The sequence below is a fragment of the Streptomyces sp. NRRL S-87 genome, assembly GCF_000719335.1.
Classification (GTDB): Bacteria; Actinomycetota; Actinomycetes; order Streptomycetales; family Streptomycetaceae; genus Streptomyces.
The window spans coordinates 1-44,645 of record NZ_JOGB01000056.1 but is presented as its reverse complement, the minus strand read 5'-3'; the positions used below and the strand labels follow the sequence as shown (position 1 = coordinate 44,645).

The following is a 44,645-nucleotide window of genomic DNA, read 5'->3' as shown; positions in this document are numbered from 1 at the left end:
GCCCCAGCCCCAGCCCCAGCCCCAGCCCCAGCCCCAGCCCCGACATCCTCGCCCGCCTGGCCGAGGAGCGGAACGTCTGGCTCTGCACCGTGCGCCCCGACGGCTCCGCGCACGTGACCCCCGTCTGGTTCGTGTACGCCGACGGCACCTGGTGGATCGGCGCGGACGCGGGGTCGGTCAAGGTCCGCAACGTCCGGGCCGAGCCGCGCGTCTCCCTGGCACTGGAGGACGGCCGGTTCCCGGTCGTGGCGGAGGGCGTGGCCGTCCTGCACAGCGACGACGACGGCTTCCCCGCCCCGGTAGTAACGGCGTTCCGGGAGAAGTACGGATGGGACGTAGGCGCGAGACGCCCCGAGGACCGCCGGGTCCTCCTCGAAGTGCCCGTCCGACGCTGGCTACTGGCCGGCACAGCCCAATAGGCCATCACCCACACCCACACCCCCACCCACACCCCACCCCGCATGCGTCTATAGTTAGGCGAGCCTAACCTAACCACCCCGGGGAGCAGTGTGAGTACCGAGGTCTACCGGGACGCCTGGGGCATCCCGCATCTGCGCGCGTCCGGCCCCACCGAACTGGCCTTCCTCCAAGGGCGCGTGACGGCGTCCGACCGCGGCTGGCAGCTGGAGGTGGAGCGCCGCCGCTCGCAGGGCACCACGGCCGCCTTCCTCGGGGCGGAGGCCGTCGACTGGGACCGCTTCGCCCGGCGCACCCGGCTCGACGACACCGCCCGCCGCTGCTTCGAGGCCCTCGACGGGGAGACCGCCGCCTGGGTACGGGCCTACGTCGACGGCGTCAACGCGGGCATGGCCCGCGGCGAGGCCCGAGACCCCCGCTTCGCGCGCACCGGGCTGACGCACCGCCCGTGGGAACCGTGGGTACCGCTGGGCATCTGGCTGTCCACCCACATCCTCTTCGCCGGTTTCCCGACGAAGCTCTGGCGTGAGCGGGTCGCCCTCGCCCTCGGCGAGGAGTCGGCCACCCTCTTCGCCACCGACGGGCCCGGCACCTCCGGCAGCAACGGCTGGCTGGTACCCGGCGACCGCACCGCCACCGGGTCGGCGATCATCGCGGGCGACCCGCACCGCTTCATCGAGGACCCGGGCGTCTACCAGCAGATCCGGCTCGCCTGCCCCGAGTACGACGTCGTGGGCCTGGCGGTCCCGGGCGTCCCCGGCCTCGCCCACTTCGGCCACACCGGCACCGCCGCCTGGGCCATCACCAACGCCATGGCCGACTACCAGGACCTCTACCGGGAACGACTGCGCCGGTCGGGATCGCTGGTGGAGGCGCTCGGGCCGGACGGGCGCTGGGAGAGCGTGCAGCACCACACCGAGACCATCGAGCTGGCGGGTGGGGAGCCCGTCACGGTCGAGGTCGTGGAGACGGCGCGCGGGCCCGTGGTGCTCCAGGGCCCGGAGGCCGCCCCGTGGGAGTGGGAGCACGCCGCACCGACCAGCACCAGCCCTACCGGCACCAGCAGCCCCACCGAAACCACCAGCCCTCCCAAAACCAGCATCCCCACCGACACCAGGACCAGGACCACCACCAGGACCACCACCAGCACCACCACCAGCACCACCACCAGCACCACCACCGCGACCCCCTTCGAGCCCGCCGTGAGCCTGCGCTACCCGCCCCGGGTCCGCGCCGAACTCGGCTTCGCGGCCCTGCCCGCGCTGCTGCGCGCCCGTACCGTCGCGGACGTCGACCGCGCCGCCGACCTGTGGGCCGAGCCGGTCAACGTCGTCCACGCGGCGGACACCGCGGGCGGTCTCCTGCACCGCGTCGCCGGCGCCGTACCGGTGCGCGACCGGTCCAACCAGCTCCGCCTGGTGCCCGCTTGGGAGCCGGGCCACGAGTGGCGGGGCTGGGCGCCGATGCCCACCGAGCCGGTCCAGGGCTTCGCCGTCATGGCCAACGCCCGTGGCATCGCCAGCCCGTTGGGCGTCGAGTTCGCCCCGCCGCACCGGGCGAACCGGATCCGGGACCTGCTCAGCGGCTCCGACCACTGGACGTCGGACGGCATGGCCGACATCCACATGGACACCCGGATCGCCTCCGCCGAGGCCCTGTTGGCCCTCACCAAGGACCTCGACGGACTCTCCCCCGCGGCCGGGGCGCTGCGCGAGCGCCTGTTGGGCTGGGACCGTCACATGGCAGCCGACAGCGCCGAGGCCCTGCTCTTCGCCGCCCTGCGCACCGCCGTGGTACGCGCGCTCGCCGCCGACCCGGCGTTCGCGGGGCTGGCCGACGCGCCCGGCGGGCCCGAGGTGTTCCACCCGTGGCTGCACCTCGTCCCGCGGATCGGCTACGCCCTGGAAGGCCTGCTGACCAGCGACCTGCTCACCGCGGTGGACCGGATCGAGCACGTTCGGGCCGCGCTGGAGGCGGTCGCCGCCCAACCGCCGTCCGGTGTCTGGGCCGACGCGCACCGCCTGGTGCCGTGGCAGGCCCTGCCCGACCCGGACGCGCAGTGGCCGGGCCTGGGCGGCGACCACGACTGCGTGCTGGCCACGTCCTCCGTCCCCGGTGCCACCGACCTCGTCTTCCGCGGCCCGGCCGCCCGCTACGTCTGGGACCTGGCCCGCCGCGAGGACAGCCGCTGGGCCGTCCCGCTCGGCGCGGACGGCGTCCCGGGCCGGCCCCACCACCGCGACCAGCTGGCCCCGTGGGCGCGCGGTGAACTCGTACCCGTGGTGACCGACTGGTCCCGACTCGAGAAGGAGAGCCCGTGACCTCGCCTTCCACGCCCGGCGCCCCGCACACCACCCCGCACACCGCCCCGCCCGGAGCCCCGCCCGGAGCCCCCGTCTCCCCCCGCCCGCCCGTGTTCACCAAGGACGCCGAGGGCCTCGGCCCCCTCACGGTCACCCCGCTCGACCCGGCCGTGGACAGCCCGCTGGTGCACGGCTGGGTCACCCAGGAGCGGGCCCGCTTCTGGGGCATGGGAGGGGCGGGCCCCGACCTCGTCCGTGAGATCTACGAGGACGTCGACCGGCGCACCACGCACCACGCCTTCCTGGTACGCCTGGACGGGCGGCCGGTCGCGCTGTTCCAGACGTACGACCCCGCCGAGGACCGGATCAGCGAGTGCTACGACGTGCTGCCCGGGGACATCGGCATGCACATCCTGCTGGCTCCGGCCGAGGGGCCGGCGGTGTCCGGATTCAGCGTGCGGCTGATGCGGGTCCTGCTGGAGTTCGCCCTGTCCGGCGGCAGGGCCCGGGTGGTCGCCGAACCGGACGCGGCGGACGACAGGGCCGTCGCACTGCTCACGCGCCTCGGGTTCGAGGCCGGGCCGGAGATCGAGCTGCCGGAGATCGACCTCCCCGAGGTGTATCTGCCGGCCAAGCGCGCCCGGCTGTGCATCCTCACACCGCACACCCCGCACCACCCGTGAACCGCACGCCCCGCACCACCCGTGAACCGCACACCCCGCACCACCCGTGAACCGCACGCCCCACATCACCCGTAAGGAGTAACCCGCAAGATCCTCAACGCCCCTTCCCCCAACGCGGCTTGACCGGATCGCGAGCCCCACGGGAAGCTGATCCGCACTCGACACGACAGCGCTGGGGGGACAGTGACCAGCACGAACCTGCACATCGGACCGGACTCCGCGCCGGACCGGTACCGGCTCTTACGCTCCATCGGGCGCGGCGGAGAGGCCGTGCTCTACCTGGCCGAGATCGAACTGGCCGGCGGCAGCGAGCCGGTGGTGGTCAAGGTCCTCGACTCGAAGACCACGATCACGCCCGAGGTCTTCGAACGCGTCAGCCGGAAGTGGAACGAGCAGGCGGAGCTGCTCCGCTTCGTGCACCGGCCCGGGGTGGTCGGGGTGCGCGAGCACTTCGAGGGCCCGCCCATCCACCGCCCCGGCGAGTCCGCAACCCTGAGCGGCCGCGCGCTGGTCCTGGTCATGAACCACGTGGACGGCCTCGACCTGCGCGACTGGCGCGCCGAACGGACCCTGGCCGCCGCCGCCGAGCGGCGCGAGGTGATGCGGACCCTGGAGCAGCTGGCCGACGTACTGGACTGGCTGCACTCGGGCAAGGCCACCCCGTCCGGCCGGCAGGTCATCCACGGGGACCTGTCCCCCGGCAACGTGATGGTGGACGGGCACGGGCAGGCCACCCTGGTGGACTTCGGGCTCAGCAAGCTGACCGCCGACCACCAGACGGCGGAGGTCTGGTTCACCCCGGGCTACGCGGCACCCGAGGTCTTCGACGGGAAGCGGACCCCGGGCACGGACCGGTACGCCTTCGGGGCGATCGCGTACTTCCTGCTCAGCGGGCAGTCCCCGCCCCCCGCCCCGGAGCAGCTGGCATCGGCCCTCGCCGCGCTGCCGGCCCTGGCGGCGCTCGCCCCGGAGCAGCGGGAGCGGGTCACCGCGATCGCCGCGGCCGACCCCGCGGCGCGGCCGCTGAACCTGTCGGCGTGGGTGAAGGACGTCCGCCACGGGGTGGTCTCCACGACGGCCACCACCTCGCAGCGCGTCCAGGACGCCCCGCCGAGGCCGGCGTCCGCGCCCACCGTGCCGCCAAGGCCGGCTGCGCCCCCGCCACCCGTCACGGACGCCCCGCACGCCCCGCACGACCCGCACGACCCGCACGACCCGCCGACCACGGGCGCCCCGCACCGGCCGACCCTCGCGGACGCCCCACCGACGGCCGCCGACGCCCCGCCCGCGTCCGTCCCTACACCCCCACCCGTACCCCTCGGCGTCTTCGGCCCGCCTCCCTCTCAGGGACTGCCGACGTCGCAGGGCACGCCCCCCTCACAGGGCACGCCCCCGTCACAGGGCACGCCCCCCTCACAGGGCCCGCCGACCGCGCCGGGCGGTCCCGCGTACCCGCCCACCGCGGTCGTCACCACCCCCGAGGGCGCGCCCCCGGCGCCGTCCCGCCGGAGGAAGCGCCGCGGACCGGTGCTGGTGGCCGCGGCGGTGGCCGTGGTCCTCATCGCGGCGGGCGCGGTGGTCGGTGCGAAGTACCTGGGTGACCGCACGGGGGACGGCGGCAACCGCGCGGACGCGGAGGGCGGTCCGGTCGCCAGCAGCGCGCCGGCCACGCAGGAGTCCACGCCCACCCCCACCCCGGACGCCACCGAGGAGGAGACCCAGGACCCGTCCGGGGACCCGACCGCGGGCGCCTCCGCAACGCCCGGCATCCCGGACGACGCCACCCAGACGTCGCTGACCACGTTCCCGCTGGTCAGTGGGATGGAGGGGTACGAGGTCAGAGCCGTGAAGATCAACACGCAGCGGCACGCGGACGCGTTCGTCGCGCCGGACTGCAACGGCTACGCCATCGAGTTCGACCTCGACAGGTCGTGGAAGAAGCTCCAGCTGACCGCGGGCATCGAGGACGACTCCAAGAAGAGCAGCGGCCGGCTGACCATCACGGCGGACGGCGAGTCGCTCTTCGCGGAGGAGCTCGAACTCGGCAAGCCGAAGGAGCTCGACCTGAACGTCGAGAACCGGCTGCGCCTGCGCATCAGCACCGAACAGTGCGAGGACGGCGTCCTCGCCCTCGGCTCCCCGATCCTCAAGCGGTAAGCCGCAGGGCACGGAGCCACAAGACACAAAGCCGCAAGACACAAAGCCGGAAGACACAAAGCCGGAAGGAACGAAGCGGCCAGACACAAAGCAGCCAGACACGAAGACGGGCGCCCCGGCCCGGTCCTCGAAGGACCGGACCGGGGCGCCCGCACGGCAGCGCCCGTACGGCACCGCGGAGAAGAGCGGACGTCAGCCCTCGACGCCGAGCTTCTCCAGGATGAGCTCCTTGACGCGCGCCGCGTCGGCCTGGCCGCGGGTGGTCTTCATGACCGCGCCGACCAGGGCGCCGACGGCCGCGACCTTGCCGCCGCGGATCTTGTCCGCGATGGCCGCGTTCCCGGCGATGGCCTCGTCCACGGCCGCGCCCAGCGCGCCCTCGTCCGAGACGACCTTCAGGCCGCGCTTGTCGACGACCTCGTCCGGGGTGCCCTCGCCGGCGAGGACGCCCTCCAGGACCTGGCGGGCCAGCTTGTCGTTGAGCGAGCCGTCCGCGACCAGGGCGGACACCCGGGCCACGTCGGCCGGGGTGATGCCCAGCTCGTCCAGGCCCTTGCCCGCCTCGTTGGCGTGGCGGGCCAGCTCGCCCATCCACCACTTGCGGGCGGCCGCCGAGTCGGCGCCGGCCTCGACGGTGGCGACGATCAGGTCGACGGCGCCGGCGTTGAGGATCGACTGCATGTCGAACTCGCCGATGCCCCACTCCTCGCGGAGCCGGTTGCGGCGCACGCGCGGCATCTCCGGAAGGGCGGCGCGCAGCTCCTCGACCCACTCGCGCGCGGGCGCGACCGGGACCAGGTCGGGCTCCGGGAAGTACCGGTAGTCCTCGGCGTTGTCCTTGATGCGGCCGGAGGTGGTGGAGCCGTCGTCCTCGTGGAAGTGACGGGTCTCCTGCACGATCGAGCCGCCGGACTGCAGGACGGCCGCGTGGCGCTGGATCTCGAAGCGCGCCGCGCGCTCGACCGACCGGAGCGAGTTGACGTTCTTGGTCTCCGAACGGGTACCGAACGTCGAGGTGCCCTTCGGCATCAGCGACAGGTTCACGTCGCAGCGCATCTGGCCCTTGTCCATGCGGGCCTCGGAGACGCCGAGGGCCTTGATGACCTCGCGCAGCTCGGCCACGTACGCCTTGGCGACCTCGGGGGCGCGCTCACCGGCGCCGACGATCGGCTTGGTGACGATCTCGATGAGCGGGATGCCGGCGCGGTTGTAGTCCAGCAGGGAGTGGGACGCGCCGTGGATGCGGCCGGTGGCGCCGCCGACGTGGGTCGACTTGCCGGTGTCCTCCTCCATGTGGGCGCGCTCGATCTCCACGCGGAAGACCTCGCCGTCCTCCAGCTGGACGTCCAGGTAGCCGTTGAAGGCGATCGGCTCGTCGTACTGGGAGGTCTGGAAGTTCTTCGGCATGTCCGGATAGAAGTAGTTCTTCCGGGCGAAGCGGCACCACTCGGCGATCTCGCAGTTGAGCGCGAGGCCGATCTTGATGGCGGACTCCACGCCGATCGCGTTGACGACCGGGAGCGAGCCGGGCAGGCCGAGACAGGTCGGGCAGGTCTGCGAGTTGGGCTCGGCGCCCAGCTCGGTGGAGCAGCCGCAGAACATCTTGGTCCTGGTGCCGAGCTCGACATGGACTTCGAGGCCCATGACGGGGTCGTACGCGCCCAGCGCGGCCTCGTACGACAGGAGTTCGGTGACGGTCACGGTGAAACTTTCCCTCTCAGCCCAGCAGGACGTCGTCGTCGCCCAGGCGCTTGAGCTCCCGGTACAGGATCGCGAGGCCGGTGACGATGGCGGCGGCGGACACCACGGCGTCGACGAGCACCAGCGCGTCGTGCTCCTTGCGGGCCTTCCTGGCCTGCTTGATCACGCTGATGGCCCCGAAGGCGGTGGTGCCGATGGACAGGTACGTGCCGGACTTGGACTTCTTGAAGCCCTTGGCCTTGGCGAGTGCGTTGCTCACAGCGACGGTGCCTCCTCCAGCAGCGGGTGACCCCAGCGCTCGACGAAGGCGGCCTCGACGGCGGCACCGACCTTGTACAGGCGGTCGTCCTTCATGGCGGGGGCGATGATCTGCAGACCGACCGGCAGGCCGTCCTCCGGTGCCAGGCCGCAGGGCAGCGACATGGCGGAGTTGCCGGCCAGGTTGGTCGGGATGGTGCACAGGTCCGCGAGGTACATCGCCATCGGGTCGTCGGCGCGCTCGCCGATCGCGAAGGCGGTGGTCGGGGTCGTCGGGGAGACGATCACGTCGACCTGCTCGAAGGCCTTCTCGAAGTCCTTCGTGATGAGCGTGCGGACCTTCTGGGCCGAGCCGTAGTACGCGTCGTAGTAGCCGGAGCTGAGCGCGTACGTGCCGAGGATGATGCGGCGCTTGACCTCGTCGCCGAAGCCGGCCTCGCGGGTCAGGGCGGTGACGTCCTCGGCGGACTTCGTGCCGTCGTCGCCGACCCGCAGGCCGTAGCGCATGGCGTCGAACCGGGCGAGGTTCGAGGAGCACTCGGACGGCGCGATCAGGTAGTACGCGGCCAGCGCCAGGTCGAAGGACGGGCAGTCCAGCTCGACGATCTCGGCGCCGAGCTCCTTGAGGAGCTCGACCGACTCGTCGAAGCGCTGCACGACGCCGGCCTGGTAGCCCTCGCCGCGGAACTGCTTGACGACGCCGACGCGCATGCCGGCCACCGAGCCGTTGCGGGCCGCCTCGACGACCGGCGGGACCGGGGCGTCGATGGAGGTGGAGTCCAGCGGGTCGTGGCCGGCGATGACCTCGTGCAGCAGGGCCGCGTCGAGGACGGTGCGGGCGCACGGGCCGCCCTGGTCCAGGGACGACGAGAAGGCCACCATGCCGTAGCGGGAGACGCCGCCGTAGGTGGGCTTCACGCCGACGGTCGCGGTCACGGCCGCGGGCTGGCGGATGGAGCCGCCGGTGTCGGTGCCGATGGCCAGCGGGGCCTCGTACGCGGCCAGGGCCGCCGAGGAGCCGCCGCCGGAGCCGCCGGGGATGCGGGTGAGGTCCCAGGGGTTGCCGGTGGGGCCGTAGGCGCTGTTCTCGGTGGAGGACCCCATGGCGAACTCGTCCATGTTGGTCTTGCCGAGGATGACGACGTCGGCTTCCTTCAGCTTGCGCGTCAGGGTGGCGTCGTACGGCGGGATCCAGCCCTCGAGGATCTTGGAACCGACCGTGGTGGGCACGCCCTTGGTGGTGAAGATGTCCTTCAGGGCGAGCGGGACGCCGGCCAGCGGGCCGAGCTCCTCGCCGCGGGCGCGCTTCTCGTCGACGGCGCGGGCCTGGGCCAGCGCGCCCTCGCGGTCGACGTGCAGGAAGGCGTGCACCTTCTCGTCGACGGCGTCGATGCGGGCAAGGTGGGCCTCGGTCACCTCGACGGCCGTGAGCTCGCCCGAGGCGATCTTCGCGGCGATCTCGGCGGCCGTGAGCTTGATGATGTTGTCGGCCATGGTCTTAGTCCTCCCCCAGGATCTGCGGCACCTTGAAACGCTGCTGCTCCTGGGCGGGAGCGCCGGAAAGCGCCTGCTCGGGGGTGAGCGAAGGACGGACCTCGTCCGCGCGCATGACGTTCGTCAGCGGCAGCGGGTGGGAGGTCGGCGGTACGTCTTGGTCGGCGACCTCGGCGACGCGGGCGACCGCGCCGATGATGTCGTCCAGCTGACCGGCGAAGTGGTCCAGCTCGTCGCCGGACAGCTCCAGACGCGCCAGCCGAGCGAGGTGGGCGACCTCCTCGCGCGTGATGCCAGGCATGCAGCGATCCTCTGAGGGTGGTGAGTGTGTAGGTTTCGGGCCCAATCCTATGGGGCACCGGCCGCATGCCACGAAACGGTTTGGTGCGCCCGGGCCCTCGGAGGGGCCCGGGCGCGGGGTCTGCCGGGGGTCAGGACACGGTGCGGCCGGTCCAGCCGGAGGAGATCCGGACGCGGTCGCCGAAGCCGCCGCGGCCGTTGCCCGGGTTGAAGCGGGCCACCCCTGAGGAGTCGACGGACAGCAGGTCGGCCCTGCCGTCGCCGTTGAGGTCACCGGCGCCGAGCAGCTGCTTGTAGGTCTTGCCCCAGTCGCGGAAGACCAGCGCGCGTGCGGACAGCGTGCCCCTGCCGGTGCCGTTGTAGCGCCACAGCTCGCCGGAGGCGTCCAGGGCCAGCACGTCGCCGCGCCCGTCGCCGTCGAGGTCCCCGGCGCCGGTCACCCGGGTGTACGCGTTCCAGCCGGGACCGATCTTGACGCGGGAGGCGAACCCGAAGGTGCCGCTGCCCGGGTACAGCCACAGGATGCCGGCGGCCTTCTCCCGGACCAGCAGGTCGGCGCGGCCGTCACCGGTCAGGTCGCCGGGGCTGGTGAGGACGTCGTACCCGCGCCAGTCGGCGCTGACCTTCTTGTACGGGGAGGCCGGCGCGGGCAGCCGGCCCGCGGGGGTCTGGTACATCCGGGCCTCGCCCGCGGGGAGGACGGCGAGGACGTCGTTGACGCGGTCGCCGTTGAGGTCGCCGAAGGCGGCGAACCGGGTGCCGGCCGCCCAGCCGGTGGTGACCGAGGCGGTGTGGGTGGTGCCCCGGGCGAGGTGGCCCGCGCCGTCGCCGAGGTACCGGGTGAGGGTGGTCCCGGTCAGCGAGAGGACGTCGGCCTTGGCGTCGTCGCTGAGGTCCCGGTAGCGGGGCACCGGGCGGGCGACGCCCGAGACGGCGTACAGCGGCTTGTTGTACGTGCTCCACAGGACGGTCGGACGGGTGCCGGAGACGGCGAGGAGGCCGAAGACCGGGTCCGCGACGCCCGTGCGGGGCGTGGTCGCCAGCGCCTTGGGCGCGGACCAGCCGGTGGGGGTGCGGAAGGAGGTGACGTAGGCGTACGAGCCCTCGCCGAGCCGGACGGTCCAGCCCGCGTACACGGTGCCGTCCGTGCCGATGCCGGCGCTGACCTTGCCCTGGAACTCCGGGTAGCGGTCGTCGAGCTGGGCGGGTGCGGACCAGGCGCCGGTGGCGGCGTCGCGGGTGGTGGAGAGCACCTTCCGGGCGGCGTACGGGGCGGTGACGAGGGTGACCTCGCCCTTCGGGCCGACGAGCGGGCGGGGCAGGTCGCTGCGGGGCGCGTCGTTCCCCGTGAACGGGGTGAGCTCGGGCGCGCTCCAGGCACCGCCGGCGACGCCCTGGCGGGCGAAGCGGACTGCGCGGTCGTCCTGCGTGTAGCTGAAGTGGCCCCACACGAGGGTGAAGCCGCCGGCCGGGTGGGCGTCGACGCGCATCCCGGCGGGGCCGGTGCCGGCGACGACCGCCAGGTCCTTCGCCTCGCCCCAGGCGGCCGCGCCCGCGGGGCGCTCCATGATGCGCGAGTGGTAGTCGATGGCCGAGGCGGCCCCGGCGGGGGCGGGCGAGCCGCCCTTGGCGGGGGCGACGTCGCGCTGGGCGTCGTCCATGTTCCAGACGAGGACGGCGTTGCCGTTCTTGTCCACGGCGCCGGACAGGCCCGTCAGGTACCACTCCCCGCCGGTGCCCTCCTCGCCGGTGCCCTTGACGATGTCGACGAGGGCGGGCTGGGACCAGGCCTCGCCGGGCGCGGCACGCTCGGTGAGGCGCACCTGCATGCCCCCGGTCGCCTTCTCGGCCCAGGCGGCCGTGAGGCGGCCCGTGGCGCTGCCGAAGACCTGGACGGCGTCGGGCCACCAGCCCAGCGTGGTGACGGTCGTGGGGGCGCTCCAGGCGGTGGCGCCCGGTGCCAGGGTGGCGGCCTTGAGGACGGCCTCGCTGCCCTCGCCGCGCTCCAGCCAGGAGGCGACGAAGGAGCCGTCGCCCTGGGCGGTGAGGCGGTTGTGCCACCAGTCGGCCTTGGTGGTCAGGACGGCGGAGGCGCCCCAGGTGGTGCTGCCGGCGGGCCTGACCATGGCGGTGAGGGTGCGGATCTCGGCGGTGGTCGACGGGCTCGTCGCGCGGTCGCGCAGGGCGGCCACGGTGCCGTCGGCGGCCGAGACCATCGAGAAGGACGTGTTCTCGCCGGCCGGCACGGCCTGGGTCGCGGTGCCCCAGGCGCCGGGCTGGACGGGGTCGGTGGTCACGGCCGCCGCGGCCGGGGCCGGGGAGGTCGGACCGGCGAGCGCGGACGGTGCGGTGGCGCCGAGGACGAGTGCCGGGCCGAGCGCGACCACGCAGGCACGACGGAGAGAACGCTTGTTCAAGTAGGGCCCCCCAGTTCGAACTTCAAGCGAAGTGGGGGGAGCCTACAACAGCCGTGTGTCCGGAATCCGACGGGCCGGGACCGGCCTGCGGGTGACGGGGCGGGGGCAAGGGGCGGGGGTCACGGGCGGGCGTCACGGGGGGGGTCACGGGGCGGGGGTCTCCGAGGACGAGGCGGCGGAGAGCTCCGCGGTGATGTCGGCCGGGCGGCGCCAGCCGCGCTCGCCGCGGGCCAGCAGCCAGGCGGTGGCCTCGGCGGGCGGCATCGCGGCGGCCACCAGCCAGCCCTGGACCGCGTCGCAGCCCAGGTCGCGCAGCCGCTCCCAGGTCTCGTCGTCCTCGACGCCCTCGGCGACCACCAGGAGGCCGAGCGAGTGGGCGAGGTCGACGGTGCAGCGGACGATCTCGGCGTCCTGGGCGTCCACCGCGAGCCGGGCTACGAAGGACCGGTCGATCTTCAGCTCGCTGACCGGCAGCCGGCGCAGGTGGACCAGCGAGGAGTAGCCGGTGCCGAAGTCGTCCAGCGACATCTTCACGCCGTGGCCGGTGAGGCCTGCCATGGTGTCCGCGGCCCGCTGGGGGTCCTCCAGCAGCACGTGCTCGGTTATCTCCAGCTGGAGGGCGCCGGCCGGGACGCCGTGGCGGGCCAGCCGGGCGGCGACGGCCCCGGCGAAGCCGGGAGTGTGGACGTCGCGCGGGGAGACGTTCACGGCGACCGGGACCTTCAGGCCCTGGGCGCGCCACCGGGCGACCTGGGCGAGGGCGGTCTCCAGCACGTACTCGGTCAGGTGGGGCATGAGGCCGGAGGTCTCGGCGATGGCGATGAACTCGTCCGGGGGGACCCGGCCGCGCTCGGGGTGCACCCAGCGGACCAGCGCCTCGAGGCCGGCGACCTGGCCGTCGAAGCGGACCTTGGGCTGGTAGTGGAGCTCCACCTCGCCGGCGTCGAGCGCGCGGCGCAGGTCGCCGAGGAGGCCGAGCCGGTCGGGGGTGTTGGAGTCCCGCTTGGACTCGTAGACCTCCACGCCGGTGCGGTCGCGCTTGGCCTGGTACATCGCGACGTCGGCGCGGCGCAGCAGGCCCTCGGCGTCGAGGGCGTGGTCGGGGAAGACCGCCAGGCCGGCGCTGGCCTCCAGGACGAGGGTGAGCCCGTCCAGGTCGAGCGGGGAGGACAGCTCGGCGACCAGGTGGCGGGCCACCCGCTGGGCGCTGGTGGTGGAGTCGGCGAGCGGGAGGAGGACCGCGAACTCGTCGCCGCCCAGCCGGGCGGCCTCGGCCTGGCCGGGCAGGGCCTTCTGGAGGCGCTCGGCGATCTGGAGCAGCAGCCGGTCGCCCGCGAGGTGGCCCAGCGTGTCGTTGACCGCGCGGAAGCGGTCCAGGTCGATGAGGACGAGGGCGGACCGGGTGCCGATACGTTCAGCCTCGTCCAGCGCGGTCCAGGCGCGTTCCAGCAGCCACTGCCGGTTGGGCAGTCCGGTGAGCGGGTCGCGCAGCTGCTCCTCGGCCCGGGCCCGGGCGATCCAGAGGGTCGAGTCGAGGGCGATGAGCGGTACGGCGAACAGCGGCAGCAGCACGGGCAGGCTGATCGCCACCACACAGATGAGCGGGGCAATCCCCAACAGAGCGATCGCGACGAGGCCCTGACGGACCATCGCGGTGCGGGCCACGGTGGGCAGCCCCCCGCCGCGCGGGGCGGTGGCGAACCACAGCAGCACCCTGGTCACCGCCAGGTACGCGACGGCCACGAGGGCCACCTCGGGGATGGCGTCGACGCCCCACTGGGCGGGCAGCCACGGGTACTCGACGGTCGGGGACTCGCCGAAGGCGGCCATCACCAGGGCGCCGGCGCCGATGCCGAGGACGTCCACCGAGCCGTGCAGCAGGCCCTGCTTCCAGCGGTGCCGGCGGGCGGCCCCGACCAGTGAGACCACCGCGAGACTCACCAGCCCGGCGGGCACCCACCCGTAGAGCAGCAGGACGCCGAGGGTGAGGGCGGCGCCGGAGCCGGTGCCGCCCCACCACCGGTCCCGGCCGAGGGCGACCAGGTGGCCGACGATGATCCCGGTGAGGAGGGCGAAGCACCAGCCGACCGTGTCGCCGGGGAAGAGGGCGTTGCCGTCGCCGAGTCCGAGCACGATGCCCGCGGACAGGACGAGGACGCCCGCCGCGACGATGGCGGCGGGCAGCACGCGGCGCCGCCCCGCTCCGATGTCGAGCGGCAGCATCGCGTGCGTCCTGGCACCCAGGACGCCCAGCCTGCCCACCCGTCCGGGCGGTAGCAGCTCCCCGCCGAATTCTGGTGACGGGTCGGCGCTTTCGGTGGGTTTCATGCCCGTCCCTCTCACAGCCGGCGATGCCGATGCCACGCGATGGCCCCGATGTCATGCCATCACGGCTGGAATTGCACCAGGCAGCCGTGCACGACAGGCGCACCCCTCAACAGTAGGCCGCAGGAGGCTCCCAGGGGCAGCGGTCGGCAGCGGTTGCCCGAATGCGACCCAGCCATCCTCATCAGTACGGTATCCGCCGAACGGGTGAGATTGGACCAGGACCCCCCTGTCACCCATCTGATGATCCGACAGGCCACCGAGGGCAGGCTACCCCTTGTCGTCCGCTTCTTCTCCTCCTTCTCTACCCCGCCCCTCCGTGCTTCTCCCTATTCCCCCGCAACCGGAAGTGCGGCCTCGCGCGCGGCGTCCGGTCCCTGCTCCAACAGGACGGCGAATCCGGCTTCGTCGAGAATCGGTACCTTGGCCGCCACGGCCTTGTCGTACTTGGATCCGGGGTTCTCGCCCACGACCACGAACGAGGTCTTCTTCGAGACCGAGCCGGTCACCTTCGCCCCGCGGCTGACCAGCGCCTCCTTGGCCCCGTCGCGGGTGTGCCCGGCGAGGGTGCCGGTGACCACGACGGTGAGGCCCTCCAGCGGGCGGGGGCCCTGGTCCTCGCCGGCGCCCTCGTCCTCCATCCGGACGCCCGCGGCCCGCCACTTGCGCAGGATCTCGCGGTGCCACTCCTCCTCGAACCACTGCGTGAGCGAGGCGGCGATGGTGGGACCGACGCCCTCGACGGCCGCCAGCTCCTCCTCGGTGGCCTGCTCGATGCGGTCGATGGAGCGGAACTCGCGGGCCAGCGCCTCCGCGGCCACCGGGCCCACGTGGCGGATGGACAGGCCCGTGAGGATCCGGGCCAGCGGACGCTCCTTGGCCGCCTGGATGTTGGCCAGCATGGCGAGGGTGTTGGTCTTGGGCTCGCCCTTCTGGTTGGCGAAGAAGGTGACGACCTTCTCCTCACCGGTCTTCGGGTCCCGCTTGGGCAGCCCGGTGTCGGGGTCGAGCACGTACGACTTGATGGGCAGAAGCTGCTCGACGGTCAGGTCGAACAGGTCGCCCTCGTCGCGCAGCGGCGGCTCGGCGGGCTCCAGCGGCTGGGTGAGCGCGACCGCGGCCACGTACCCGAAGTTCTCGATGTCCAGGCACTTGCGGCCGGCCAGGTAGAACAGTCGTTCGCGCAGCTGGGCCGGGCAGGAGCGGGAGTTGGGGCAGCGCAGGTCGATGTCCCCCTCCTTCATCGGCCGCAGGTCGGTGTCGCACTCGGGGCAGCGGGCGGGCATCACGAACTCCCGCTCGGTGCCGTCGCGCAGGTCGGCGACCGGCCCGAGGATCTCGGGGATCACGTCACCCGCCTTGCGCAGCACGACCGTGTCGCCGATCAGCACGCCCTTGGCCTTGACCACGTCCTGGTTGTGCAGCGTGGCGAACTCCACCTCCGAGCCCGCCACCGTCACCGGCTCGACCACCGCGTACGGCGTGACGCGGCCGGTGCGGCCGACGCCGACGCGGATGTCCACCAGCTTGGTGTTGACCTCCTCCGGCGGGTACTTCCAGGCGATCGCCCAGCGCGGGGCCCGGGAGGTGGAGCCGAGCCGCCCCTGGAGCGGGATCTCGTCGAGCTTGACGACCACGCCGTCGATCTCGTGTTCCACCGAATGCCTGTTCTCGCCGAAGTGGGCGACGAACTCCCGCACCTCCTCCAGCGAGGAGACCACCCGGTTGTGCCGGGCGGTGGGCAGGCCCCACTCGCGCAGCAGCTCGTACGCGTGCGACAGGCAGTCGATGTCGAAGCCCTCGCGGGCGCCGATGCCGTGCACCACCATGTGCAGCGGCCGGCTCGCGGTGACCTTGGGGTCCTTCTGGCGCAGCGATCCGGCCGCCGCGTTGCGCGGGTTGGCGAAGGGCTTGTCGCCGGCCTCGACCAGGCGCGCGTTGAGACCCTCGAAGGCCTCCATCGGGAAGTAGACCTCGCCGCGGATCTCCACGAGCGCCGGGATCCGGTCGCCCTTGAGGCGGTCGGGGATCTCCGCGATCGTGCGCACGTTCGGCGTGATGTCCTCGCCGGTGCGGCCGTCGCCGCGGGTGGCCGCCCGCGTCAGCCGCCCGTGCTCGTACGTCAGGTTCACGGCGAGGCCGTCGACCTTGAGCTCGCACAGGTAGTGGTACGCGGAGGCGCCCACGTCCCGGGCCACCCGCTCGGCCCAGGCCGCCAGCTCCTCGTCGTCGAAGGCGTTGTCCAGGGACAGCATCCGCTCGCGGTGCTCGACGGCGGTGAACTCCGTCTCGTACGCCCCCGCCACCTTCTGGGTGGGCGAGTCGGGGGTGCGCAGCTCCGGGTACTGCTCCTCGAGCGCCTCCAGGGACCGCAGCAGCTTGTCGAACTCGGCGTCGCTGACGACCGGCTGGTCCTTCACGTAGTACCGGAAGCGGTGCTCCTCGACCTGCTCGGCCAGCAGCTGGTGCTGCTCGCGCACCTGCGCCGGTACCGTGCTCTCCTGCTGTTCGGCTGCCATGCCCCTGGTCCTCCCGTATCGATCACTCAGGGTTGTCGGCGAGGGACCTCGCCGCCCTGACGCAGTGCGCCATGGCCGCCCTGGCATAAGCGGGCGAAGCGCCCGCCAGCCCGCAGGCGGGAGTGACCACCACGGACTCCGCGAGGATGCCCGGGGACAGCCCCAGCCTGCGCCAAAGCTTCCTGACACCCATGACGCTACCGGCAGGGTCTGACAACGGGACGTCGGTGGTGGGCACCACTCCGGCGAAGAGCTTCACGCCGTCCTCGACGGCCTCGCCGATCGCGTCGTCCTCGCGCTCGGTGAGCAGCGAGAAATCGAACGACACGCCCGCGACCCCGGCCCGCCGCAGCAGCGGGAAGGGAACGTCGGGCGCGCAGGAGTGCACGATCACGTCCCCGTCGTGGACCGCGACGAGGTCGCGCAGCGCGCCCTCGACCACCTGCCGGTCCACGGCCCGGTACGTGCGGTAGCCGCTCGCGGTGCGCACCCGGCCCTGCAGCACGGCGGTGAGCGAGGGCTCGTCGAGCTGGAGTACGACCTCCGCGCCCGGGATGCGCTTCCTGACGTCCGCCAGGTGCTCGCGCAGCCCCTCGGCCAGGGAGCCGGCCAGGTCGCGGCAGGCGCCGGCGTCCTGCACCATGGCCTCGCCGGTGCGCAGCTCCAGGGCGGCGGCCAGGGTCCAGGGCCCGACGGCCTGGACCTTCAGCTTGCCCTCGTAGCCCTGGGTGAACTCCTCCAGCGCGTCGAGGTCCTCCCCCAGCCAGGACCGGGCCCGCTTGGTGTCCCGGCCGGGCCGGTCGCTGATCCGCCAGCCGCTGGGCTCGACGTGCGCGTACATGTCGACCAGCAGCCCGAGCGAGCGGCCGATCATGTCCGCGCCGGGCCCGCGCCCGGGCAGCTCGGCCAGGTGGGGGAGCTCCTCGAAGCTGCCGGTGACCGTCTTGGCGGCCTCCCGGGCGTCCCCGCCGGGCAGCGAGCCGACGCCGGTCGCCCCGCCGCCGTACCCGGTCATCGGCCCGGCCGCACGGAGAGGTCGTTGACCTCGGCGTCGCGCGGCAGGTCGAGCGCCATCAGGATCGTGGTCGCCACCGACTCGGGGTCGATCCAGTCCGCCGGGTCGTACTCCTTGCCCTCCTGGGAGCGGACCTTGGCCTGCATGGGGGTGGCGGTGCGGCCCGGGTAGACGGTGGTGACGCGGATGCCGTTCGGCTTCTCCTCGGCGCGCAGCGAGTCGGCGAGGGCCTTCAGACCGTGCTTGGAGGCGGCGTACGCGCTCCAGTCCGCGTGGGCGTTGAGACCGGCGCCGGAGTTCACGAAGACCACCTGGCCCTCGGAGGCGCGCAGGACCGGCAGGAGCAGCCGGGTGATCTCCGCCGGGGCGATCAGGTTCACGTTGAGCTGCTGGTGCCAGGTCTTGGGCCGCAGCTCGCCGACCGGACCGAGGTCGACGATCCCGGCGACGTGCAGCAGGGAGTCGAGCCGGTCGGGCAGGGCCTGGTGCGAGAAGGCCCAGGAGAGCCGGTCGGGGTCGGCGAGGTCGCCGACGAGGGCGCGGGAGCCGGGGTAGCGGGCGGTGAGCTCCTTGCCGCGGGCGGCGTCGCGGGCGAGCAGCACGAGGTCGTCGCCGCGCTCGTGCAGCCGGCGCGCGACGGCCGCGCCGATCCCGGAACCGGCACCGGTGATGAGGTGAGTAGCCATACCGGCAATGCTCGCATCACCGGGACGGTCGCAGGTCAGGGGCGTGCGCGCAGGTGGCCGAGGAACGCGGTGAAGGCGGCGGGGGCGATGCTGACGACGGGCTCCGGGCGCTTGCTGTCCCGGACGCCTATTCGGGGGCCGAGGGGGGCGACCTCGACGCAATTGTTGCCTCCGCCGCCGCAGAACGACGAACGCCGCCACACGGGCTCCATCAGGGCCTCCCCAGCTCCTCGGCTATCGACCGGATCAGATCCCGGGACTCGTCCGCCGGGAGTGCGGACGCCTCCATGAGGTCCAGAAGGGAACGATAGTTCGCCAGGGGAATGGGTGCATCGATGAAATGGCCGCCGAGAGCGGTGTCCAACTGGACGGTGTCGAGCTGCTGGACCGGACCTTCGGCATAGAGGACGGACTGTCCCGCACCGTGGAACTCACCTGCACTGAAAGGGATGACGAGCAGGGTGATGTGTGGTTGCTCCGAGGCTTCGACCAGGCGCTTCAACTGTGCCCGGGCTACGTCCCAGCCCCCGAACCCGAGCCTCAGCGCCGCCTCGTGAATGATCCCGAGGTAGGGAGTCGGGTTCTCGCCCGTGAGGACGTCCTGTCGCTGCATGCGGTGCGCGACCCGCAGCTCGACGTCCAGCCGCGACAGTTGGGGCACGGCGAGCCGGAAGATGGCCCGCGCATGGTCCTCGGTCTGCAACAGACCCGGCAAGTGGATGGTCTGCGCGGTGCGGATGCGCACGGCGTGGTGTTCCACCTCGGAGACGTCGAGGTGGCTCTCCGGCAGCTTGCCCCTGTACTCGGCCCACCAGGTCGGCACCCGTCGGGTAGCCGCGATCTCGGCCAGCGCTTCCACGAGTTCGCCGTCGGGGCACTTGTAGTGGGTGGCGAGCTGCCGGACGCGGTCGGCGCTCACGGTCGTCCGCCCCGCTTCCATGTTGGAGATCATGGTGCGGTCCGCGCCGAGCATGGCGGCGGCGTCCTGGATCGAGATGCCGGCCTGCTCACGGAGACGGCGCAACTCTGTGGCCAAGCGACGCTGACGGCCGGTGGGAGCGTTCTTCGGTGCCATGGGTCCTCTCTCGCGCGCACAGTCTGACAGCCCATCGACTGGCGGTCGAGCGAGTGGACACACGAGTCACTCATTCGTGGATTGTGACTCATATGTGAGTCAGACGCCGGTAGCGTGTGACCCACACCACCACAACAGCCCCAACGGAAGTGCACCGGCACCCACCGGCATGCCACCGCTAGACCGGGGCTCCTCACGCCGCACACGGAGGTGCACCGCGTGACGCACGAAGACCACCCCCTCCCCATCCCCTACGCCGAACCGTGGGAGTACGAACTGCACTTCCCGCGGGACCCGCGCGCACCCTGGGTCGCCCGCACCGCGCTCCTCGCGGTGCTCGCCGCCCACGGACTCGACGAACTGGCGGACCGGGCGGAGCTGTTGGCCTCCGAGCTGGCCACCAACTCCGTCCGCCACACCGCCGGACCCGCGTCGATGCGGCTGCGGTGGGCGCACCCGGTGCTGCGGGTGAGCGTGTCCGACACCAGCCCGGTGTTCCCGATGCCGGCGGCGGAGCCCCCGGGCGGGGAGGCGGAGCACGGGCGCGGGACGGTCCTGTTGGACCTGGTCGCCGACCACTGGGGAGGCTGCGCCCTCGACGAGCGGCTCTTCGGGGTCGGCGGGAAGACCGTCTGGTTCGAGCTGCGGGCGGGCGGCGGGCCCGAGTGGCCGCCGCCCGCGCCCGTCACCGCGCTGGCCGCCTGACCGCGTCGCGCGGCCGTCCGGACCCCCGTACCGGACCGACCGCCGCACGGGGCTCGGGTCAGGCGACGACCGAGAGGACGACCTTGCCGGTCGTACGGCCCTGCTCGACGATCTCGTGGGCCTTGGCCGCCTCCTCCAGGGGCAGGACGGTGTCGAGGGCGGGCTTGAGCCTGCCCTCGGCGGCCAGGGCGGCGAGCGCCTTCATGCCGTTGAAGTCGGGCTCGACGAGGGTCCAGCCCGTGCGGAAGCCGTCCGCACCGGCCGGGATCTCGTCCGGGCCGTTGAGGGTGATCAGGGTGCCGCCGGGCTTGAGGACCTTCAGGGAGCGGGCGCCGTAGCCGTTGCCGACGGTGTCGATGGCGACGTCGACGTCCGCGACGACGTCCTCGAAGGCGGTGGTGCGGTAGTCGACGACCTCGTCGGCGCCCAGGGAGCGCACGAAGTCGTGCTTGGCGGCGCTCGCGGTGCCGATCACGTGGGCGCCCAGGGCCTTGGCGATCTGGACGGCGAAGTGGCCGACGCCACCTGCGGCGGCGTGGACGAGCACGCGCTGCCCGGGCTTGAGGTCCGCCGTGTCCGTCAGGGCCTGCCAGGCGGTCAGGGCGGCCAGCGGCACGGCCGCGGCCTCCTCGTGGGACAGCGCGGCCGGCTTGCGGGCGAAGTGGCGGGCGGGGGCGGCGACGTACTCGGCGTAGCCGCCGGCGGCCAGCGGGAAGCGGGGCATGCCGAAGACCTCGTCACCCGGGGCGAACAGGGTCACGCCGGGGCCGACCGCCTCGACCGTGCCGGAAACGTCCCAGCCGCTGATCCGGTGCTCGCCCCACCCGATGAGCGCCTCGACGGAGCGGGTCTTCGCGTCGACCGGGTTGACGCCGGCGGCGTGGACGCGGACCAGGATCTCGTTGAGTCCGGGCTCCGGCTTGGCGACCTCGGACACCTTCAGGACCTCGGGGCCGCCGAACTCGCTGATGACCACAGCACGCATGTCGAATCTCTCCTTCGTGGCCCGGGAGGGCCGCTGAACTGGTGCGATGCATTCACTGTGGGGTCCGGGGGCCCTCCATGGTCATGGCCGGATGGCCATGATGTGACAGAATCTGGCCATGGCCAGTGACGCGCACCCGCAGCCCACCACCCCCGGCGAGCACTGGGAACCCGGGAACCCGGTGCTGCCGGCCGACCTCGTCCACCCGGGTGAGCTCCCCCCGACCCCGCCCGCCCCGCACAGGGTGGCCGTCCTGGCGCTGCCCGGCGTCCCCGCCTTCGAGCTCGGCATGCCGAGCCGGGTCTTCGGCAACGCCTACGGCGAGGACCGGCAGCGCCTGTACGAGGTCCGGGTCTGTACCGCGGACGGCGCCCCGGTGCACAGCGACTCCGGCTTCACGATCTCCGGAACGGCCGGCCCGGAGGCCCTGGAGTGGGCCGACACCGTGATCATCCCGCCCACCCACGGCATGGACGAGCTGCTCGAGGGCGCGCCCCTGCCCGAGCACCTGCGCGCCGCCCTGGCCCGGATCCGGCCCGGCACGCGCCTGGTGTCCATCTGCACCGGCTCGCACGTCCTGGCCGCCGCGGGGCTGCTGGACGGCCGGCCCGCGACCACCCACTGGTACGACGCCCGGGACTTCCGGGTGGCCTTCCCGCGGGTGAAGCTCGACGAGGACGTGCTCTTCGTCGACGACGGGGACCTGCTCACCTCCGCCGGGGTGGCCGCCGGCGTGGACCTCTGCCTGCACCTCGTGCGCCGCGACCACGGCAGCGCGGTGGCCAACCTGACGGCCCGGCTGTGCGTGGTGCCGCCGTGGCGCGACGGCGGCCAGGCGCAGTACATCGAGCGGCCCGTGCCCGAGCCGACCCTCGCGACCACCTCGGAGGCCCGGGCCTGGGCGCTGGACCGGCTGGAACAGCCGCTGACGCTGGCTGAGTTGGCTGACCAGGCGGGGATGAGCGTACGGACGTTCACCCGGCGGTTCCGGGACGAGGTCGGGATGACGCCGGTGCAGTGGCTGACCGCGCAGCGGCTCGAACTGGCCCGCGGACTCCTGGAGACCAGCGATCTTCCGGTCGATCTGGTGGCGCACCGGGCCGGGTTCGGCTCGGGCAACTCGCTGCGCCAGCACATGCGCGCCGCCTTCGGCATCTCGCCTATCGCCTACCGGCGCACGTTCCAGGCCCGCGAGCCCGCCGCCGTGTGACCTCGCCGCACGCCCGCAGGACCGTAGGGCGTACACGGCGCGACCGGGCACGGCCTGACCGCCCCATGACCGCCCTGCGACCGCCGCGTGACGGACCGTTCCGATCCGGCCGTGTCGCAACCGCCACAACTGCCATATTGAGCCACTCTGTTGAGCCGCTCGAACTCCCGTGCAGATACTGCCTCTGCCGGGGGCCGACCTGTCCCCCCGTGCCGATGACCCTTCATCCAGGGGGGATGAGACGTTGCAGAACCGACTCAAGAGGGCGGGTGCGGCCACCGTCGCCGCCGCCGCCACCGTGGCGCTGGCCGCGGGCCTGACCAGCCCCGCCGTCGCCGCACCGGCCGGACCGGCCACCTCGGCCGGGGCCGCGGCCGCGAAGGCCGGCGCCGCCAAGGGCACCACCCGCATCGCGCTGATCACTGGCGACCGCGTCCTCGTCGACGCGAAGGGCCGCCCGTACGGCATCGAGCGCGCCAAGGGCCGCGAGGGCGTCCCGGTGTCCGTGCAGCGCGTGGACGGACACGTCCGCGTGGTCCCGTACGACGCCCAGCGCCTGATCGACGCCGGCACGCTGGACGCCCGGCTCTTCGACATCACCGAGCTCGGCCGCCCCGAGTACCTGCGCACCCGGCACGGCGGGCTGCAGCTGATCGTCCAGTACGAGGGCGCCGGCGGCGCCGCGAAGACCGAGCTGCACCGGACCAAGGGCAGCACGGTCCGCCGCACCCTCGGCGCCCTCAACGCCGAGGCCGTCACCACCGCGCAGCGCGGCACCACCGCCGTGTGGAACGCCCTCACCCGCGCGCAGTCGGGCAGCGCCTCCCGCACCACCGCCGCCGGCATCGCCCGGGTGTGGCTCGACGGCATCCGCACCGCGAGCCTCGACAGGTCGACCCGGCAGATCGGCGCGGACAAGGCCTGGGCGGCCGGGTACGACGGCAAGGGCGTCAAGATCGCCGTCCTCGACACCGGCGTCGACGCCACCCACCCCGACCTCAAGGGCAAGGTCGTCGCGCAGCGGAACTTCAGCCTCGCCGCGGACGTCACCGACCACTTCGGCCACGGCACCCACGTCGCCTCCATCGCGGCCGGCACCGGCGCCGCCTCGGGGGGGAAGTTCAAGGGCGTGGCCCCCGGCGCAACCGTGCTCAACGGCAAGGTCCTCGACGACGGCGGCTCCGGCGACGACTCCGGCATCATCGCCGGCATGGAGTGGGCCGTCGCCCAGGGAGCCGACGTCATCAACCTCAGCCTCGGCGGCGCCGACCAGCCCGGCATCGACCCGATGGAAGCCACCGTCAACCGGCTGAGCAAGGAGAAGGGCGTCCTCTTCGCGATCGCGGCCGGCAACGCGGGGGCACCCGGCTCCGTCGGCTCGCCCGGCAGCGCCGAGGCCGCGCTCACCGTCGGTGCGGTGGACGACCACGACAAGCTGGCGGACTTCTCCAGCCGCGGCCCGCGCGTGGGCGACGGGGCCATCAAGCCGGACGTCACCGCCCCCGGCGTGGACATCACCGCGGCCGCCGCGCCCGGCAGCGTCATCGAGAAGGAGGTCGGCCAGGAGCCGAAGGGCTACCTGACGATCTCCGGCACCTCGATGGCCACCCCGCACGTCGCGGGCGCCGCGGCGCTGCTCAAGCAGCAGCACCCGAAGTGGAAGGGCGCCGACCTCAAGGGCGTGCTGACCGCCTCCACCAAGCCGGGCGCCTACACCGCCTTCGAGCAGGGCAGCGGCCGCATCGCCGTCGACAAGGCGCTGCACCAGAAGGTCGTCGCCGAGCCGGTGTCCGTCGGCTTCGCCAAGCAGCAGTGGCCGCACACCGACGACAAGCCGGTCACGAAGAAGGTCACCTACCGCAACCTGACGGGCGCGCCCGTCACCCTCGCGCTGTCCCTGGCCGCCGCCCGCCCCGACGGCAAGCCCGCCCCGGCAGGCTTCTTCGCCCTCGGCGCGAAGCGGGTCACCGTCCCGGCGCACGGCACGGCGTCCGTGGACCTGACCGCCGACACCCGGCTCGGGGGCACGCGGGACGGGGCGTACTCGGCGTACGTGACCGCCACGGGCGGCGGCCAGAGCGTGCGCACCGCGGCGGCGGTGGAGCGCGAGGTCGAGTCGTACGACCTGACGCTGAAGTTCCTCGGCCGCGACGGCAAGCCGGCCACCGACTACTTCAGCAGCCTGGCCGGCATCAGCGGGCTCGGCAGCGGCACCTGGCTCAACCCGTTCGACGCCTCCGGCACGGCCTCGCTGCGCGTGCCCAAGGGCCGGTACGTCCTCGACTCCGGCATCGCGAACGACCCGAAGGACGCCACCAAGGGCGTCAGCGCCGTCTCCCGGCCGCGGCTGGACGTCACCAGGGACACCGCGGTCACGCTCGACGCCCGCACCGCGAAGCCGGTGGTGATCACCGTCCCGCCGCGCACCGCGACCACCGAGTTCGCCGTCCCGTCGTACACGGTCACCGACCGGGACGGCGGCACGGGCTTCGGCTGGTGGCTGAACTCGTACGACGGGTTCTACACCGCCCACGCCGGGCCCGCGATCACCGACGGCTCCCTGGTGCAGCAGTTCGACACGCACTGGTCGTACGGCTCCCAGGAGGAGTACCACGCCGCGCTCGGGGGCAAGACGGAGCGCCTGGCCACCGGCTACGTCCGGCACTTCAAGGACAAGGACCTGGCCACGGTCAAGGTCACGGTCGGCGTGGACAACCCGGGCAAGGAGGGCGGCCTGACCGCCTTCGGCATGATCCCCGGGGGCGGCGGCAGCAGCGGGACGACGTCCACCCGCAAGCTGCCCACCACGGTCACGCTCCACCTGGCGGCGCTGGAGGCCGACTGGCAGATCAACGCCGAGCAGTACGGCGGCCGCGACGAGCAGGGCTTCCCGATCACGGAGGCGACCTACTCCGGCCGGACCGTCGGGTACAAGCCCGAGCACTCCTACCGCGAGACGTTCAACACCGGCGTCTTCGGCCCCGCGCTCGGACCCGACCTGGGCATCTCCCGCAAGGGCAACCGGATCGGCGGGTACGTGCCGATCCTCGCCGACGGCGCCGGCCACGCGGGCGGGTCCGTCCTCACCAGGGCCCGGACGGTGCTCTACCGCGACGGCGCCGAGATCGGGCGCAAGGACGAGCCGCTGGGCGACTCCTTCAAGGTGCCCGCGGGCGACGCCGCGTACAAGCTGACCACCACCGTCGAACGCGACCCGGCGGTGTCTCGGACCTCCACCAAGGTCGTGGCGAGCTGGACCTTCCGCTCGGCGAAGACCGTCGACGCGACGCAGCTGCCGGCCTCGGTGGTCCGCTTCACGCCGCGGGTGGCCGTGGACGGCACCTCGCCGGCCGGGCGGACGGTCCGGGTCCCGGTCACCGTGGAGGGCTCGGCGGCGGGCCGCAACCTGGGCTCGCTGACCGTCTGGTACTCGTACGACGACGGCCGCAGCTGGCAGAAGCTGCCCGTCAGGAACGGCGCGGTGAGCGTGGCGAACCCCGGCAAGGGCGGGGCGGTGTCCTTCCGCGCCACGGCCGTGGACAAGCAGGGCAACCGGCACGAGGTGACGATCCTGCGGGCGTACTACGCGGGGTGACCGGCCTCTGATGTGACGACGGCGGCCCGCCGGAACGCTCCTGCGCTCCGGCGGGCCGCCGGTGTTCCCGGGCCCCGCGGCCCGCCGGATCAGCGGGCGAAGGCCCAGCCGAAGGGCTGCCCGGCGGGGCTGACGCCGAAGGCCGCGGCCGTGAGGCTCTGCGCACCTGTGGCCGCCGGGCCGGTGGCCGAGCCGCGCAGTATGGTGACGGCGCCGTCGCCGTAGTAGGGCCACGCCGCGGCCGTGTTGTTCTCGCCGACCGCGGAGACGGCCAGCTCGGCCTTGCCGTCCTTGGTGTGGTCGGCCAGGGCGACGCCCTGGCCGAACTGGTCGTGGGTCTCGTTCGCGCCGGGCACGCCGGTCGTGTTCTGGGTGAGCACCAGCCCTCCGGTGGCGGTGACGATGCCCGTGGCGCTGCCGGTGAGCAGGGTCACCGAGCCGCTGTCCGCGGCCGTGCCGGTGTCCTCGCCGGCGGCGCCGACCGCGAGGTCGAGATGCCCGTCTCCGTTGAGGTCGCCGAGCGCGACCGAGGAACCGAAGCGGTCGCCGTCCTCGGCGGTGCCCGGCACGCCGGCGGTGGCCTGGGTGACGACCCGCTGGGGCTCGTCGGTGAGGCCGCCGGTGCGGCCCTTCCAGATGGCGACGTCGCCGCCGGCCGCGTACCAGGGGCTGTCCTCGCGGCCGAGGACGATCTCCGCCTTGCCGTCCTTGTCGAGGTCCCCCACGGCCGCGGCGGAGCCGCCCATGCCGGAGGCGCCGGGCCACCACACGGAGGCGTCCGACAGCTTGCCGCCGTGGAACACGCCGAACATGCGCAGGCCGTTGGAGGCCCACTGGGCCACCACGTCGTCGTGGCCGTCGCCGTCCACGTCGCCGGCCGCCAGCCCGTAGACGCCGAAGGTGGCGTAGTCGGCGGTCCGGGTCAGGGCGGTGCCGCCCTTGGACACCGTGAAGCGACCCAGGCCGCCGTAGCCGGCCACCCGGTACTCGCTCGCCACGACCTCCGGCCGGCCGTTGCCGTCCATGTCGGCGGCCGTGACCGCGTAGCCCGTCTGCGCGCCCGCGGTCACGCCCATGGCGCGGGCCGCCTTCACCAGCCCCGCGGGGCTGCCGTAGAGCACGGTGACGGATCCGGGGGCATCGCTGAGGCGCGTCGTGCTGCCCGTACGGTCGCGCGGGGCGCCCACGGCGAGGTCGTCGTACCCGTCGCCGTTGAAGTCCCCCGTCGCCAGCGCGTACCCGAAGTTGTCGTCCGTGCCGGGGTCCCCGGGGACGCCGTCGGTCGCCTGGCTGATCACCTTGCGCTGGGCGGTGACGAGGCCGTTCGGGCCGCCCGGTACGACCGCCACGTAGCCCGCGCCCGCCTTGCCGCCGATGGTGGCGGCCGGGGCGCTGGTCACGAAGTCCTCGTACCCGTCGCCGTTGAAGTCGCTGCGGTGCGCGACCGGCGCGGCGGCCGCGGTCCCCGCCCCCACCAGCACCGACCCCGCCACGGTCGCCACCGCGACGGCGAGCGCTGCCCAATCCCGGCGCATGCGCATGTTCCCTCCCCAAGTGCTCGTCCCCGCCCCCGCGGGCGGTGTGCAGGGGACTGTAAGCGGTCACCGGGAGGCCGGACGCAGTGGGTCCGGTTCAAGCCCTCCCGTAGCCGTCCTGGGCGCCCTCGGCCAGCAGTGACATCGGCTGGGCATCGAGTACGAGGACCGGGCCCACGCGCACCGTCTCGACGCGCGGGGTCACTCGCCTCGCCACGCGCGCCGTGCCTCCTCCAGCGCGTCCTCCGACAGGGGCCCGAAGCGCCGCTCGTGGTCCTCGACGATCTCCCTCGCCTTGAGCAGGGCGAGCCAGTGCTCGGCCGCGGCGTCCACGAAGCTGGAGAACCCGCCGGCGCCGGCCCGCTCCTCGATCTCCTCCGCGATGGAGCGGCGTATCGTGACGGACTTCTTCACGGTCGTCTCGGACATCGCGGCCTCCAGGGACTCAGTGAGCGCACCTTCACGATGCCACCATGCGGGCGATGGCATGTCGGACCCGGCGGTCCGGTTGGACCCCTCAGACCGCCCCGGCCGTGGCCCGGACCGTCGAGGCGATGGTCGCGGAGCCGACGACGCGGGTGCCGTCGTACAGGACGATGGCCTGGCCGGGGGCGACGCCGCGGACCGGCTCGGTGAAGCGGACGCGCAGCTCGCCGTCGACGACCTCGGCGTACACCTCGGTCTCGCCGCCGTGCGCGCGCAGCTGGGCGGTGTACGTGCCCGGGGCCGCCGGGGTCGCGCCGCACCAGCGGGGCTTGATCGCGGTCAGGGCGCTGACGTCGAGGGCCTCGGCGGGGCCGACCGTGACGGTGTTGGTCACGGGCGAGATGTCGAGGACGTAGCGCGGCTTGCCGTCGGGCGCCGGGTGGCCGATGCGCAGGCCCTTGCGCTGGCCGATCGTGAAGCCGTACGCACCGTCGTGGCTGCCGAGCTTCGTGCCCGCCTCGTCGACGATGTCGCCCTCGGCCGTGCCGAGCCGCTTCGCGAGGAAGCCCTGGGTGTCGCCGTCGGCGATGAAGCAGATGTCGTGGCTGTCGGGCTTCTTCGCGACCGCCAGGCCGCGGGCCTCCGCCTCGGCCCGGATCTCCTCCTTGGTGGTGATCGTGTCACCGAGGGGGAACAGGGCGTGGGCGAGCTGCCGCTCGTCGAGGACGCCGAGGACGTACGACTGGTCCTTGGCCATGTCGGAGGCGCGGTGCAGCTCGCGCGTGCCGTCCGGGTTCTCCACGACTGTGGCGTAGTGGCCCGTGCAGACGGCGTCGAAGCCGAGGGCGAGGGCCTTGTCGAGCAGCGCGGCGAACTTGATCTTCTCGTTGCAGCGCAGGCACGGGTTCGGGGTGCGGCCGGCCTCGTACTCGGCGACGAAGTCCTCGACCACGTCCTCGCGGAAGCGCTCGGCCAGGTCCCAGCAGTAGAACGGGATGCCGATCACGTCCGCGGCCCGGCGGGCGTCGCGGGAGTCCTCGATCGTGCAGCAGCCGCGGGCCCCGGTGCGGAAGGACTGCGGGTTCGCGGAGAGGGCGAGGTGGACGCCGGTCACGTCGTGGCCCGCTTCGACGGCACGGGCGGCGGCGACGGCGGAGTCCACGCCGCCGGACATGGCGGCGAGAACGCGGAGGGGACGGCGCGGCTGCGGATTCTGTGTCATAGCACCCACCAGAGTACGGGGGGAACCGTGCACGGGGCACAGACGTTCTCAACCGGTGGGGGTGATGGGTGTGGCGGGCAGGAAGAAGGGGCCGGCGCGGCGGGCGCTGCTGATCACGGGCCTCGGCGTGCTCGTGGGCGTGGGCGTGGCCGAGCGGGACGACATACAGCGCGGCTACTGGCTGCTGCCCGGCGTCTCGAAGCCCCGCAAGGAGGGCGAGCTCGACCACAAGGGCGCGCGCTGGACCGCGGCCTCCCCGGCGAACTGGCGGATGGCCGACCGGCCGGCCGACTACCGGATCGACCGGATCGTCGTGCACGTCACGCAGGGCGGCTTCAAGGGCTCGGTGGACGCCTTCCGCAACCCCTTCCACAAGGCCTCGGCGCACTACATCGTCAACAAGGACGGGCACATCGAGCAGATGGTGCGCGAGCTGGACGTGGCCTTCCACGCCGACAACCGCTCGATGAACGAGCGCAGCGTCGGCATAGAGCACGTCGGCTTCGTGGACCGTCCCCAGGACTTCACCGACGCCATGTACGCGTCCTCGGCGCGCCTGGCCGCGGACATCTGCCGCCGGTACGACTTCCCGGCCGACCGCACCCACATCATCGGCCACAGCGAGGTCCCCGGCGCCGACCACACGGACCCGGGCCCGCACTGGGACTGGGACCGCTACATCGCCTTGGTCCGGGCCGCGCTGAGGCCGCACGCGGGCTGAGCCGGCGGGGCGCAGGGGGGCGCACCCGGCGCCCCTGGCGGCTCCTCGACGTCGAGCTCGCACGCGTGCAGGCGCACGAGGTCGTGGAAGCGGTACCGGGGCGTCCCGTCCGCCCCCGACCCGGCCGGCTCCAGCAGGTGCGCCTGGGCCAGTGCCTCCACCAGGCGCCCGGCCTGCGCTACGGACACCCCCAGCAGCGGTGCGGCGGCCGCGGGCCCGAACGCGGCCGGGCCGAGCGCGCCGAGCCGCCGGAAGGTCCGGCGACCGCTCTCGGGAAGTGCGCGGTAGCTGAGCGAGACGGAGGCCCGTACGTCGAGGTCGCCCGCGCTCAGCTCGTCCAGCCGGTGCCGCTCGTCCGCGAGCCTGGCCGCCAGCACGCCCAGGGACGGGCGCCCGCCGGTGCCCGGCCGGGAACCGACGATCCGGATGGCCAACGGCAGTCCGCCGCACAGCCGGGCGACCGCCGCGGCCGCCTCCGGGTCCGCCGCCACCGCGGAGCCACCGGTGCAGCGGTCCAGGAGCTCCAGGCTGTCGCGGTGGCCCAGCACCCGCAGGGCCACGCGCAGGGCGGCGTCGAGGGCGGGCAGGGTGCGCCGGCTGGTGACGAGCGCGCCGCTCGCTCCTGCGCCGGGCAGCAGCGGACGGACCTGGCGGTCGTCCGCGGCGTCGTCGAGCACCACGAGCACGCGGCGGGCGGAGAGCAGGGTGCGGTAGAGCGCGGCCCGCTCGGAGGGGTCCGCCGGCACGTCGGCGGGCGGTAGGCCCAGGGCGCGCAGGAAGGCGGCGAGGACCTCGGCCGGGTCGGCCGCCGCGGTGGGGTCCGAGCCGCGCAGATTGGTGTGGAGGAGGCCGTCGGGGTAGCCGGCCGCGGCCTCGTGGGCCACGTGCAGCGCGAGGGCGGTCTTGCCGGTGCCGCCCATGCCGTGCACGACGCACACCGGCGCGCAGCGGTCGTCCGTGCTCCCTTCGAGTGCCGCGAGGAGACGTGTGCGCTCCTCGGCCCGGCCGGTCAGGGCCGCCGGCGCGGCGGGGAGCTGGGCCGGCCGGTGCGGCCGGCCGGTCTCGGCCGCGCGCGGGCCGGGCAGCGGGGGCAGGGCCTCCTCGCCGTGGCCGTGGGCCGGCGCGGTGAGCAGCCGGGCGTGCAGGGCGGTGAGTTCCGGGCCGGGGTCCACGCCCAGTTCCTCGCGCAGGACCCGCCGGGCGTCCCGGTGGACGGCGAGGGCCTCGGCCCGGCGGCCGGACCGCTCCAGGGCGACCATGAGCAGGGCCCGCGGGCGCTCGCGCAGCGGGTGGGCGGCCACCAGGCGGGTGAGCTCGCCGACGAGCTCCTGGCCGCCGCCGGCCTCCAGCCGGGCGGTGAGCAGGGCCTCGGTCGCGGCGGTGCGCATCTCCTCCAGTCGTTCGGCCTCGGCGCGCAGCAGCGGGCTGGCGGGGCCCCCGAGGGCGGGGCCCCGCCACAGGGCCAGGGCGGCCTCCAGGGTCTCGACGGCCGCGGCGTGGCCGCCCCGGACGCACTCCTGGCGGCCGCGGTCGAGCAGGTGCTGGAAGCGGTGCAGGTCCAGGGCGGCGGGCGGGGCCTCGAAGACGTACCCGCCCGGCCGGGTGGTGATGACGGGGGCCGAGCCCGGCTGGTGCAGGACGAGCCTGAGGACCGCCACGTAACTCTGCACGAGCTTGGCGGCGGTGGCGGGCGGGTCCTCGCCCCAGATGGCGTCCACCAGCCGGTCGACGGTGACGACCCGGCCCGCGTCGACGAGGCCGGCGACCAGGAGGGCGGTGGGCTTCTGGGCGAACGACCGCAGCCTGTGCCCCTCCGACCAGACCTCCACGGGTCCGAGCAACCGGAACTCCATGTCTCCCCCCGAGACGGCCGAGCCAGCGCAGGAACTTTGACGCACGCGAGCCGTGCGGAGGAAGACGCGGACCGGCCACTCCGTGCGCTGCGGTGGGCCTGGGGCGGGACTGGGCTGATGTTGCGTCAGTCCTGCACCGCCCGACTGCACAGTGAGGTCCGCACCAATCCGCGACCACCACTTGCTCACGTGCGACGAAAGGCAGGACACCTCGTGACCTCACGAACCGGCGGGATGCGCAGGCGGATCGGGCTCCTCGCGGGCGCCACGGCGATGCTGGCGCTGGGCGGGGGCCTGGCCGCGACGCCGGCCGCGGCCGGCCCCAACTGCGCCTCGGGGAACCACTGCGTGTTCTGGGGGACGATCCAGAGCGCCCGCCACTCCTACTTCAACGGCGACCACGACTTCTCGAACGACACCTTCGACGAGTACAACGTGAACGGCGCGGGCCTGAACCAGACGGTCAACAACAACGTGGCCTCGGCGAGCAACTCCAGCAACAGCAACTACGAGAGCCACTACTGGGACACCTACGGCGGCACCTTCCTGTGGTGCCTGAACCCGGGCCACTACGTCGACTCGGGCTCGACCGTGGACCAGCCCGGCACCCAGAACGGCGACCCGCTGCCGACGGCTCTGCGCGACCGGGCGAGCGCGCTGACACTGCCCGGCCGCACCTCGACCGACTGCTACTGACCGCCCCGAGCGCCGCGCACCACGGGCCCGGCGGCACGCCGCCGGGCCCGGTCCACCGCCCGGAACCCGAGGAGAGCCCCCGTGCCACCGCTGCTCGCGAGCCGCCGCGGCCGCGCCTGCGCCGCTGCCGCCGCCGTCCTCGCGCTCACCGCCGGCGCCCGGACCGTCATGGCCCCCCACCCCACCGCTCCCCACCGCCCGCCGACCGCCGCCGAACTCACGGCGCAGGGCCTGCGCCCCCCGATCTACGCCACCCTCTACGCGTACTCGCCGACCGCCGCGCGCGTGAAGCGGGCCGAGCAGCAGCTGGCCGTCGACTGCATGGCCGGAAAGGGGTTCACCCTGCGGCCCGCCCCGGTCGCGGGACCCCAGGACCCGGTGTCGCGCCCCACCCCGTTCGGAACCGAGACGCTCGCGGCGCCCGCGGAACCGCAGCCGCTGCCCGCCGAGCACCCCGAGAGCGAGGCCTTCGGCCGGGCCCTGTACGGCGACCCCGCGCGCACCCTGACCGTCAAGGGCAGCCGCATCAGGGTCCGGATCCCCCGGGCGGGCTGCCAGGCCGAGGCCGAGGAGCGCCTGCTCGGCGACGGCCGGGAGCGCTGGCTGGCCGTGCGCATCAGCCTCGGCGAGGGCGAGACGAAGGCGTTGGCACGCCTGGGCTCCGACCCGGACTACCGGGACGCGCTCGAACACTGGCGGACCTGCATGCACGGGGCCGGGATCGACGCCCGCGACCCCGTCGACATGGCCCGGGCACTGCCGCACGACCGCGAGCTCCGCGAGCACCCCGCGATCGCGGCGGACGTCCGGTGCAAGCTGCGGACCGGGTTCCTGGCCACGGCGTACCGGCGGCTGGCCGTCGTGCAGCAGGAGTGGCTGGACACCCACCCCGACGTACTGGCCTCCCGCAGGGCCCTGCTGGCCCGGCAGGCGGCGGCCGCCGACCGGGTCCTCGGACCGGCCGGCTGACCCCGGGGCGGCCGGGGCTACATCAGGCCGGCGGTGCGGGCGCGCTCGACGGCGGGGCCCAGGGCGGCGGCGAGGGCGGCCACGTCGTCCTTGGTGGACGTGTGGCCCAGCGAGAAGCGCAGGGTGCCGCGGGCCAGGTCCGGCGGGGTGCCGGTGGCGAGCAGGACGTGGCTGGGCTGGGCCACGCCCGCGGTGCAGGCGGAGCCGGTGGAGCACTCGATGCCCTGGGCGTCGAGCAGGAGCAGCAGGGAGTCGCCCTCGCAGCCGGGGAAGCTGAAGTGGGCGTTGGCCGGCAGCCGGTCGACCGGGTCGCCGCCGAGGACGGCGTCCGGGACCGCGGCCAGCACGGCGCCGACCAACTCGTCGCGCAGCGCGCCGATCTCGGCCGCGAACCGCTCGCGGCGCTCGGCGGCGAGCCGGCCGGCCACCGCGAAGGCGGCGACGGCGGGCACGTCGAGGGTGCCGGAGCGGACGTGCCGCTCCTGACCGCCGCCGTGCAGGACGGGTACGGGGCTCTGGTCGCGGCCCAGCAGCAGCGCGCCGATGCCGTACGGGCCGCCGATCTTGTGGGCGCTGACGGTCATCGCGGCCAGGCCCGAGTCGGCGAACGAGACGTCGAGCTGGCCGACCGCCTGCACCGCGTCGGAGTGCAGGGGGACGCCGAACTCCCGGGCGACGGCGGACAGTTCGGCGACCGGCATCACGGTGCCGATCTCGTTGTTCGCCCACATGACGGTGGCCAGGGCCACGTCGTCGGGGTTGCGTTCGATCGCCTCGCGCAGGACGTCGGGGTGCACGCGGCCGTACCGGTCGACCGGGAGGTACTCGACGCGGGCGCCCTCGTGCTCGCCGAGCCAGTGGACGGCGTCGAGGACGGCGTGGTGCTCGACCGGGCTGGTCAGGACGCGGGTGCGGGCCGGGTCGGCGTCGCGGCGGGCCCAGTAGAGGCCCTTGACGGCGAGGTTGTCGGACTCGGTGCCGCCGGAGGTGAAGACCACCTCGCTGGGGCGGGCACCGAGCGCCTCGGCGAGCGCTTCGCGGGCCTCCTCGACGGTACGGCGGGCCCGGCGGCCGGCCGCGTGCAGGGAGGAGGCGTTGCCGGTGACCCCGAACTGCGCGGCCATCGCGGCGGCGGCCTCGGGGAGCATCGGTGTGGTCGCGGCGTGGTCGAGGTAGGCCATGGTTCCCCGATTCTAGGGGGAGGGGCGACGGGATCGTGCCGGTGGGAGCACGCTGTTGGCCGTGCGGGGCACGCGGGGGGGGGCGGTGCCGGGTGCCCTCGTCAGCGGATACGGGCTACTGCCACCGGGGGCCGGCCTTCGCCGTCGGTACGCGAGGCCCCCCGCCTCCGCCCTGCGGGGCCGTCCCCCCACCCACCGTTCCACCGTGGCTTCGCGAGGGTGCCCCGTGGTGTGTGGGCGGCCGTCGGCGGGTTGGGGGCGCCGGGCGGCACGGCCGCGTCGGGAGCTGCGAGGGGCGGCGGCCGGGGTGCCTGTCCCTGCGGCCGCGTCGGGAGCTGCGAGGGGCGGCCCGGGGCGGGGCACCGCCGGCGGGCCGGGGTCAGGACGTGCGTCAGGACGTGCGGGGAGCCCGGGCGAGCTGGCGGGACTGGGCGACCAGGCGGCCGGCGGAGTCCCAGACCTCGGCGTCCTCCTCCAGGAAGCCGCCCGCCAGGTTCCGCGTGGTGATGGCGACCCGCACCGGGCCGGGGGCCGGCCGGCAGCGGACGTGGGTGGTGAGCTCGACCGTCGGCGCCCAGCCGATCAGCCCGAGGTCGAAGGCGGTCGGCGGCAGCGCGTCCACCGCCAGCAGCAGCGAGAGCGGGTCGGCGTCGCGGCCGTCGGCCAGACCGAACCAGGCCCGCATCTCGCCCTTGCCGGACGGCGCGCCGACCGCCCAGCCGGCGGTGGCCGGGTCGAGGCGCAGCGCGAGCCGGTCGACGATGGCCGAGCTGCCGGGGATCGGGGCCGGGCCGGCGTCGGCGGCGAAGCAGTCGTAGTAGTCGGGCATGGCGGGCGGCACCGCCGTGGTGCGGACGTCGTCGGGGAGCGCGTCGAGGTCGCCGTACGAGGCCAGGACCCGGATGCGCTCGACCTCGGCGCCGTCGGCGTCGTACTGGAAGAGGGACGCCTGCCCCGTGGAGAGCGTGTTGCCGGAACGGACCAGCTGGGTGCGGATGACCGCGGGGCCCGGTACCGAGGAGGTGAGGTAGTGGGCCGAGACGGTGAGGGGGTCCCGGTGCGGGAGCGCCTCGGAGAGGGCCCGTCCGACCAGGGCCAGCAGGTAGCCGCCGTTCACGGCGCTGATGATCGTCCACCCGGCGGAGAGCTCGGCGTCGAAGACGCCCGGCTCGTCCGCGCGCGGGGTGACGCCGGTGTCCCGGTCGAACTCGCTGTCACCGATGGTTGCCTGCGCTGCCTGTGCCATGGCGTGAAGTTTACCCCCGGTAGCTACTAAGCGGTAGCTTTTTCTTCCGTCGCCGGTTCCTCGCGCCCCGGCCGCCCGGCCCCGCACCGCGGCGTCCCCCGCGCCAGCGCCCCCGCCACCACCAGACCCGCCCCTGCCACCCCGGCGAGCACGATCCGCACGTCGGCCACTGCGGCCAGCCCGGCCCCGAGGGCGATTGCCACCGCGTTCGGGGCGAAGAGCAGCGTGTTCGCGGTCGCCGCGGTGCGCCCGAGCACCGCGTCCGGCGTCTCCCGCTGCACCGCGGTCAGGGCGGCGGTCAGCACCAGCGGCAGCCCCAGGCCGACGGCTGCGCTGCCGCACAGGGCCGCCGCGTCGTACGGCAGGGCCCGGGCCCCCGCCCCGAGCGCGAACAGGGCGGCGCCCAGCGCGGCGCAGGCCCGCTCCGGCAGCCGGCGCAGCAGCGGTCCGGCGGCGAGTCCGGCGGCCACCGAGCCGGCGCCCTGGACGGCGTACAGCACGCCCACGTACGCGGGGGCCCGGCCCAGGAGCCGGTCGGCGACGGCGTAGATCGCGGCGCCGTTCAGCCCGGCGAGCAGCATGACGGCCGAACCGGCGAGCACCAGCGGCCGCAGGACCGGCGAGTCCCGCAGGACGCGGAGGCCGGCCGCGAGCCCACCCCGTCCTCGCCCGCCGTCCGCCTCCCTCCGGCCGGGCAGGCGCGGCCCCTCCGCTGCGGCGGGCAGCCTCAGGAGTCCGAACATCAGGGCCGCGACGGCGAACGTCGCCGCATCGAGCAGGGCCACGGCGCCGCCGCCGAAACGGGCGCACAGCCCGGCGCCGGCCAGCGGAGCGACGAGCTTCATGGCCTCCGCGGCCGTCATGCGCAGCCCGTTGAAGTGCCCGCGCAGCCGGGCGTCGACGGTCCGGGCGACCAGGGCCGCCTCCGCCGCGTCGTGGACCGTGCCCGCGGCCCCGTAGAGCAGGAGGACGGCGAAGACGAGCCACACCCCCCGCGCCGAGTCGACCAGCAGCAGGAGCGGCAGCACCGCCGCCATCACGAGGCCGACCGCGACCAGCAGCGGCCGCCGGGGCAGTCGGTCGGCCAGAGCACCCAGCGCCGGGCCGGCCAGGACCGGCACCCAGAGGGCGAAGGACGTGAGTGCCGCGAGGGCGTCCGAGCCGGTCAGCGTCTTCACCCAGACGCCCGCGGCCAGCCACAGGGCGGCGGTGCCGAAGTCGGACACCAGCGTGCCGGAGAGGTAGAGCCGGGCGTTGCGGTCCCGCAGGACCGTCGTGGTCGTTCCGATGCCTTTGATCACGGGGCCAGCGTGCGAGGTGAGATGGATCCCGGGCATCGGGCGACCGCCCTACGTCTCGCCGCGGCGGATGCCCCGGTCCCGCTCCGGAGGGCCTTACGGACGGCCCGGGGAGGCCTTACGCCTCCGAGTCCTCCGCCACCCCCGACCGCCGGTTCCAGGCGCGGGGCGCGAGCCAGTGGAAGCGCATGGCGACCAGCCGGAAGCCGAAGGCGGTGATCACGGCGATCGAGCTGGTCACGCCGTTGAGCACGTCGAAGGACAGGAACACCGCGGTCAGGGCGGCACCCACGATCGCCGGTACGGCGTACATCTCGCGGTCGCGCAGCAGCGAGGGCACCTCGTTGGCGAGCACGTCGCGCAGCACGCCGCCGCCGACGGCCGTCGCGAGGCCGAGGGCGGCGGACTGGGTGAGGCCGAGCCCGTACTCGTAGGCCTTGGTCGTCCCGGTGACGCAGAACAGGCCGAGGCCCGCCGCGTCGAGCACGTTGATCGACCGGTTGATCCGGGCCACCTCGGGGTGCAGGAAGAAGACGATCGCGGCGGCGATGAGCGGCGTGACGAAGTAGCCGAAGTCCGTGAACGCGGCCGGAGGCACCGCTCCGATGATCAGATCGCGGAACAGCCCGCCGCCCAGGGCGGTGACCTCGGCCAGCATCGCGATGCCGAAGACGTCGAAGTTCTTGCGCACGGCGAGGAGCGCGCCCGCGAGGGCGAAGACGAAGATGCCGACCAGGTCGAGGGAGTGGAGCGCGGTCGGGGTGAACAGGTTGTGCAGCACCGAAACATTGTGCCGTCAGAAACGGTCGCAAACGGTCACGGGCGGGCCGGGGAGAACCCCGGCCCGCCCGTGACGGGTACTTCTCCGCCTCAGTCGTCGGTCTTCTCGACCGCCGACCCCGACGCGTCCGCCGGCCCGCCCTCGGGCAGGGCCGCGTCCCCGGGCGCCTGGTCCGGCGCGTTCTCGGGGTGGTGGCACGCGACCTGGTGACCGGTCTTGAGCGCCAGCAGCGGCGGCTCCGTGGTCTTGCAGATCTGCGTCGCCTTCCAGCACCGCGTGTGGAAGCGGCAGCCGCTCGGCGGCGAGATCGGCGAGGGCACGTCGCCCTTGAGCAGGATGCGCCCGGTGTTCGCGCCGCGCCGCTTCGGGTCCGGCACCGGCACCGCCGAGAGCAGGGCCTTGGTGTACGGGTGCATCGGGGAGTCGTAGAGCGACGTGCGGTCCGCCAGCTCGACGATCTTTCCGAGGTACATCACGGCGATGCGGTCCGAGACGTGCCGGATGACCGACAGGTCGTGCGCGATGATCACGTACGTGAGCCCGAGCTCGTCCTGGAGGTCGTCCAGCAGGTTGACCACCTGGGCCTGGATCGACACGTCGAGCGCCGAGACCGGCTCGTCCGCCACCACGAGCTTCGGCTTGAGTGCGAGCGCGCGGGCGATGCCGATGCGCTGGCGCTGGCCGCCGGAGAACTCGTGCGGGTAGCGGTTGTAGTGCTCGGGGTTGAGGCCCACCAGCGACAGCAGCCGCTGGACCTCGGCCTTCAGGCCGCCCTCGGGCTCGACGCCCTGCAGCTTGAAGGGGGCGCTGATGATGGTGCCGACCGTGTGGCGCGGGTTCAGCGAGCCGTACGGGTCCTGGAAGATCATCTGCACGTCGCGGCGCATCGGGCGCATGGCCGAGACGCCGAGGTGCGTGATGTCCTTCCCCTCGAACTCGACCTTGCCGCCGGTGGGCTCCAGCAGCCGGGTGATCAGCCGGCCCATGGTCGACTTGCCGCAGCCGGACTCGCCGACCACGCCGAGGGTCTCACCGGGGTAGACCTCGAAGTCGATGCCGTCGACGGCCTTGACCGCACCGACCTGACGGCGCAGCAGCCCCTTGTTGATGGGGAAGTGCTTGGTCAGGCCGGAGACCCGCAGGAGCGGCTCGGGGGAACCGGTGGCCTGCGCGGGGACGAGGGACCCCTTCTTGGCCGCGGCGTCCTGCTTCTCGACGTCGGCCGCGTCCGTCTTCTTCATGTCGGTCACAGCTTCGGCGCAATCTCTTCGGTCCAGATCCGGGTCCGCTCCTCCTGCGACATGTGGCAGGCGGACCAGTGCTTGCCCCCGTCATCCGTCAGTTCGGGCCGCACGGTGCGGGTGATCCCGTCCTTGGGGATGTCGGCGTACGGGCAGCGCGGGTTGAAGGCGCAGCCGCTCGGGAGGTTGATCAGGCTCGGCGGCGAGCCCTTGACCGGGATGAGGCGCTCGGTCTGCTCCCGGTCCACGCGCGGCATGGAGCCGAGCAGGCCCCAGGTGTACGGGTGCCGGGGCTCGTAGAAGACCTTCTCGGCCGAGCCGCGCTCGACGCACCGGCCGCCGTACATCACGAGGATGTCGTCGGCCATCTCGGCGACCACGCCGAGGTCGTGCGTGATCATGATGACCGCGGAGCCGAACTCCTTCTGCAGGTCCCGGATCAGGTCGAGGATCTGCGCCTGGACGGTGACGTCGAGGGCGGTGGTCGGCTCGTCCGCGATGAGCAGCTCGGGGTTGTTGACCAGACCCATGGCGATCATGGCGCGCTGGCGCATGCCGCCGGAGAACTCGTGCGGGTACGCGTCCACGCGCTTGCCCGGCTCGGGGATGCCGACCCGGTCGAGCATCTCGATCGCGCGCTTGCGCGCGGTCTTCTTGTCGACGTCGTTGTGGGTGCGGTACGCCTCGACGATCTGGTGGCCGACCGAGTAGTACGGGTGCATCGCCGACAGCGGGTCCTGGAAGACCATGGCCATCTTCTGGCCGCGCAGCCGGCGGACGTCGTCGGCGTCGGCGCGGATCAGCTCCTGGCCGTCCAGCCAGATCTCGCCCTCGATCTTCGGGCGGTTGCGGCTGTGGCCGGTGCGGTGCAGGCCCATGATCGCCAGCGAGCTGACGGACTTGCCGGAGCCGGACTCGCCCACGATGCCGAGGGTCTTGCCGCGCTCCAGGTCGAAGCTGACCCCGTCGACGGACTTGACCAGGCCGTCGTCGGTCGGGAAGTGCACCTTGAGGTTGCGCACCGAGAGGAAGGCCTCGGGGCGGGGGCCGGCCTGCTCGGGGATGCCGACCGGACCGGTGGCGGTCCCCACGGCGGGGGCGCCTTCGTTGTGCTGGTTGGTCTCGGTCACGTCAGCCTCACGCGCGGGTCGACGACGGAGTACAGGATGTCCACGATCAGGTTCGCCATGACGACGAAGAAGGCCGCGATGAGGGTGACGCCCATGATGACGGGCAGGTCACCGGCGCCGATGGCGCCGACCGCGGCGGTGCCGAGGCCCTGGAAGTTGAACGTCGTCTCGGTGAGCACGGCGCCGCCGAGGAGGCCGCCGAGGTCGAGGCCGACGAGGGTGATGACGGGCGTCAGGGTGGAACGCAGGGCGTGCTTGCCGATGACCACGTTCTCCTTGAGGCCCTTCGCGCGGGCCGTGCGGATGTAGTCCTCGCCGAGGACCTCCAGCATGGTCGCGCGGGTGATCCGGGCGTAGGTCGCGGCGAAGAGGAACGCCAGCGTCACCCACGGGAGGATCATGCTGTTGAACCAGGCCGCCGGGTCCTCCGCCAGTGGCGCGTAGTTGCTGGCGTCCAGCCACTCCAGGGAGTAGACGAACACCGAGGTGGCCAGCAGGCCGGTGAAGTAGATCGGGAGCGAGACGCCGGCCAGGGCCGTGATCATCGTCGCCCGATCCCAGATGGTGCCTCTTCGTAGCGCCGATACGACGCCGGTGAAGACGCCGCCGAAGACCCAGAGGACCACGGCGCCGCTGGCGAGGGAGAGCGTGACCGGGATGCGGTCGAGCATCATCTCCCAGACCGGCTGCTCGGCCTTGAAGGAGTACCCGAAGCAGGGGGCCGGGCAGTGCGTGACGTCCGTGCCCTGGTTGTAGTCACGGCCGGCGACGATGCCCTTGAGGAACAGTCCGTACTGCTCGGGGATGGACTTGTCGAAGCCCATCTTCACGCGGATGCCCTGAAGAGCGGTTTCGTTGGTCTCCCGACCGGCGTACATGAGCGCCGGGTCGCTGCCGGTGAGTTTCGGCACCGCGAAGAAGATGCCGAAGGTGACCGCGGAGACCACCAGCAGCGTTGCGACGACGTTGAACAGCCGCCGGATGAGGTAGACGAGCACTGCAGTCGGCCGCCTGGGCGGGCGGCTGCCGCCCCTTGTGGGGACGGCAGCCGCCGCCTGCGGCCTTCACCTGCCCTTCGAACTAGCGCATGTGGGGTGAAGGCACATGTCCTGCTGTGTCCTGCTGTTACTTGACGACGCCCACGGTGGCGAGGTCGATCTTGCCCATCGAGTCGTTGAAGTAGACGTTCGTCAGGCGGGGGTTGTGGTACACGAAGGCCTTGTCGAAGTTGATCGGCAGGTAGAGCGCCTTCTCCATGACCTTCTTGTTGATGTCCGTGTAGAACGGAGCGGCGGCCTCGGGGGTCGCGGCGTCAGCGGCCTTGTCGAACAGGCCGTTGATCTCCGGGTCGTTGATCATCGTGTAGTTGTTGTTGCCGTTCGGCAGGATGAACGAGCCGTCGACCAGCGGCTGCAGGAAGCCCGAGCCGGAGTTGTAGTCGGCGCCCCAGCCCATCACGATGATGCCGTAGCCCTTCTTCTTCACGTTCTCGGGCGAGCCGATCGTGGAGGAGGAGAGCTTGCCGTCGTACTGGTCGATGGCGGCCTCGATGCCGACCTTCTTCAGCGCGGCCTGCAGGGACTCGGCGGTCTTGACCTCGGCGGCGCGGTTGTTGCGGACCGCGATCGTGGTCTTGAAGCCGTTCGGCTGGCCGCACTTGGCCAGGGCCTCCTTGGCCTTCGCCTCCTGCGGCTTGCCGCCGGTCAGGCCGTACGGGTCGTACGACTTGTCGGCGCCGGGGATGCCGGGCGGCAGCATGTTCGCGCCGAGGTCACCCGAGGTCGGGCCGCCGCGGCCGGTCTGCAGCGAGGTCGGGTCGGCCGCGTAGATGACGGCCTTGCGGCACTCGATGTTGTCGAACGGCTTGACCGTCTGCGGGAAGGCGAAGTAGCGGATGTAGCCCGTGAACGGGTTGTCCGCGTTCTTCTTCAGCTTCGGGTCCTGAAGGATCTTGATGCGGGCCGCGGTCTGCACGCCGGTGCCGTCGACCGCGAGGTCGATGTCACCGTTGAGCAGGCGCTGGTCCATGTCCTCCGGGTTGGTGGTCACCGTGAAGGAGACCTTGTCCGGCAGACCCTTGCGGATCGTGTCGGTCTTCGGGTCCCAGTTCGGGTTGCGCTCGAAGGTGGCGCCCTTGCCCGCGGTGAAGGAGGTCACCTTGTACGGGCCGGTGGCGACCGGCTGGTTGGTGTACTTCGCGCCGGTGTCCTTGGCGGCCGGGACCGGGGAGGAGGACGGCATCGCCAGCAGGTAGGAGAAGTCCGAGTTGGGCTTCGCCAGGTTGAAGACGATCGTCTTGTCGTCCGGGGTCTGGACGGACTTCAGACCCAGCTTGTTGGGGTCCTTGTCCTTGTAGGGACCCGTGTACTTCTGGCCCTGGTCGAGGATGTCGATCAGGTACGTCGGGCCGCCGGACAGGACGTCCTGGGCGAAGACGCGCTCGATGCCGTACTTGATGTCCTTCGAGGTGATCGGCGTGCCGTCCTCGAACTTCACGCCGTCCTTGAGCTTCAGCGTGTAGGTCTTGCCGCCGTTGCTCAGGACCGGCAGGGCCTCGGCGAGGTCCGGGACGAGCTTGGTGCCCGCGGCGCCCGGCTTGCTGTCGTACGCGAGCAGCTGGCGGATGTACAGGCGCTGCATGTTCCAGACGAAGCCGTAGTAGGCGCGCGCCGGGTCGAGGTAGTCGACGTCCTGGGGCGACCAGAGCTTGAGCTCGCCGCCCTTCTTGTCGGACACGTTGACCATGCCCTTGGTCGCGGCGTTGAACGCGGCACCCGCGTTGTCCTTGCCGTTGTCGCCGTCCTTGCCGCCGCCGCACGCGGTGGCGGTGAGGGACAGGGCGGCCGCCACGGCGGCGATCGCGACTGCCTGCTTTCTGCGGATCACGGTGTTCCAACCTCCAGGAATGGATTCAGGTGAATCAGATGAAACGGTTCAGCTGCCCTTGGGGTCGAGTGCGTCACGCAGCCCGTCCCCGAAGAGGTTGAACGCAAGGACGGTAAGGAAGATCGCGAGACCGGGGACCACCATGTACATGGGGTCCGCCTGGTACGTGCTGATGGCGTCGGAGAGCATCTTTCCCCAGGAAGCGGTGGGGGGCTTGACGCCGGCGCCCAGGAAGCTGAGGGCGGCCTCGGTGAGGATGTTCGTGGGGATGATCAGCGTCGTGTAGACGAGGATCGGGGCCACCAGGTTCGGCAGCATCTCCTTGAAGAGGATGTAGCCGCGGCCCGCGCCCAGGGAGCGGGCGGCCTCGACGTACTCGCGCTCGCGCAGGGAGATGGTCTGGCCGCGCACGATGCGGCCGATGTACGGCCACCCGAAGAAGCCGATGACCACGATCAGGACGCCCATGCGCACGCCGGTGCCGGTCAGGCCCCACAGCTCGTTGGGGACCACGGAGACCAGGGCGATGGTGAACAGCAGCTGCGGGAAGGCGAGCAGCAGGTCCATCACGCGGCTGATGACCGCGTCCACCCAACCGCCGAGGAAGCCGGCCAGGGCGCCCAGGATCGAGCCGATGACCACGGAGACGAAGGCCGCGAGGAAGGCCACCAGGAGCGAGATGCGGGAGCCGTACACGATCCGGCTGAAGACGTCGCGGCCGTTGATGGGCTCGACGCCGAGCAGGTAGTCCGAACTGATGCCGCCCCAGTCCCCCTTGGGGATGCTCAGGTCGGGATCGATGAGGTCCTCGTGGAACTCGTTCGGCGGGTGGCCCAGCAGACTCACGATCTGCGGGGCGAAGATGGCGACCAGGATCAGGGCGATCACGATGAACCCGCCGGCGAGCGCGACCTTGTCGCGCTTGAGGCGCATCCACGCGATCTTGCCGGGCGAACGACCCTCGATGGCCTTGGCAGGGACTTCGGCGGCGACGGCGGCTATCTCGTCCGCGGCTGTGTCGTGCAGTGGTGCCGTCATCGTTTTAGGGGACCCCTCTCGGCCGACGGGTGGCCGGCCCATGCCCGCCGCTGTAGCGGCTTGGTTCACATCGGTGTCGCGGTGTCGCTGGTGGAGCGAGTGCTCGGATTTGCGTTGCTGTGCGTGCGGTGCTTTGCCCCGTGGTGGTTGGGGCAGTGGTGCTCTGCGGTGCTTGCGGTGCTGTGCGATGCGGTGCGGGTGCACGTGGTTGGCCGGAAACAAGTGGCTGACGTGCACGTGAAGAGTCGGTGGCCGGGGGGCCGGTCAGCTCTTCGTGGGGGGGAGTCTTCAACGGCGCCGCGATCACCCGCCAGACCCGACAGGGATGTGATGCGCAACCGTGATGTGGCTTGATGTCTTCCGTTATCCGGACCGGGCGCGCGGCTCAGCGGTTCAACACCACCCGTACCGCGCGGATCGGACATCGGGCCCAACTGGCTCTTGATGAGCAGTTCTTGGGCGGATGCATCGGGACAGGTCGGACATACGACAAAGACCGCACCGAAGCGGGTCGGCGCGGCCGGTGGGAGGGTCGTCTCGGATTCCGGACGGGGGACGGGGCGCGGGGGGGCGCGGG

Annotated in this window: 35 protein-coding genes; 10 read left to right on the top strand and 25 right to left on the bottom strand. The window is 73.0% G+C overall.

Features of this window, described 5'->3' with window-relative positions; all coding sequences use genetic code 11:
- Nucleotides 1–44 precede the first annotated feature (44 nt).
- The 4 genes from IF43_RS0128250 to IF43_RS43590 all read left to right on the top strand — a co-directional run bounded on the left by IF43_RS0128250 (nt 45) and on the right by IF43_RS43590 (nt 5,560).
- On the top strand, nt 45–419 hold the full coding sequence (locus IF43_RS0128250; RefSeq protein ID WP_030206765.1) for a TIGR03618 family F420-dependent PPOX class oxidoreductase: 375 nt from the start codon (nt 45–47) through the stop codon (nt 417–419).
- A 90-nt stretch (nt 420–509) separates the two neighbouring features.
- Entirely contained in the window at nt 510–2,738 is a 2,229-nt protein-coding gene (locus IF43_RS0128245; protein ID WP_030206764.1) for a penicillin acylase family protein, read from the top strand.
- The gene (locus IF43_RS0128240; RefSeq protein ID WP_051796327.1) at nt 2,735–3,403 is read left to right on the top strand and encodes a GNAT family N-acetyltransferase; all 669 of its coding nucleotides are present in this window, start codon (nt 2,735–2,737) and stop codon (nt 3,401–3,403) included. The genes IF43_RS0128245 and IF43_RS0128240 overlap by 4 nt, the downstream gene beginning before the upstream one ends.
- 183 nt (nt 3,404–3,586) lie before the next feature.
- Nucleotides 3,587–5,560, top strand: coding sequence for a protein kinase (locus tag IF43_RS43590; protein ID WP_037890380.1), 1,974 nt, complete (start codon nt 3,587–3,589; stop codon nt 5,558–5,560).
- A gap of 192 nt (nt 5,561–5,752) precedes the next feature.
- On the opposite strand, the gene gatB is transcribed toward IF43_RS43590, so the two are convergent.
- The 11 genes from gatB to IF43_RS0128180 form a co-directional block, all read right to left on the bottom strand.
- Complete coding sequence (gene gatB / locus IF43_RS0128230; RefSeq protein ID WP_030206760.1) at nt 5,753–7,261, bottom strand: Asp-tRNA(Asn)/Glu-tRNA(Gln) amidotransferase subunit GatB; 1,509 nt, start codon at nt 7,259–7,261, stop codon at nt 5,753–5,755.
- A 16-nt stretch (nt 7,262–7,277) separates the two neighbouring features.
- Nucleotides 7,278–7,520: a membrane protein gene (locus tag IF43_RS0128225; RefSeq protein WP_030206757.1), complete on the bottom strand. Its 243-nt coding sequence runs from the start codon at nt 7,518–7,520 to the stop codon at nt 7,278–7,280.
- Complete coding sequence (gene gatA, locus IF43_RS0128220; protein ID WP_030206754.1) at nt 7,517–9,013, bottom strand: Asp-tRNA(Asn)/Glu-tRNA(Gln) amidotransferase subunit GatA; 1,497 nt, start codon at nt 9,011–9,013, stop codon at nt 7,517–7,519. The genes IF43_RS0128225 and gatA overlap by 4 nt, the downstream gene beginning before the upstream one ends.
- 4 nt (nt 9,014–9,017) lie before the next feature.
- Nucleotides 9,018–9,314 (bottom strand): Asp-tRNA(Asn)/Glu-tRNA(Gln) amidotransferase subunit GatC, encoded by a 297-nt coding sequence (gene gatC, locus IF43_RS0128215; RefSeq protein WP_003955854.1) that lies wholly within the window; start codon nt 9,312–9,314, stop codon nt 9,018–9,020.
- Between the two features lie 130 nt (nt 9,315–9,444).
- The gene (locus tag IF43_RS43585) at nt 9,445–11,730 is read right to left on the bottom strand and encodes a VCBS repeat-containing protein (protein ID WP_158939530.1); all 2,286 of its coding nucleotides are present in this window, start codon (nt 11,728–11,730) and stop codon (nt 9,445–9,447) included.
- A gap of 144 nt (nt 11,731–11,874) precedes the next feature.
- Nucleotides 11,875–14,058, bottom strand: a complete 2,184-nt coding sequence (locus IF43_RS0128205) for a bifunctional diguanylate cyclase/phosphodiesterase (protein ID WP_324605136.1) — start codon at nt 14,056–14,058, stop codon at nt 11,875–11,877.
- Between the two features lie 326 nt (nt 14,059–14,384).
- Nucleotides 14,385–16,574 (bottom strand): NAD-dependent DNA ligase LigA, encoded by a 2,190-nt coding sequence (gene ligA / locus IF43_RS0128200; protein ID WP_030206744.1) that lies wholly within the window; start codon nt 16,572–16,574, stop codon nt 14,385–14,387.
- A 22-nt stretch (nt 16,575–16,596) separates the two neighbouring features.
- Nucleotides 16,597–17,589: a methionine synthase gene (locus tag IF43_RS0128195; RefSeq protein ID WP_030206738.1), complete on the bottom strand. Its 993-nt coding sequence runs from the start codon at nt 17,587–17,589 to the stop codon at nt 16,597–16,599.
- Complete coding sequence (locus tag IF43_RS0128190; RefSeq protein WP_030206735.1) at nt 17,586–18,275, bottom strand: SDR family oxidoreductase; 690 nt, start codon at nt 18,273–18,275, stop codon at nt 17,586–17,588. The genes IF43_RS0128195 and IF43_RS0128190 overlap by 4 nt, the downstream gene beginning before the upstream one ends.
- Before the next feature lie 35 nt (nt 18,276–18,310).
- Nucleotides 18,311–18,487, bottom strand: a complete 177-nt coding sequence (locus IF43_RS39935) for a DUF397 domain-containing protein (protein ID WP_078910520.1) — start codon at nt 18,485–18,487, stop codon at nt 18,311–18,313.
- Nucleotides 18,487–19,350, bottom strand: a complete 864-nt coding sequence (locus IF43_RS0128180) for a helix-turn-helix transcriptional regulator (RefSeq protein WP_037890375.1) — start codon at nt 19,348–19,350, stop codon at nt 18,487–18,489. Before IF43_RS0128180 ends, IF43_RS39935 begins: the two co-directional genes overlap by 1 nt.
- Nucleotides 19,351–19,569: 219 nt before the next feature.
- Here IF43_RS0128180 and IF43_RS0128175 point away from each other — a divergent pair, with 219 nt between their 5' ends.
- The gene (locus tag IF43_RS0128175; protein WP_063753409.1) at nt 19,570–20,055 is read left to right on the top strand and encodes an ATP-binding protein; all 486 of its coding nucleotides are present in this window, start codon (nt 19,570–19,572) and stop codon (nt 20,053–20,055) included.
- A gap of 58 nt (nt 20,056–20,113) precedes the next feature.
- On the opposite strand, the gene IF43_RS0128170 is transcribed toward IF43_RS0128175, so the two are convergent.
- Entirely contained in the window at nt 20,114–21,040 is a 927-nt protein-coding gene (locus IF43_RS0128170; protein ID WP_030206717.1) for an NADP-dependent oxidoreductase, read from the bottom strand.
- 118 nt (nt 21,041–21,158) lie between these two features.
- Here IF43_RS0128170 and IF43_RS0128165 point away from each other — a divergent pair, with 118 nt between their 5' ends.
- Together IF43_RS0128165 and IF43_RS0128160 are read left to right on the top strand one after the other, a co-directional pair.
- The gene (locus IF43_RS0128165) at nt 21,159–22,250 is read left to right on the top strand and encodes a GlxA family transcriptional regulator (RefSeq protein ID WP_078910519.1); all 1,092 of its coding nucleotides are present in this window, start codon (nt 21,159–21,161) and stop codon (nt 22,248–22,250) included.
- 244 nt (nt 22,251–22,494) lie between these two features.
- Nucleotides 22,495–25,845 carry a S8 family serine peptidase gene (locus tag IF43_RS0128160; protein WP_030206707.1) on the top strand — a complete coding sequence of 1,117 codons (3,351 nt, stop codon included), beginning with the start codon at nt 22,495–22,497 and terminating at the stop codon, nt 25,843–25,845.
- Between the two features lie 89 nt (nt 25,846–25,934).
- On the opposite strand, the gene IF43_RS0128155 is transcribed toward IF43_RS0128160, so the two are convergent.
- The 3 genes from IF43_RS0128155 to mnmA form a co-directional block, all read right to left on the bottom strand.
- Entirely contained in the window at nt 25,935–27,380 is a 1,446-nt protein-coding gene (locus IF43_RS0128155; RefSeq protein ID WP_030206705.1) for an FG-GAP-like repeat-containing protein, read from the bottom strand.
- A gap of 201 nt (nt 27,381–27,581) precedes the next feature.
- A complete protein-coding gene (locus IF43_RS0128145) occupies nt 27,582–27,809 on the bottom strand; it encodes a hypothetical protein (RefSeq protein ID WP_030206703.1) in 228 nt (75 codons plus the stop codon).
- 88 nt (nt 27,810–27,897) lie between these two features.
- On the bottom strand, nt 27,898–29,028 hold the full coding sequence (gene mnmA / locus IF43_RS0128140) for a tRNA 2-thiouridine(34) synthase MnmA (protein WP_030206702.1): 1,131 nt from the start codon (nt 29,026–29,028) through the stop codon (nt 27,898–27,900).
- A 64-nt stretch (nt 29,029–29,092) separates the two neighbouring features.
- Between mnmA and IF43_RS0128135 the strand changes: the two genes are divergently transcribed.
- A complete protein-coding gene (locus IF43_RS0128135) occupies nt 29,093–29,749 on the top strand; it encodes an N-acetylmuramoyl-L-alanine amidase (RefSeq protein WP_030206701.1) in 657 nt (218 codons plus the stop codon).
- On the opposite strand, the gene IF43_RS0128130 is transcribed toward IF43_RS0128135, so the two are convergent.
- The gene (locus tag IF43_RS0128130) at nt 29,704–31,590 is read right to left on the bottom strand and encodes an AfsR/SARP family transcriptional regulator (RefSeq protein ID WP_234332561.1); all 1,887 of its coding nucleotides are present in this window, start codon (nt 31,588–31,590) and stop codon (nt 29,704–29,706) included. The two genes, IF43_RS0128135 and IF43_RS0128130, sit on opposite strands and share 46 nt — an antisense overlap.
- A 225-nt stretch (nt 31,591–31,815) precedes the next feature.
- On the opposite strand from IF43_RS0128130, the gene IF43_RS0128125 reads away from it, so the two are divergent.
- Both IF43_RS0128125 and IF43_RS0128120 read left to right on the top strand, forming a co-directional pair.
- Nucleotides 31,816–32,298, top strand: a complete 483-nt coding sequence (locus tag IF43_RS0128125) for a hypothetical protein (protein ID WP_158939528.1) — start codon at nt 31,816–31,818, stop codon at nt 32,296–32,298.
- 81 nt (nt 32,299–32,379) lie between these two features.
- On the top strand, nt 32,380–33,267 hold the full coding sequence (locus IF43_RS0128120) for a hypothetical protein (protein ID WP_030206696.1): 888 nt from the start codon (nt 32,380–32,382) through the stop codon (nt 33,265–33,267).
- Nucleotides 33,268–33,284: 17 nt separating this feature from the next.
- Here the strand turns inward: IF43_RS0128120 and IF43_RS0128115 are convergent, their stop codons facing one another.
- The 9 genes from IF43_RS0128115 to IF43_RS0128075 all read right to left on the bottom strand — a co-directional run bounded on the left by IF43_RS0128115 (nt 33,285) and on the right by IF43_RS0128075 (nt 44,068).
- On the bottom strand, nt 33,285–34,448 hold the full coding sequence (locus IF43_RS0128115) for a cysteine desulfurase family protein (protein WP_030206694.1): 1,164 nt from the start codon (nt 34,446–34,448) through the stop codon (nt 33,285–33,287).
- A gap of 391 nt (nt 34,449–34,839) precedes the next feature.
- Entirely contained in the window at nt 34,840–35,694 is an 855-nt protein-coding gene (locus IF43_RS0128110; RefSeq protein ID WP_030206691.1) for a thioesterase family protein, read from the bottom strand.
- 26 nt (nt 35,695–35,720) lie between these two features.
- The gene (locus IF43_RS0128105) at nt 35,721–36,992 is read right to left on the bottom strand and encodes an MFS transporter (RefSeq protein ID WP_234332563.1); all 1,272 of its coding nucleotides are present in this window, start codon (nt 36,990–36,992) and stop codon (nt 35,721–35,723) included.
- Nucleotides 36,993–37,110: 118 nt separating this feature from the next.
- Nucleotides 37,111–37,773, bottom strand: a complete 663-nt coding sequence (locus IF43_RS0128100; protein ID WP_030206680.1) for a trimeric intracellular cation channel family protein — start codon at nt 37,771–37,773, stop codon at nt 37,111–37,113.
- An 89-nt stretch (nt 37,774–37,862) separates the two neighbouring features.
- Nucleotides 37,863–39,014, bottom strand: coding sequence for an ABC transporter ATP-binding protein (locus IF43_RS0128095; RefSeq protein ID WP_078910521.1), 1,152 nt, complete (start codon nt 39,012–39,014; stop codon nt 37,863–37,865).
- 5 nt (nt 39,015–39,019) lie between these two features.
- Complete coding sequence (locus tag IF43_RS0128090; RefSeq protein ID WP_030206678.1) at nt 39,020–40,105, bottom strand: ABC transporter ATP-binding protein; 1,086 nt, start codon at nt 40,103–40,105, stop codon at nt 39,020–39,022.
- 35 nt (nt 40,106–40,140) lie between these two features.
- A complete protein-coding gene (locus IF43_RS0128085; protein WP_030206677.1) occupies nt 40,141–41,142 on the bottom strand; it encodes an ABC transporter permease in 1,002 nt (333 codons plus the stop codon).
- Between the two features lie 127 nt (nt 41,143–41,269).
- A complete protein-coding gene (locus tag IF43_RS0128080) occupies nt 41,270–43,030 on the bottom strand; it encodes an ABC transporter substrate-binding protein (protein ID WP_030206676.1) in 1,761 nt (586 codons plus the stop codon).
- Nucleotides 43,031–43,078: 48 nt separating this feature from the next.
- Complete coding sequence (locus IF43_RS0128075; RefSeq protein WP_030206674.1) at nt 43,079–44,068, bottom strand: ABC transporter permease; 990 nt, start codon at nt 44,066–44,068, stop codon at nt 43,079–43,081.
- Between the last annotated feature and the right edge of the window lie 577 nt (nt 44,069–44,645).

Excerpts from the sequence above, each read along its gene's own strand:
- gatA (WP_030206754.1), bottom strand. The coding sequence starts at position 9,013 with ATGGCCGACAACATCATCAAGCTCACGGCCGCCGAGATCGCCGCGAAG.
- gatC (WP_003955854.1), bottom strand. The coding sequence starts at position 9,314 with ATGCCTGGCATCACGCGCGAGGAGGTCGCCCACCTCGCTCGGCTGGCG.
- IF43_RS0128205 (WP_324605136.1), bottom strand. The coding sequence starts at position 14,058 with ATGAAACCCACCGAAAGCGCCGACCCGTCACCAGAATTCGGCGGGGAG.
- ligA (WP_030206744.1), bottom strand. The coding sequence starts at position 16,574 with ATGGCAGCCGAACAGCAGGAGAGCACGGTACCGGCGCAGGTGCGCGAG.
- IF43_RS0128195 (WP_030206738.1), bottom strand. The coding sequence starts at position 17,589 with ATGACCGGGTACGGCGGCGGGGCGACCGGCGTCGGCTCGCTGCCCGGC.
- IF43_RS0128190 (WP_030206735.1), bottom strand. The coding sequence starts at position 18,275 with ATGGCTACTCACCTCATCACCGGTGCCGGTTCCGGGATCGGCGCGGCC.
- IF43_RS39935 (WP_078910520.1), bottom strand. The coding sequence starts at position 18,487 with ATGGAGCCCGTGTGGCGGCGTTCGTCGTTCTGCGGCGGCGGAGGCAAC.
- IF43_RS0128180 (WP_037890375.1), bottom strand. The coding sequence starts at position 19,350 with ATGGCACCGAAGAACGCTCCCACCGGCCGTCAGCGTCGCTTGGCCACA.
- IF43_RS0128170 (WP_030206717.1), bottom strand. The coding sequence starts at position 21,040 with ATGCGTGCTGTGGTCATCAGCGAGTTCGGCGGCCCCGAGGTCCTGAAG.
- IF43_RS0128165 (WP_078910519.1), top strand. The coding sequence starts at position 21,159 with ATGGCCAGTGACGCGCACCCGCAGCCCACCACCCCCGGCGAGCACTGG.
- IF43_RS0128155 (WP_030206705.1), bottom strand. The coding sequence starts at position 27,380 with ATGCGCCGGGATTGGGCAGCGCTCGCCGTCGCGGTGGCGACCGTGGCG.
- IF43_RS0128145 (WP_030206703.1), bottom strand. The coding sequence starts at position 27,809 with ATGTCCGAGACGACCGTGAAGAAGTCCGTCACGATACGCCGCTCCATC.
- mnmA (WP_030206702.1), bottom strand. The coding sequence starts at position 29,028 with ATGACACAGAATCCGCAGCCGCGCCGTCCCCTCCGCGTTCTCGCCGCC.
- IF43_RS0128135 (WP_030206701.1), top strand. The coding sequence starts at position 29,093 with ATGGGTGTGGCGGGCAGGAAGAAGGGGCCGGCGCGGCGGGCGCTGCTG.
- IF43_RS0128115 (WP_030206694.1), bottom strand. The coding sequence starts at position 34,448 with ATGGCCTACCTCGACCACGCCGCGACCACACCGATGCTCCCCGAGGCC.
- IF43_RS0128110 (WP_030206691.1), bottom strand. The coding sequence starts at position 35,694 with ATGGCACAGGCAGCGCAGGCAACCATCGGTGACAGCGAGTTCGACCGG.
- IF43_RS0128095 (WP_078910521.1), bottom strand. The coding sequence starts at position 39,014 with ATGAAGAAGACGGACGCGGCCGACGTCGAGAAGCAGGACGCCGCGGCC.
- IF43_RS0128075 (WP_030206674.1), bottom strand. The coding sequence starts at position 44,068 with ATGACGGCACCACTGCACGACACAGCCGCGGACGAGATAGCCGCCGTC.